The 57,671-nt window shown below is 41.1% G+C and carries 55 protein-coding genes (2 of these 55 running past the window's edge); 25 read left to right on the forward strand and 30 right to left on the reverse strand.

The window, feature by feature from the left end:
* The 6 genes from N480_RS02755 to N480_RS02780 form a co-directional block, all read right to left on the reverse strand.
* Positions 1-653, reverse strand: partial view of a MotA/TolQ/ExbB proton channel family protein gene (locus N480_RS02755; protein WP_063371002.1) — the start only. The gene continues 715 nt to the left of window position 1, outside the view; 653 of the gene's 1,368 nt are visible here — the first part of the coding sequence; it begins with the start codon at positions 651-653; its stop codon lies off the left edge, out of view.
* A gap of 12 nt (positions 654-665) precedes the next feature.
* Positions 666-1,418, reverse strand: coding sequence for a DUF3450 domain-containing protein (locus N480_RS02760; protein WP_063371003.1), 753 nt, complete (start codon positions 1,416-1,418; stop codon positions 666-668).
* Between the two features lie 186 nt (positions 1,419-1,604).
* Positions 1,605-3,494, reverse strand: a complete 1,890-nt coding sequence (locus N480_RS02765) for a methyl-accepting chemotaxis protein (RefSeq protein WP_063371004.1) — start codon at positions 3,492-3,494, stop codon at positions 1,605-1,607.
* Positions 3,495-3,667: 173 nt separating this feature from the next.
* Positions 3,668-4,432 carry a basic secretory protein-like protein gene (locus N480_RS02770; RefSeq protein ID WP_063371005.1) on the reverse strand — a complete coding sequence of 255 codons (765 nt, stop codon included), beginning with the start codon at positions 4,430-4,432 and terminating at the stop codon, positions 3,668-3,670.
* A 1-nt stretch (position 4,433) separates the two neighbouring features.
* Complete coding sequence (locus N480_RS02775; protein WP_063371006.1) at positions 4,434-6,788, reverse strand: GH92 family glycosyl hydrolase; 2,355 nt, start codon at positions 6,786-6,788, stop codon at positions 4,434-4,436.
* 158 nt (positions 6,789-6,946) lie between these two features.
* Positions 6,947-8,218, reverse strand: coding sequence for a sugar MFS transporter (locus N480_RS02780; protein ID WP_063371007.1), 1,272 nt, complete (start codon positions 8,216-8,218; stop codon positions 6,947-6,949).
* A 228-nt stretch (positions 8,219-8,446) separates the two neighbouring features.
* On the opposite strand from N480_RS02780, the gene N480_RS02785 reads away from it, so the two are divergent.
* Complete coding sequence (locus tag N480_RS02785; RefSeq protein WP_063371008.1) at positions 8,447-9,634, forward strand: AGE family epimerase/isomerase; 1,188 nt, start codon at positions 8,447-8,449, stop codon at positions 9,632-9,634.
* A 3-nt stretch (positions 9,635-9,637) separates the two neighbouring features.
* Positions 9,638-10,588, forward strand: a complete 951-nt coding sequence (locus N480_RS02790; RefSeq protein WP_063371009.1) for a carbohydrate kinase family protein — start codon at positions 9,638-9,640, stop codon at positions 10,586-10,588.
* 59 nt (positions 10,589-10,647) lie between these two features.
* Here N480_RS02790 and N480_RS02795 read toward each other — a convergent pair whose 3' ends face one another.
* Positions 10,648-10,902 (reverse strand): hypothetical protein, encoded by a 255-nt coding sequence (locus tag N480_RS02795; RefSeq protein WP_063371010.1) that lies wholly within the window; start codon positions 10,900-10,902, stop codon positions 10,648-10,650.
* An 80-nt stretch (positions 10,903-10,982) separates the two neighbouring features.
* On the opposite strand from N480_RS02795, the gene N480_RS02800 reads away from it, so the two are divergent.
* The gene (locus N480_RS02800) at positions 10,983-12,074 is read left to right on the forward strand and encodes an MBL fold metallo-hydrolase (protein WP_063371221.1); all 1,092 of its coding nucleotides are present in this window, start codon (positions 10,983-10,985) and stop codon (positions 12,072-12,074) included.
* Between the two features lie 54 nt (positions 12,075-12,128).
* On the opposite strand, the gene rnd is transcribed toward N480_RS02800, so the two are convergent.
* The 3 genes from rnd to N480_RS02815 form a co-directional block, all read right to left on the reverse strand.
* Positions 12,129-13,262, reverse strand: coding sequence for a ribonuclease D (gene rnd / locus N480_RS02805; protein ID WP_063371011.1), 1,134 nt, complete (start codon positions 13,260-13,262; stop codon positions 12,129-12,131).
* Positions 13,263-13,311: 49 nt separating this feature from the next.
* A complete protein-coding gene (fadD, locus tag N480_RS02810; RefSeq protein WP_063371012.1) occupies positions 13,312-14,961 on the reverse strand; it encodes a long-chain-fatty-acid--CoA ligase FadD in 1,650 nt (549 codons plus the stop codon).
* A gap of 118 nt (positions 14,962-15,079) precedes the next feature.
* Positions 15,080-15,955 (reverse strand): alpha/beta fold hydrolase, encoded by an 876-nt coding sequence (locus N480_RS02815; RefSeq protein WP_081231718.1) that lies wholly within the window; start codon positions 15,953-15,955, stop codon positions 15,080-15,082.
* Positions 15,956-16,142: 187 nt separating this feature from the next.
* Between N480_RS02815 and N480_RS02820 the strand changes: the two genes are divergently transcribed.
* Positions 16,143-17,435, forward strand: a complete 1,293-nt coding sequence (locus N480_RS02820; protein WP_063371013.1) for an alkaline phosphatase — start codon at positions 16,143-16,145, stop codon at positions 17,433-17,435.
* Positions 17,436-18,015: 580 nt separating this feature from the next.
* Positions 18,016-19,014 (forward strand): hypothetical protein, encoded by a 999-nt coding sequence (locus N480_RS02825; RefSeq protein WP_063371014.1) that lies wholly within the window; start codon positions 18,016-18,018, stop codon positions 19,012-19,014.
* Positions 19,015-19,360: 346 nt separating this feature from the next.
* On the opposite strand, the gene N480_RS02830 is transcribed toward N480_RS02825, so the two are convergent.
* The 5 genes from N480_RS02830 to N480_RS02850 form a co-directional block, all read right to left on the reverse strand.
* Positions 19,361-21,439 (reverse strand): EAL domain-containing protein, encoded by a 2,079-nt coding sequence (locus tag N480_RS02830; RefSeq protein WP_155732746.1) that lies wholly within the window; start codon positions 21,437-21,439, stop codon positions 19,361-19,363.
* An 86-nt stretch (positions 21,440-21,525) separates the two neighbouring features.
* Positions 21,526-21,816, reverse strand: coding sequence for a hypothetical protein (locus N480_RS02835; RefSeq protein WP_063371015.1), 291 nt, complete (start codon positions 21,814-21,816; stop codon positions 21,526-21,528).
* 36 nt (positions 21,817-21,852) lie between these two features.
* Complete coding sequence (gene tsaB / locus N480_RS02840; protein WP_063371016.1) at positions 21,853-22,539, reverse strand: tRNA (adenosine(37)-N6)-threonylcarbamoyltransferase complex dimerization subunit type 1 TsaB; 687 nt, start codon at positions 22,537-22,539, stop codon at positions 21,853-21,855.
* On the reverse strand, positions 22,529-24,451 hold the full coding sequence (locus tag N480_RS02845; protein ID WP_063371224.1) for an ATP-dependent DNA helicase: 1,923 nt from the start codon (positions 24,449-24,451) through the stop codon (positions 22,529-22,531). The genes tsaB and N480_RS02845 overlap by 11 nt, the downstream gene beginning before the upstream one ends.
* Positions 24,452-24,633: 182 nt before the next feature.
* Entirely contained in the window at positions 24,634-24,864 is a 231-nt protein-coding gene (locus tag N480_RS02850) for a hypothetical protein (RefSeq protein ID WP_063371017.1), read from the reverse strand.
* Positions 24,865-25,210: 346 nt separating this feature from the next.
* Here N480_RS02850 and hisG point away from each other — a divergent pair, with 346 nt between their 5' ends.
* From hisG to N480_RS02905, 11 genes are all read left to right on the forward strand, one after another.
* Positions 25,211-26,110 (forward strand): ATP phosphoribosyltransferase, encoded by a 900-nt coding sequence (gene hisG, locus N480_RS02855; protein WP_063371018.1) that lies wholly within the window; start codon positions 25,211-25,213, stop codon positions 26,108-26,110.
* Positions 26,111-26,113: 3 nt separating this feature from the next.
* Entirely contained in the window at positions 26,114-27,409 is a 1,296-nt protein-coding gene (hisD, locus tag N480_RS02860; RefSeq protein ID WP_063371019.1) for a histidinol dehydrogenase, read from the forward strand.
* Positions 27,409-28,458, forward strand: coding sequence for a histidinol-phosphate transaminase (gene hisC, locus N480_RS02865; protein WP_063371020.1), 1,050 nt, complete (start codon positions 27,409-27,411; stop codon positions 28,456-28,458). The genes hisD and hisC overlap by 1 nt, the downstream gene beginning before the upstream one ends.
* 14 nt (positions 28,459-28,472) lie before the next feature.
* Positions 28,473-29,534, forward strand: a complete 1,062-nt coding sequence (gene hisB / locus N480_RS02870; RefSeq protein ID WP_063371021.1) for a bifunctional histidinol-phosphatase/imidazoleglycerol-phosphate dehydratase HisB — start codon at positions 28,473-28,475, stop codon at positions 29,532-29,534.
* Positions 29,531-30,121, forward strand: a complete 591-nt coding sequence (hisH, locus tag N480_RS02875) for an imidazole glycerol phosphate synthase subunit HisH (protein ID WP_063371022.1) — start codon at positions 29,531-29,533, stop codon at positions 30,119-30,121. Before hisB ends, hisH begins: the two co-directional genes overlap by 4 nt.
* Positions 30,122-30,133: 12 nt before the next feature.
* Positions 30,134-30,868, forward strand: a complete 735-nt coding sequence (locus N480_RS02880) for a 1-(5-phosphoribosyl)-5-[(5-phosphoribosylamino)methylideneamino] imidazole-4-carboxamide isomerase (RefSeq protein WP_063371023.1) — start codon at positions 30,134-30,136, stop codon at positions 30,866-30,868.
* Entirely contained in the window at positions 30,850-31,629 is a 780-nt protein-coding gene (gene hisF, locus N480_RS02885) for an imidazole glycerol phosphate synthase subunit HisF (protein WP_063371024.1), read from the forward strand. The genes N480_RS02880 and hisF overlap by 19 nt, the downstream gene beginning before the upstream one ends.
* Positions 31,620-32,231, forward strand: coding sequence for a bifunctional phosphoribosyl-AMP cyclohydrolase/phosphoribosyl-ATP diphosphatase HisIE (gene hisIE / locus N480_RS02890; protein WP_063371025.1), 612 nt, complete (start codon positions 31,620-31,622; stop codon positions 32,229-32,231). The genes hisF and hisIE overlap by 10 nt, the downstream gene beginning before the upstream one ends.
* Before the next feature lie 58 nt (positions 32,232-32,289).
* On the forward strand, positions 32,290-32,787 hold the full coding sequence (locus tag N480_RS02895; RefSeq protein WP_063371026.1) for a hypothetical protein: 498 nt from the start codon (positions 32,290-32,292) through the stop codon (positions 32,785-32,787).
* Between the two features lies 1 nt (position 32,788).
* The gene (locus tag N480_RS02900; RefSeq protein WP_063371027.1) at positions 32,789-33,553 is read left to right on the forward strand and encodes a glycosyltransferase family 25 protein; all 765 of its coding nucleotides are present in this window, start codon (positions 32,789-32,791) and stop codon (positions 33,551-33,553) included.
* 422 nt (positions 33,554-33,975) lie between these two features.
* On the forward strand, positions 33,976-34,527 hold the full coding sequence (locus N480_RS02905) for a YkvA family protein (protein ID WP_063371028.1): 552 nt from the start codon (positions 33,976-33,978) through the stop codon (positions 34,525-34,527).
* A gap of 71 nt (positions 34,528-34,598) precedes the next feature.
* On the opposite strand, the gene N480_RS02910 is transcribed toward N480_RS02905, so the two are convergent.
* A complete protein-coding gene (locus tag N480_RS02910; RefSeq protein WP_063371225.1) occupies positions 34,599-36,380 on the reverse strand; it encodes a M61 family metallopeptidase in 1,782 nt (593 codons plus the stop codon).
* A gap of 176 nt (positions 36,381-36,556) precedes the next feature.
* On the opposite strand from N480_RS02910, the gene N480_RS02915 reads away from it, so the two are divergent.
* From N480_RS02915 to ilvN, 8 genes are all read left to right on the forward strand, one after another.
* Positions 36,557-38,089, forward strand: coding sequence for a GGDEF domain-containing protein (locus tag N480_RS02915; protein WP_063371029.1), 1,533 nt, complete (start codon positions 36,557-36,559; stop codon positions 38,087-38,089).
* A gap of 15 nt (positions 38,090-38,104) precedes the next feature.
* Complete coding sequence (gene ppnN / locus N480_RS02920; protein ID WP_063371030.1) at positions 38,105-39,448, forward strand: nucleotide 5'-monophosphate nucleosidase PpnN; 1,344 nt, start codon at positions 38,105-38,107, stop codon at positions 39,446-39,448.
* Positions 39,449-39,575: 127 nt separating this feature from the next.
* Entirely contained in the window at positions 39,576-40,346 is a 771-nt protein-coding gene (xni, locus tag N480_RS02925; protein WP_063371031.1) for a flap endonuclease Xni, read from the forward strand.
* Positions 40,347-40,421: 75 nt separating this feature from the next.
* A complete protein-coding gene (locus N480_RS02930) occupies positions 40,422-40,820 on the forward strand; it encodes a DUF3192 domain-containing protein (RefSeq protein ID WP_063371032.1) in 399 nt (132 codons plus the stop codon).
* Positions 40,807-42,495, forward strand: coding sequence for a hypothetical protein (locus tag N480_RS02935; protein ID WP_063371033.1), 1,689 nt, complete (start codon positions 40,807-40,809; stop codon positions 42,493-42,495). Before N480_RS02930 ends, N480_RS02935 begins: the two co-directional genes overlap by 14 nt.
* Positions 42,496-42,696: 201 nt before the next feature.
* The gene (locus N480_RS02940) at positions 42,697-43,704 is read left to right on the forward strand and encodes an isocitrate dehydrogenase (protein ID WP_063371034.1); all 1,008 of its coding nucleotides are present in this window, start codon (positions 42,697-42,699) and stop codon (positions 43,702-43,704) included.
* 486 nt (positions 43,705-44,190) lie between these two features.
* Positions 44,191-45,912, forward strand: coding sequence for an acetolactate synthase 3 large subunit (locus N480_RS02945; RefSeq protein WP_063371035.1), 1,722 nt, complete (start codon positions 44,191-44,193; stop codon positions 45,910-45,912).
* A complete protein-coding gene (ilvN, locus tag N480_RS02950; RefSeq protein ID WP_063371036.1) occupies positions 45,912-46,409 on the forward strand; it encodes an acetolactate synthase small subunit in 498 nt (165 codons plus the stop codon). The genes N480_RS02945 and ilvN overlap by 1 nt, the downstream gene beginning before the upstream one ends.
* Before the next feature lie 78 nt (positions 46,410-46,487).
* Here ilvN and hupB read toward each other — a convergent pair whose 3' ends face one another.
* From hupB to N480_RS03020, 14 genes are all read right to left on the reverse strand, one after another.
* Positions 46,488-46,763 carry a nucleoid-associated protein HU-beta gene (hupB, locus tag N480_RS02955; protein WP_063356261.1) on the reverse strand — a complete coding sequence of 92 codons (276 nt, stop codon included), beginning with the start codon at positions 46,761-46,763 and terminating at the stop codon, positions 46,488-46,490.
* Between the two features lie 138 nt (positions 46,764-46,901).
* Entirely contained in the window at positions 46,902-47,432 is a 531-nt protein-coding gene (locus N480_RS02960) for a DUF2878 domain-containing protein (protein WP_063371037.1), read from the reverse strand.
* On the reverse strand, positions 47,404-48,666 hold the full coding sequence (locus tag N480_RS02965) for an SAM-dependent methyltransferase (RefSeq protein WP_063371038.1): 1,263 nt from the start codon (positions 48,664-48,666) through the stop codon (positions 47,404-47,406). Before N480_RS02965 ends, N480_RS02960 begins: the two co-directional genes overlap by 29 nt.
* 1 nt (position 48,667) lies before the next feature.
* The gene (locus N480_RS02970) at positions 48,668-49,393 is read right to left on the reverse strand and encodes a DUF1365 domain-containing protein (RefSeq protein ID WP_063371039.1); all 726 of its coding nucleotides are present in this window, start codon (positions 49,391-49,393) and stop codon (positions 48,668-48,670) included.
* On the reverse strand, positions 49,390-50,643 hold the full coding sequence (locus tag N480_RS02975; protein WP_063371040.1) for an NAD(P)/FAD-dependent oxidoreductase: 1,254 nt from the start codon (positions 50,641-50,643) through the stop codon (positions 49,390-49,392). Before N480_RS02975 ends, N480_RS02970 begins: the two co-directional genes overlap by 4 nt.
* Entirely contained in the window at positions 50,640-51,362 is a 723-nt protein-coding gene (locus tag N480_RS02980; RefSeq protein ID WP_063371041.1) for an SDR family NAD(P)-dependent oxidoreductase, read from the reverse strand. The genes N480_RS02975 and N480_RS02980 overlap by 4 nt, the downstream gene beginning before the upstream one ends.
* Positions 51,359-51,784, reverse strand: coding sequence for a nuclear transport factor 2 family protein (locus tag N480_RS02985; protein WP_063371042.1), 426 nt, complete (start codon positions 51,782-51,784; stop codon positions 51,359-51,361). Before N480_RS02985 ends, N480_RS02980 begins: the two co-directional genes overlap by 4 nt.
* Before the next feature lie 3 nt (positions 51,785-51,787).
* Positions 51,788-53,170, reverse strand: coding sequence for a deoxyribodipyrimidine photo-lyase (phrB, locus tag N480_RS02990; RefSeq protein ID WP_063371043.1), 1,383 nt, complete (start codon positions 53,168-53,170; stop codon positions 51,788-51,790).
* Positions 53,167-54,138 (reverse strand): YbgA family protein, encoded by a 972-nt coding sequence (locus N480_RS02995; RefSeq protein ID WP_063371044.1) that lies wholly within the window; start codon positions 54,136-54,138, stop codon positions 53,167-53,169. The genes phrB and N480_RS02995 overlap by 4 nt, the downstream gene beginning before the upstream one ends.
* Positions 54,138-54,788, reverse strand: a complete 651-nt coding sequence (locus N480_RS03000) for a ChrR family anti-sigma-E factor (RefSeq protein WP_063371045.1) — start codon at positions 54,786-54,788, stop codon at positions 54,138-54,140. Before N480_RS03000 ends, N480_RS02995 begins: the two co-directional genes overlap by 1 nt.
* Positions 54,781-55,404, reverse strand: coding sequence for a sigma-70 family RNA polymerase sigma factor (locus N480_RS03005; protein WP_063371226.1), 624 nt, complete (start codon positions 55,402-55,404; stop codon positions 54,781-54,783). Before N480_RS03005 ends, N480_RS03000 begins: the two co-directional genes overlap by 8 nt.
* Before the next feature lie 59 nt (positions 55,405-55,463).
* Entirely contained in the window at positions 55,464-56,039 is a 576-nt protein-coding gene (locus N480_RS03010; RefSeq protein ID WP_063371046.1) for an LON peptidase substrate-binding domain-containing protein, read from the reverse strand.
* Between the two features lie 120 nt (positions 56,040-56,159).
* On the reverse strand, positions 56,160-56,465 hold the full coding sequence (locus tag N480_RS03015) for an MGMT family protein (RefSeq protein WP_063371047.1): 306 nt from the start codon (positions 56,463-56,465) through the stop codon (positions 56,160-56,162).
* A complete protein-coding gene (locus N480_RS03020) occupies positions 56,449-57,348 on the reverse strand; it encodes a LysR family transcriptional regulator (protein ID WP_063371048.1) in 900 nt (299 codons plus the stop codon). Before N480_RS03020 ends, N480_RS03015 begins: the two co-directional genes overlap by 17 nt.
* Before the next feature lie 107 nt (positions 57,349-57,455).
* Between N480_RS03020 and N480_RS03025 the strand changes: the two genes are divergently transcribed.
* Positions 57,456-57,671, forward strand: partial view of an efflux RND transporter periplasmic adaptor subunit gene (locus N480_RS03025; RefSeq protein WP_063371049.1) — the 5' portion only. Its footprint extends 864 nt past the window's final position; the window shows 216 of its 1,080 coding nt (coding positions 1-216); its start codon is at positions 57,456-57,458; its stop codon lies beyond the right edge, outside the window.

The raw sequence follows: 57,671 nt of genomic DNA on the forward strand, positions 1-57,671 counted from the left end.
TCAGGGCTATATGTTAGATATTTGCCATCTGCAATCAGGTTAAATGCCCCCACACGCAGTACTTCTTTACTCACTTTTGAGCCACCGTCCACAATAACTTCAGACGTGTAACGAGATACTTTGCCCTGCTCTGTCATCTCACGTTGCAGTTCAAACCATACTTTCTCGATATCTTCGATTGATGCCAATTTAGACGTGGAGCCCATTTTTTTGGCCATTTCATCCATCACGTCACTACGGTTTGCAAATTCTGCAGATACAACCGATGTTCTGAATTTTGAGCTTGCGTCGCCCGATGCTTGTTGAAGTACTCCAAACAACTCTTTGAGCGACCCCATTCTCTTTGAAAGTGTATCGCTTAAGTTGCCAAGCTTAATTTCGTTTTCTTCGAATTGCGTTTCCATTTGCTCTGAACGGCTCAATTGGTTGTTACGCTCAGACTTCAGCTCGTTAAGCATTCTTATTTGCTGGTTTTCTTGCGATTTGAATTGCGCTTCGCGTTGTTTATTTTCTTGCGTTTGGGCAACTTGACCAGCTTCTAACGTCTTAAGAAGAGAATCCAAGTCCATTGCTTTCTCAGCAAAAGCCGAACTAGATAGAGCAAATGCAGAAACGAACAGTGCTTTACGGCTAAATGATTTTAAAAAGCTCATTAGTTATACCTCTTATTGAGCAGCTTGGATTGGAAGAGTCAGCATATCTGGTGCGAGCTGTTTGCGAGCAATACGCACACCTTTGTTGATTTGGCTGATGTTAGTATTTGGCAACGCATCAAACTGTCTAGTATCTTTGTTCCAGCTACCCGCTTTTGCCGAGTCTTTTGTTACGTATAACAACTCAAGGCGTCCGATTCGTAGCATATCTACTTCACGCTCTTGACCATCAACGTTTAGAAGCGTTGTATATGCTTCAATTGTGCGTCCGTACTCGACTTCTACTTGATAAGCTTCAAGCACACGTCTGAATTTTTCACTTGAAGTGATATCAGCTCTGTCCATCATTGTTTTAAGCGAGGCAATACGATTCGCACGCTCAGCTTGTAAGAAAGGCACGTCAAGCTCTACAAATTGCTCAAGTCCGGTGATCATTCGAAGCATAAGCGGCGTGATCTGACGCTCAATAACTGACACTTGGTCCATAGAAGCATTGATTGCTGCCATTTCTTCAAGTTGGTTGTTAATTTGCTTATCTAATTGGTTGTTATAAACGACAAGGCCTTCGATTTCCTTGTTTAGCGTTCTGAATTGCTGCAGACGAGACTGCATATTATCTGAGATCGCATCGATCTTATTTTGAGAAGTTAGCGCTGATTTATTGATTTCAGAGCTAGAGTCTATTACTTGATTGAGATCGTTTGCCTGCGCACTGCTTGCTACTGCAAACGCGCCCGCTAAAAGCAATTGGTTAACGCACTTCATCTCACACACCCTTTATAATATTTGCTTGTTCCAATTTTGAAGTGTGTGCAGTTTAATTACGAAAAATGACAACCGTGTTGCGCGTTCAATACAGTAATGTGACAGCTGTAATATTATTTTAAAGGTGGGTTTATTCGATATATTTAAATATTAAAAAGGGCTGTTAAAATGCAGCCCTTTGTTTATTTATACTTTAAATTTACTCATCATGTTTTCGAGTTCATCAAATTGCAATTTTAAAGTTTTGCATTCGTCGAGTGTTTGTTTAAGGCTTGTACTACCCTGTACACAGAGATCGCTAATACCGTGAATGTCACTATCCAATGACTGGATAACTGTGTTTTGCTCCTGTGTCGCATTTGCTACCGCATCGTTCATGCCGTCAATAGACTCAATAGCGTGAGACACTTCTTGCATTTTAGTGCCCGCCGACTGCGCTTTTTCAGCGCTTGCACTTGAGTCCTCGATACTTAATTTCATCACCGATACCGCAGATGCGGATCCCTGTTGTAATTCAGCAATGGTATTTTCGATTTCTTGCGTTGACTCTTGGGTACGCTGAGCAAGTTGCCTTACCTCGTCAGCAACAACCGCAAAGCCTCGACCAGCTTCCCCGGCTCTGGCAGCCTCGATGGCCGCATTAAGAGCCAGTAAGTTAGTTTGTTCACTGACGCCTTTAATAACCTCAAGAACCTGACCAATGCTCGCAGTCAATCTATCTAGGCCATCGATAGTAGATTGTGCTTCTTGCATTTTAGAGCTGAGTGCACCAATCTCTTCAATATTTGAGTTTAGTGCCGTTTGGCTTTCATCAGACAGGTTATTGGCTCCTGTCGCAAGTTCTGATGCATGTTTTGCATTATTTGAGATTTCTATTGCACTAGAAGAAAGTTGATTTATCGCTGTTGCGACATTGTCTGTCCTTTTTGTTTGTTCGGTATAGATGTCTAACGCATCTTGCGTTTGACTCTGTAACCCTTCCATAACTTGTTCAAGCGCAAATGTAGTATCTTTAACTTTTGAGATGCTTTGATGGATCTTTTCAACAAATAGATTGAAGTAGTTAGACAGCTCGCCAAACTCATCTTTGTTCTCTACGACCAACCTGCGAGTAAGGTCCCCTTCACCTTGCGCAATATCTTTAATTGCCTCATTTAAGTGATTCATTGGCCTCATCAGATATTTGAGTAATAACTGCATCATCACAACAATCACCACAACACCCATTAGCATATAAATGAGGGCCATATTTCTAAATGACGAAATAGATGAATAGGCGATTTCTTTATCTATGACAACACCTAAGTACCAATCAACATTTTTAATTCCATGCATTTTGACAAATGAGACGAGTTTTTCAGTCTCGTCTATTTCTAACTCAACGAACTCCTCTTGTAGCGTTAACTTTTGGCCAAATAAGCTTTGCATGTTCTTATCGTTAAGTTGGGTATTTGGGTGACTTAAAATACGGCCGTCACCGTCAATTAAAAAACCATAGCCGAATCCTAAGAAATCAATTTCATTTATGATTTCTGTAATGGTGGCCATGTCGATGTCTCCACCTGTCGCACCAGCTAATTGACCATTGTGATAAATAGGCACAACTGCCGTGATGGTCAATTCGTTCGTCGTAGCATCAGTATAAGGAGAGGTAAAAGCGGTATCCCTTTTTTGCATAGCCAGCTGATACCAAGGTCGTGTTGTTGCATCAAAATCGCTAGGCAAGTTTATCGTCGGGTCGTTTAAGACAAAACGTCCATTGGGTGTGCCTATAAATGTATTTTTAAAATGGCCCGCATTTGCTGCTGTTTGTAACCTTCTTCGAACCTCTTCTTCACTATCAGCTCTTTGATGACCCTCTGCGACGGACTGAACAATATCTAGCCGGTCATTTAGCCAGTTCGCAATATTTTGCGATACGGACTCTGAGATTTCTTGTAAAACGAGTGTAAGTTGATCCTGCGTCTGCGAACGCATCAAGACAAAATTATTTACGGTGAACAGGCTCAAAACGATGACCAGAACTACCGAAGCTGCGAGAGTGATTTTGGTGGTAAATTTGAATGCGCTAAACATGCAGATCCTGTTTTTCTTATGTACTACTGACTAGTTTGTATCAAATATTAAAAGCTTTGTCCCACCTTATCGGCAGTTTTTATGTAAATATTATAAATTTATTGAATTATTTTTAATGGGTACGAAAAAAGGCAAGTAAAACTTGCCTTTAGTATAGTCAAAAAGAACTAAAATTAGAGTGATTTTTGATAGTTAGACCAAGCGATGTCGAGGTTAATGTTCTTCGCTTTTGAAAAACTCCCCCAACTCCACTTTTTCTTATCATGAGGATCTAATTGGGCATTTAGTTCAACCAACAAATCAGGGTGATGATTAGACTCTAACCAGTGCAGAAAAAAAGCCGTCGTTTTATATCCACTATCATAATTACCGCCATGTTTACGACTGGAAAAATCAACATAACCACCTTTCATCCTAACCACATCGGCTATCCCCTCAATCACAGGGCCAATCTCTTTATAATTGTGGTCATCCAGCTGGTAAGCATGGGCAATCTCATGATATAAAATGCCGATAAGTTCGTCATAAACCGCTTGAGGCGAATGAGTTTGCATGTACTTGTTTAGGTATTGTGCACTGATATGGATTTTAGCGCCTGAAAAGTCCCCTTCCTTATAAGCAACTCCATCCATATCTTCCAACACGATTTCTAATAATGGCAGCTTGGGCGCTTTGTGTTCCTCTTTATAGAGAATTCGAGCCACATTATACGAAATCTGTTTAATCAAATTGACATCAATATGCTGCCATACAGCTACCTGCTCTTGGCTAAAGTAACGTATTTGTACATTTGGTAACTCAAACGCCAACCAATTAATATCCCCATTAAACTGTAGCGGTTTAATCTCGGTGCTAATCTCTTCAGTTATGGCCACTGCACTGTGAGCCATTAAGCTCACAGTTGCTGCAAATGCCAAAGTTACAGCTTTTGCTTTCATCTTATTTGTACTCAGACAGTGAAGGTGGACGAGCAGTATGTGTGCTTCCCCAGGCTTTGTTAGGTTTGTCACCCATCACGTACTTTAATTCACCGCCCGCCATAATATCGGCATGTGTCAGGTAATTTCGCTCTAGCGGCTTACCATTTAAGCTTACGGACTGAATGTACTTATGCGTTTTGCTCAGGCCTTTTGCCGTCGTAGTGAACTTCTTACCATTGGCAAGTTTGATCGTTACTTTTGGTGTTTGAGGCGCACCAATTGCGTATGATAAGTCACCAGGAGAGACCGGATAAAAGCCCATCGCCGAGAAAATATACCAAGCAGACATTTGACCTACATCGTCGTTGCCCGCAAGTCCATCAGGCTTATCTGAGCTCAGTGTATCCATGATTTGACGGATTCGCTCTTGAGTACGCCATGGTTTACCAGCATAGTTATACAGGTACGCAATATGATGACTTGGCTCATTACCGTGTGCATAGTTGCCAATAAGGCCAGCAATATCTTCATGTTCTTTGATCATATCGGCAGATAGCGGAGTGTCGAATAAATCATCTAAGCGCTTTTCAAACGCGTCATCACCCCCCATCAACTCAATTAATCCAGCGACATCCTGCGGTACATAGAAGCTGTATTGCATGGAGTTACCTTCAGTAAATGGACCCATATATTTTGCTTCATATGCATTAAAATCTTTATTCCAGTTACCTTTAGTATCTCTACCACGCATAAAACCAGTTTGCGGGTCAAAGACATTTTTATAGCTCATTGCACGGGCATAATATTCTTGGGCTAGTTTTGTTTTACCCATCGATTCGAACATACGCGCGATTGCATAATCGTTGTAAGCATATTCCAGCGTGATAGAAACTGACTCCGGCAACACATCCATAGGTACATAACCATACTTTTTATACTCTGGAATAGCATCGTAAACCGGGTTGTTTGCCGTACTTTGAATCGCTTCGACAGCCAACTCAATATCGTAGTCTCTGATACCTTTTAAGTATGCATCAGCGATGACAGACACCGCGTGATACCCGATCATCGTCCAAGTTTCATGCGCATGGAAAGACCAGATGGGTAGCATTTTTTCGTAACTTTGTTGATAGTGAACAAGCATTGACTGGATCATGCCAGAGACACGATCTGGGTCGATATAGGTCAGTAGAGGGTGTAATGCACGATAAGTATCCCACAGTGAAAATAGTGTGTAGTGTTCAAAGTCTTTGCCATCATGAATTTCACCATCCACACCACGATATTGGCCATTTACATCTTGATAAATGCTTGGCGCTTGCAGTGCATGATAAAGCGCAGTGTAAAACTGGCGTTTTTCTGAACGTGTGCCTTCAACGTCAACTTTGTCTAAGTATTTTGCCCAATCTTGTTTCGCTTGCGCTCTGACTTTTTCAAAATCCCAATGAGGAATTTCAGTATTAAGATTCTCTAGCGCATTAGAGCGGCTAACAGCCGATAGGCCGACTTTCATATATACGGGCTTTTTACTTACGCCCTTAAATGACGCCACAAATTTAACTGCTTTGCCCGCTGTCATCTTAACTGCTGAGTTTTCAATAGTTGAATGCTTTTGTTTACTATCAAGGCAATTCATACATCTATATCGCATGTTGTCTTGATTGATAAACTGGTAGTCATCAATTGGCTGTGAAAATTGGATAGCGAAGTACATTTGTCTATTGCGTGCCCAACCGTTCGTTGCCCTGTACGCCACTAATGTTCTGTCATCAACCTTGCGGATATCGCTCCATATTACTTTATTTTCAAAATTATAAATGGCGCTCGTCAGGTCAAACAGAATATGCCCATGATCTGCACTATTAAACGTGTACTTGTGCATTCCAACACGCGTCGTTGTCGTTAATTCAGCCGTCACGTCATAGTCTTGCAATTCAACACCGTAGTATCCAGGCTCAGCCCACTCTTTATCGTGTGAAAACCTTGAACGATATCCCGAATCAGGGTTTTCGGCAGTGCCCGCGTCCAACTTAACTTCACCCGTCATAGGCATGACGAGTAAATCACCAAGATCTGAATGACCGGTACCAGAAAAGTGTGTATGCGAAAAGCCGACAATTGTCTCATCATCATAATGATAGCCAGCGCAACGTTTATATATTTCTGGTTGCGGTGAAACGCCTCGCATAGGGTTATCTGTGTCAGGGCTTAGCTGAACCATACCAAATGGAACTACAGCACCTGGAAATGTGTGTCCATCCCCACCTGTACCAATAAACGTATCTACCCACTGAGTGTTTGATTCGCGTGCTTCACTTACCGCTGAAAGCCCGGTAAGTGACACCATAGCTGCGGCCCAAATTGAGCGATGCATGTGCCTCTCCTTTATTGTAAATTATGTTTGGATCGTTCCAAGTGGTTTTAATATACAACGTCTATGAATACGTATTCAATAGTATTGAGATAGAAATTTATAAATTTAAGACAAAAAAGGCAAGCCAACGCTTGCCTTATATTCAGTGAGAGGTTGATTTAGGCGACTTTGTCTTGCCACTGTTTTGATAGCTTCACTACATTAAGGCCATACCATGCGATGAACACATAACATACCAAAGGAACCAAGAAGCTGATTTGAATATTCATGCTGTCAGCTATAACCCCCTGAAGTAAAGGAATAATTGCGCCACCTACGATTGCCAAACACAGCCAGCCAGAACCTTTACTTGTTAAAGAACCTAAACCTTCGATTGCGATTGTAAAAATAGTTGGAAACATGATTGAGTTAAATAAACCAATGGCTAATACAGAGACCATCGCAATATTGCCATCTGTTGACATCGTCATAACCAGTAAGAGCATTACGCTAATCGCGTTAAATACCAAGGCTTTAGAAGGTGCAATCACTTTCAATGCCTGAGAACCAATAAAGCGGCCAACCATGGCTCCACCCCAATAGTAACCAAGCAATTTGGCAGCTGTTGGGGCATCGATACCACCAATGTGCTCTTCAGCAAAATAATTCACAATAAAGCTACCAATAGATACTTCAGCACCCACATAACAGAAAATTGCTACAACGCCCATCATTAGGTGAGGTGCTTCTTTCAGGTTATGACCTTTAGCTTTACAGTCTCGCTCTTCTGTATGTTCAGCAATCGTCGGAAGCTTTAAAAAAGCGAATACCACCGCAATTGCCACCAATACTGCTGCAATAACCAAATACGGTACTTTAACAGAGTCGGCACTCGCCGCTTCGACAGCCATTGCGCCACCGGCACCAAACAGTAACATACCGCCAGCAATTGGGCCCAATGTCGTCCCTAAAGAATTAAGTGCTTGAGCGAGATTTAAGCGACTTGAAGCTGTTTTAGGCGTGCCAAGCGCTGCAACATATGGGTTTGCAGACACTTGTAAGATAACAATCCCTGAGGCCATAACAAAAAGCGCCGTTAAAAAGATCCAATACTGATGAACAATCACCGCTGGATAGAATAATAAGCAGCCAAATGCCGCAACAAGTAATCCAATAATGATACCTTTTTGGTACCCAAATCGTTTTACGAGATTACCTGCAGGCAAAGAAACAACAAAGTATGCAATGAAAAAACAAAATTGAATTAACATCGCCTCGGTGTAGTTTAGGTCAAAGACGCTTTTTAACCTAGGAATTAAAACGTCATTAAAAACAGTGATAAAGCCCCATAAAAAAAACAGGGTTGTCATTGCTGCTAGCGGGAAAAAATAGTTTTTTTCGTTGTTCTGCGCGCCTGCAACAAAAGTTTGATTCGTGTTGATTTCACTCACTCAGGTTACTCCATGTTAAGGGATGTAATGATTCTACACATTGTTACAAGAAAATCACAAATGTTTTATTGGATCGTTCCATTATTTTTTTTAAGATGCTAGAGTAACTAGATAAATGAGAAAATACAGGTTAGTAAACTTTTTGAAATGCTAAAATAGCAACCGCTATGGCAGTGTTATTTAAAAAAGTTAAAAACCGTTTTGCGATTAGAAAGTGGAGCTTGATTAATGTCGCTTGATTTCAGAAAAAAAGAATTTTTGCAGCAGCATATTGATAAGACAATGGCATTTTATCACCCGAGATGCGTCGATACCACAGGCGGTTTTTATCAATTTTTTAAGGATAACGGCGACGTCTACGACAACTCTACCCGCCATCTAGTTTCAAGTACGCGTTTTGTGTTTAACTATGCGATGGCTTATCTCAATACATCTAAAGAAGAATACTTAGAACTCGTAAATCATGGGATTGATTACTTAGAGCGCGTTCATAAACAACCAAATGGTGGTTATGCTTGGTTGATTGAAAATGGTGAACCAAGTGATTTGACAAACCATTGTTATGGACTGGCTTTTGTGCTGCTCGCTAACGCTATGGCCTATAAAGCAGGCGTCAAATCAACAAAAGCTACGATAGAACAAGTTTGGCAGCTATTAGAACAAAAGTACTTTCAAGCCGAATACTCTCTTTATTTAGACGAATATGATGCGAAGCTTGAAAACGCCGATAAATACCGTGGGCAAAATGCAAATATGCATATGTGCGAAGCGCTGTTAATGTGCTTTGAAGCAACAAATGATAATAAGTTTTTAGACCGAGCTTACACACTTGCGCATACTATGACCGTAAAGCAAGCTGACTTAGCTCAAGGCCTCGTTTGGGAACACTACGACAGCAACTGGCAAATCGACTGGGACTACAACAAAGAGAATCCTAAGCATCTATTTAGACCTTGGGGATTCCAGCCTGGCCATCAAACTGAGTGGACTAAGTTGTTGCTTATATTAAACAGGCATAAACCTGAAACCTGGATGGTTGAGAAAGCAAAGTTTCTATTCGATGAAGCATTAAAGTCCGCTTGGGATGAACAGCATGGCGGGATCTGTTACGGATTTGCGCCAGATAAATCAATTTGTGACGGCGATAAATACTTTTGGGTGCAAGCTGAAAGCTTTGCAGCAGCGGCACTATTGGCAATAGCAACAAATGAAGAAAAGTATTGGCAATGGTATGACAAAATCTGGCAGTACAGTTGGGAACATATGATCGACCACCAATATGGTGCTTGGTATCGTATTCTTACCCAAGATAATCGCTCTTATAGTGATGAAAAGAGCCCTGCTGGTAAGACTGATTACCATACGATGGGTGCATGTTATGAAGTACTCAGAGCTTATCAATTACAAGAGAATTAAAAAATGAGCGTTATCTGTTTTGGTGAAGCCTTAATCGACTTTCTATCTAACGGAAAAGAACCCGAAGCTTTTACAAAGTACGCTGGGGGTGCACCAGCTAATGTCTCGGTTGCTGTCGCAAAACAAGGCGAAAAAAGCGCCTTTTGCGGCATGCTTGGTGATGATATGTTTGGGCACTTTATCAATAATGAATTACAAAACCACAAAGTGAACACGCAGCATGTCAGATTTACAAAAGAAGCGCAAACAGCACTTGCCTTTGTTTCCTTAGATAAAGATGGCGAGCGAAGCTTTAGCTTTTATCGTCCTCCAGCTGCGGACTTGCTGTTTCGAGCAGAGCATTTCGAGCCCGACATGTTTACATCAAGCAAAATACTCCATGTATGCTCTAATAGCCTAACCGAAAGGAACATATACCTCACCACGATTACGGCAATGCAACATGCGAAAGACAACGGGCTGTTAAAAAGTTTTGATATGAACTTGCGCGAAAACCTTTGGCCGTCAATGAATCACTGCTTGGAACGTATTTGGCACGTTTTGTCTCAGTCTGACGTGGTAAAACTGTCGTCAGAAGAGCTTGCATTTTTAAATGAGCACGCCCACCCTGAGCAAGACCAACAAAAAACCATAGAAGCGATATTGAAGACCAATGTACGACTTTTACTCATTACAGATGGGCCAAAAGATATTAGATATTTCTCGGAAGCTTTTTCTGGCAACATTTCACCTCCAAAAGTACAAGCAGTAGATACTACTGCTGGTGGAGATGCTTTTGTAGGCGGTCTACTAGCAGAACTGTCACGTAAACTGTCCAAAAGTGCGTTTATAGAACTCATCAAAAGCGAAAAAGAGATTATCGATATCATCAACTTTGCGGCTAAGTGTGGAGCCTTCGCAGTAACGCGTTTCGGCGCATTTTCCTCATTGCCAACTAGGCACGATATTGATTAATCATTACCCAAACTAAGTGTGAGACAGGCTCAAGGAAGGGCCTTTTTAATTGACCCAGTTTAAAGATACGACAAAAACTTATCGTAAAACCAGTAAACTACTGGCCCACAAATGCACCAGCCGATCATAAAAGGCCTAAAAAATCCGAGCCTTTGCGCATCAAGCTCCTCAACAACAGACAAGCTCTCGGACGACTTTAACGGGAAAACTTTTCGATACACTTTAAATATTGTCAAGCCGACTAAAAACGGTACTATGATAAACGCAAAAAACAATAATACTGCATACCAAGTCTCGTCAGAAACACGATCCATAATCACTCGCTGTTGCCTTTTAAAGGCTCAGAATAGAATTTGGTTGCATGAATTACAACAAGAACAATGAAGTTTTATATATGAAGCAATACCTCTCAATTATCTTAATTCCTCTCTTAGCTAGCTGTGCATCACCAAATAAAGTAGAAAGGCTAACATCCAGTACAGAGGTCAAATATAAAAAAACTGAAGGTTACACACATCAATTTGCCAATACTTATAAAAGGCCTAAAAGCTACCCACAAACCTGCGAACATGACTGCTATCCAAGTAGTGAAGACATTCAGTGCCAAAGTGACATGGAGCAATGTAAATATGTTGGTAGCAATCCAGCTTTATCAGTAGAAGATGCGAACGCTTTCAGTATACGGTGGCTTGGACACGCAAGTTTTGTTATCACGACTCCAACAAATGAAACAATTCTCGTCGACCCGGTTACAAAACAGTTTGACTGGCCTATAGATTGGGCTTTTACTAACCTTGCCGGCGGTTTTTACCGGCAACTTCCTCCCCGAGCGGCAAAAGAAGAAATGGCCTCAGTGCAAGCAGTGGTCTATTCACATATTCACTATGACCACTTTAATAAATCTGATATCGAACAAATTGGTAATAACGCAAAATATCTGACCCCACTTAACTTCGCTGACTATTTTCCAACCGGAGGTTACGATATTGTTGAAATGCCTTGGTATTCTAGCTACAGCGTGGGTGAGTCCAAATTACATTTTGTTCCCGCACATCATTTTAGCAACCGAATCGTGATTCCTTTTATTACAAACGATGATGATGAAACTTTATGGGGCGGTTGGCTGCTAGAGAATAAGGACAAAAAGGTGTTTTTTGCTGGGGACACGGGTTACTCAGGCCACTTCAAAGACATTCATAAAGTGTATGGAGACATCGACGTTTGCTTAATTCCAATTGCTTCTTATCATCACGAAGAACATGGAGCATGGTACCGTAATGTTCACCTAACACCAGAAGACGCACTGGTTGCCGCTGAAGATTTGAATTGTGGGGTTATGATCCCTTGGGGTTATGGCAATTCAAGCTGGAAGATGGGCGACCACACGTCTCACTCAGCCTTATTTAGATTACTGCATATGAAAGAGCAACTAGATAGTAAGGTACCTTTGTACATACTTAACGAAGGAGAGGGAGCAAAGTTTTAACTCCTCAATTTAGCTAGCGAAGTATTTTTCGCTTCGCTAGCACTGCACATATTATTATTCCACTTCCCACTCTAGCAAAGCATCGCCAAGCAATTGTTTGCGCCAACCTTGAAACAAATCTGGTTTAATCATTTGTTTACGCTGCTCTTTGGATAACTTCCAATTCCAACTAATGACTTGGTTGATCTGTTTTTTCGACGCCACCACATCCACAGGAATGCCCTGCTTTTGCGCCTCGACAGAAATGAGTCCTTTAATGTCTTTGGCTGCTTTTTTATATCCTGCAAAGTCGATTAAGCGTTTTACCTTTTTGGGTAAATCATCGTCTGATACTGACTTTCCGACCTCTATGCACGCAAGAATTTCTTTACCAGAACGATTGACTTCCATCGCTTCAACTTCAGGGATATTGCGCATACTCGCAAGAGATGAAGGGCGCCGTTTGGCGATCTCAACCATATTGAGTTCTTTTAAAATAAAGTTTACCGATATGTTCTTCTTTTCAGCTTTATTCAAGCGCCAAGCAGCCAATTCTCTAAGTACTGCTAAGTCCCTGCCTCGCAGTTGCCATACATTTTTAATATTTAAATAAATATATTCATCAGGTGTACGGAACGCACGCTTTTTAGATATCAGCTGGCTCTCTGAAATAACAATATCGCTAAAGCCATTTTGCTGAATTTTTTCCACAATGCGCTCGTAGCAAGGAAGCAAATAGAATACATCCGCCGCAGCATATTCCAGCTGTTTACTAGAAAGAGGTCTTTTTAACCAATCGGTACGCGACATACTTTTGTCAATTTCGATATCCAATAAGTTTTTCACCATATTGGCAAAACCAACGCAATTACCCTCACCTAATAGCTGCAACGCAAACTGAGTATCAAAAAGTGGTGATGGACATATACCTGCAAAATTTTGAAAGACCTCAATATCTTCTGATGGAGAGTGAATAACTTTCATAATATCAGGAGCGGTAAATAACGTCCAAAGTGCTGAAAAATCAAGTTCAATTAAAGGATCTATCAACGCTAAATGCTCACCGTCATAGACCTGAAAAAGAGCGCTTTCAGGGTACAGTGTTCTTCGACGCATAAACTCGGTATCAATGGCCAATACCTTACTATCTGATATTAGATTGATAAACTCATTTAATTCAACTTGATTCTGAATAAACCGATACTGCACTTTTACTCCTTCGCTATAGCGAAAAAAAACCGGCTTTCGCCGGTTTCTCTTATTTTAACGCCCTACGTAGTATTTTTCCTACGTTCGTCTTTGGTAGTTCATCTCTAAACTCGACCATTTTCGGAACTTTGTAGTTTGTTAGGTTTTCACGACAATGCGCTATTATATCTTTTTCTGACAAAGATTGGTCTTTTCTGACGACAAAAACTTTTACTTGTTCGCCACTTACTTCATGAGGCACACCAATTGCTGCAACCTCCAACACGCCATCATGACTTGCAACCACTTCTTCTATCTCATTCGGGAAGACATTGAAGCCAGATACCAAGATCATATCTTTCTTACGGTCAACAATATAGAAGAAACCTTCATCGTCATAAGTGGCGATATCACCCGTCGCAAACCAGCCGTCTTGCAGACACTCAGCAGTCGCGTCAGGTCGATTATAGTAACCTGCCATAACCTGCGGGCCTTTAACTAATAACTCTCCTGGTTCACCTTTTGGCGCTTCATCACCATTTTCCAAAACCACTTTAAGCTCTGTGCTTGGTGCAGGCAAACCAATTGAACCATTGTAACCATCTAAATCCAGTGGGCTAATTGTCACCAACGGCGCACACTCAGTTAATCCATAGCCTTCTAACAAACGTGACTTCGTCACAGCCTGCCAACGCTCTGCAACAGGTCGTTGTACGGCCATTCCTCCACCTAGTGATACTTTGAGATTTGAAAAATCTAAATCCGCAAACCCGTCCGTATTAAGTAAACCATTAAATAGCGTGTTAACACCCGTGATGACAGTGAACGGATACTTACCTAAGTCCTTAACAAATCCCGCCATGTCTCTTGGGTTTGTGATCAGGATGTTGTGGCCACCATACTTCATGAACGTGAGGCAGTTAGCTGTCAATGCAAAGATATGGTAAAGCGGTAAAGCGGTAATAACGACTTCTTTGCCCTTGTCTAACACTTTATCTAAGCAACCAGACACCTGTTCCAAGTTTGCAACCATGTTGCCATGTGTAAGCATTGCGCCTTTAGACACACCAGTCGTCCCACCAGTATATTGCAAAAATGCAAGGTCGTTCTGCGTTACCTGAGGCTTAGTATAGCCATTCAAATCTGCCGCCATAACGTGTGAAAATGGGATTGCGTTAGGCAATGAATAAGCAGGTACCATTTTCTTTATTTTCTTAACAACAAAGTTGACAAGGTGCTTTTTAACACCCCCGAGTAAATCACCAATTTGCGTCAACACAATGTGCTTTACTTCGGTTGCAGGTAACGCTTTTTCTAATGTACTGGCAAAATTTGCCAATATAAAAATGGCTTTTGCTTCTGAGTCATTAAGCTGATGCTCTAATTCTCGCACTGTGTAAAGTGGGTTAACATTAACCACAGTACAACCTGCACGTAATACACCCAATATAGTAATCGGTGTTTGCAATAAATTTGGCATCATAACAGCGACTTTGTCGCCTTTGCCTAATTTGAGCGTATTCTGTATATAACTTGCTACCGCTTTGGTTGCATTATCAATCTCTTGATAAGTAAGCGTTTTGCCCATATTTGAATAAGCTGGTAATTGGGCATAATTGGTGAAACATTCGTCTATTAATTCTAGCAGCGAGTTGTAGTGTTCTGGGTCAATCGTTGCCGGCATACCTTCTGGATAGCGCTTTAGCCAGATTTTTTCCACTCTTAGCTCCTGTATTCTCGTTCTTTTTTTATATTTACCTTAAAGCAAATAAGGCTCTTAAACAATTGAGTAATTACTCTAAACCTTGGATATTCCCATATTTCTAGCAAAGTTACAATCAGCAACCACCTGCCTTTTCTATGTGGGAGACGATCTCAAGTACTATTTGTTTGGGGTTTTCCATGTGGCAGTGATGTCCACCAACGACATTGGTTACCTTAACTCTATCAAAACACGAAAGAAATTTTTTCATGTTGTCACGCATCTGTGTATATCCATGTTCAGGTAAGATAAGCATAGTGTCTACTGAAATTTTATCTAATAAACTCTTCGCTTGTTCCTGATTAAAGCGCATAGTTGATGGCAGTTTTAGCCTAGGGTCTGACGTTAAGGCATACTCTTTACCATTACTTTTTATACTGCGTGACATCAAAGTTTCTGCAAGCTCCTCAGAAAAGTCTGATACACTCGCACGTGCTTTAATAATACTTTGCCTGTCAGAAAACCACCTAGTATCTTGCTCAGATAACCTTTCTCGTGCGTTAAATGCTTTTAACAGATTTTGCTTTGCACTTTGTGAGCTCTGGTGTATCAGACCAATACCATCGATCAAACTCAAAGTTAGTACCTTATCAGGGTATAGGCTCGTTAACAAATTTGCGATCAACGCCCCCATCGAGTGACCGACTAAATGTGCTTTGTCTAAGTTGGCCACTTTCATAAAGCGGATAACATCATACACATATTCTACAAAGTAATATGAAGCGTCAGGAGACTTCCAATCTGACTTACCGTGACCTGGCAGATCTAACAAATACCATGTAAATTTGCCTGTCTCTTTGTGCGTAAGTTCGTCTGCAAGCGGTTTATAACTATTGCCGTTGTCCAGCCACCCGTGAAGACAGATTACGGCTTCATTGCCACTGCCGAGCTGTTGCCAAGCGAAGCCGCCTTCGAAACAGTCTTTCATCTTGTTTTTTTTATTAATCAACATTTAAAGATATTCATCACAACCACATTTCGATATGATCATACGCGATAAAAACTGAGCGTTTAAGCTAATAATTAAAATTTGTTACCACACTTCATTATTCTTACTCTGGCGTGTGTGCTTACATGCTTGGTACACATATGTGTATAAAAACGCTTACAATCAAACACGGGAAATCGAAGGAAAAACTATGTCACGCAAATTATCGGCTGTTGCAGCGGCAATCTCCTTACTAAGCAGTAGCCAACTAATCGCGGCACCAAAAAACATCATCTATATGATTGGGGATGGAATGGGCCCAGCTTATACAACTGCGTATAGATATTACAAAGACGACAAACAAACTAAGACGGTAGAACCAACGGTTTTCGACTCAATTTTAGTCGGTATGGCCCATACCTACCCTGATGACAATACAGTGGTAACGGATAGTGCTGCAGGTGCTACGGCTCTTAGTACGGCCACTAAAAGTTATAATGGTGCCATTGCAGTAGACACACATAAGAAACCTTTGAAAACTATGCTACAAATGGCAAAAGAGCAAGGGAAAACAACAGCGCTGGTTGCGACCTCACAAATTAATCATGCAACGCCAGCTAGCTTTGCAGCTCATAACGAGTCACGCAGAAATTACGATGAAATCGCTGATGACTATATTGATGTAAAAGTTGCGGGAAAACTACCTGTTGACTTAATGCTTGGCGGCGGAACCAAGTATTTTATTCGTGAAGATAGAAACCTAATTTCTGAGTTTAAACAATCTGGGTATCAATATGTGGATCACCTAAGCGCGCTCAACACGATTAACGCGCTACCTGCCATTGGGTTGTTTGCTGAAAAAGGTATGCCTTACGCTATCGACAAGCACCCGCAAAGGCTCGAAAAAATGACTGAAAAAGCACTGTCTTTACTTGATAACGACAAAAATAAGCAAGGCTTTTTTATCATGATCGAAGGTAGCCAAATTGACTGGTGTGGTCACGCTAATGACATTGCGTGTGCAATGAATGAAATGGATGACTTTGCCAAGTCAATATCAATTGCAAAGGCCTATGTTGATAAAAACCCAGATACGCTTTTGGTCATTACAGCTGATCATTCAACCGGTGGCCTAACTTTGGGTGCTGACGGTGACTACCGTTGGGAACGAGATGTTGTCGCGAATATAAAAGCATCTGTGAAAAAAATTGCAAAGACGATTAAAGACAGCAAAAACATAAGTAAAGATTGGCAAGCTTTAACAAATATTAACTTTACCCCTGAAATTGAAAAAACGCTCAAAGAAGCAAAAGTAGGCGGTGAAAAGTCCCTGTACACCTCTATCAATAAAATTATCAATGACGCGAGTTATACAGGCTGGACGACTGGCGGGCACACTGCTATTGATGTTCAAGTATTTGCGCACGGAAATGGCCGCGAGCACTTTATTGGCTCGCAAAATAATACGCAAATTGCTGAGAAACTAATCTCATTTATAAAATAGTGTATCTAAAAAGGGCCAAGACAGTTGGCCCTTCACCATATACCTACCAGCCTGAATGCGCCACGCATCACCAATTCAAACAATCACTCAGCCCCCTCCAGTATGGTCATTTTTTATAACGCGATAAAAGAACACTGCAAATAACAGCCTCATTTCCCCCCACGAAAATTGGTTACGGCCATGGAAAATAAAGCGATTGCAAATACCCCATACTCACTCGGCATGCTTGCTGTGTATAAAAGTCGCACATAACTTTCAAGCCCTATGGAAGACTTGCTTAGTGCAGGTATCACTAATAAATTTATTCATAATTTCAGTATAAATGTCATGACTAATAAAAAAGGACTATTGTATATTGCATACTATTTAAACTCTTTTCAGGGTATGTATAATTTCATATTCGGTTACAAAATGAGCAACAAATAAATAATTTATCGGTTTTTTGTCGCAGTAAAAGTGGGTAGTTTATTTATCAAGCAGACGAATTTGCTGCTTTTAAACTCGTTAATAGGATCTTGATATTACGAGTTCGGAAACTTTCTGCATAAGCAGAATTTCAAGGAAATTTAAAGGATATAAAATGAAAACAATATTAAAATCACTTGCAGTTGCATGCGCACTGTCTACCTCAGCTGGCGCCATGGCAAACAATCAATCTCAAACACAAGAGCGCTACGTTTACGATGTACAGCCAATCAGTGCTGAGCAGCAAGCAAGTTTCGCTACCCCACAAGCTTTTATAACCACTGAGTTAATTAGAGGCTGGATCTTAGACGGCGCCAAAAGTGCTATCAAGGGCGGTGTCAAAGACTTCTTAAAGGGCATGTTATTTGGTAACGAGCCTACAGGTCCTCAAATCGTTCGATTACATGAAGAAGATTTGCAACGCATTGAGCAGCTTGTCTCTGGCGTTGTCATTACAGATGCAGTTTATGCTCTAAAAAGTGACCTTGCTGCGTTTGGAACAACCTTTGACTATTATCAAGACTCGCTAAACGGAACTAACTTCGACTCGGCAATTCTTGCTTCGCTACTACAATATGTAAACTCTTTGCAACATCACAGAGCATATGATTCAAGCTACAACTCTAATGCGTATGCACTGACCTCTTCATATTCAACCATGGCGACGTTGAATTTGGCGGTACTCACTGAACGTCATGTTAAAGGTTTCTTGAGTGCTAGTTACGTTAAGTATCAAGCGGGTCAGATGGCTGACAAACTAAGTCAGCTAGGAAACCTCGTTAATACTCGATCTGCTGGGCTTGGTGGCGTAAGAATGATCGGTAGCCGTTGTTGGGACATTCGTGATTTCTCAGAGCTTAAGAGCGCTGAGTTACACACAGATCAAATCTCTGATTCTAGTGATACTGAGATTATGCCTATGGCACCGGTAGATTGTATTTACATTGCGAGTTTCCCTGGTAAGTCTAGCCGCTTCTTTAATGCCTCACAGATGGGCGACATTCAAGCTGAAGAAGCCGCTTTTGAATGGTTAATGCAAATGCGCGCAGAATACCGTACAGAAGTTAAAGGCGCAGACTTTGACGAAGTGGTATCAAAACTCAGAAGCCTGTAAATCAAACTTACATACCTTGCGAGCTGGCTAGTACATAGTCAGCTTTTTATGAATTTTCGTGACAGAACCGCCTCCCCTCATAACTATTAAAAGCCTAAAATATTTAAAAGCGCCTAGCAAATGGCCAGCTCGCGTTTGGCTTAGAGCCACGATGGGTGTTCCTTCATTGTTGTATAATAATAGGCTTCTCATAATGCGGCTAAAATATTAGGCCAAAAAATAATTGAAGCTATGCTCATTTTTATGGCTTTATTACATTTTTACACTCTACTGTATGACTGCTATTTTTGCTGCAAAACCAGCTACCCGAGTTAGTTGAGTTACTCTTTGAGCAAAAAGTTAATCATTAGGTACTTGTTGCATGGTCATTGTCTGCAGCTGTTTTTTGAGTGGCAGGGTTTTCGCTTAATCCTTTAGTCATATACAGATATATAGCTTCTTCAACAGGCATCGCTTTAAAGTATAGAAAACCTTGAACACAATCTATTTGGGATTGCTTCACTACTTGCTCTTCATCCGCTGTTTCGACCCCTTCAGCGACGAGTTTAAAGCCTAGCTTTGAAATCATTTCGGATAGGTTTGTATATAAAGAAATAGACTTGCTGTTGAGCTGTTCAGGTAACAAGCTTCTATCAAGTTTAATCGTCGAGATATTCAACTTAGATAAAACCGAAAGACATGAGTAACCGGTCCCAAAGTCGTCCATGGCACAATCAATCTTATTTTTCTTTAAGGAGTCTACGACCGACACTGTTTTATTAAAATCTTCTATGTAGCTGGACTCTAGCAACTCGACTTCAACCTGCCCAGGAAACTTAGCAAATGCTTTGATAATACGCCTGTACCCACCTGTCAGCAGGTTCTTGGGGGAAATATTAAAACTGATCTTAGGATGCAACCCGAGTTTTGAAAACTGTTCTAAATCTATCTCAAGCTGATCGATTACGTAATTATCGATTATATGGAGTAAATTGTGCTGTTCTAGCGTTTCTAGAAACCATGGTCCAGATATAGTGCCATCTTTATTGGTAAGCCTAAGTAAGGCTTCAAACCCAACAACTTGTTTATTATAGGGGTTAATTTTAGGCTGATAAAACAAGGTCAATGCCCCCTGATTCAGCGCTTCAGTCACTTCTTTTAAGCTGTGAGCATTAATCTGCTCTTTTCGTTGAGTTGCACTGTATGAGCCCTCAGCTCCCTCTTCAATCAGCCTGCCCGCAGTATAGCGTTTCATGAGTACATCCAACGCCTTGCCAGACAAATTATTGTCACGATTAGCTTTAAGAAATGGAAAATAAATTAGCGCGTTTAACAGCACCAAAAATAGCTGCAAAAGTATTCCCCTGAAACTCTCAGTTAATAACCATGCATTTATAAATATTGGTGTAAACCAAGGTATTTCCTGTACATATTGGATAGATACAAAGCCAGAGTAAAAGGCAAAATACGCAATGCTCGCGTTTATTAAAGGACACAGTAAAAACGGTAATAATATATAGGGATTAAAGACAATTGGTAACGCATAAATCATTACCTCACTTATATTAAATAACGCTAAAGGAGATGAAATAGCCGCGATTCTCTTTTCATGCTGTCCTTTTTTGAGAAAAATTGCTGCAACAATTAACCCCCATATACAACCTGTACCTCCTAAAATTACAAAGCCGGTAAAAAAGTTATAACTGATTAAATCAGGAAGTACATAATAACTGGTCAATTCACTAGAGACCAATATATGGTATGTATTATCTCCATGCACCCCAATAAACCAAAGTAAATGAGCTATGAGCAGCTGCATTGATAACTTTTCAAACACATTCCAATGCGGGTTTAATGAACGCAGTGTTTCCACAGACGCTTCGGCGACAAGGTCAATGTACGGGAAAAGAAGTAAAACTATACTGGTGACAATAAGGTACGGTAAGATGAGGTTCAAGTGTTTTCTCAAAAACAAGCTAATTGAGCTCACCCCGACTAGACGGAAAACTTTTAACCTTTCTAAGTAAGATAGAAAGTAACAACACACGACCGGCATCAGTAATGAATACAACGCACCCATTCGGTGATTTATGGCAAGTTCATTACCAGAGATAGTAATATAACCTGTTGTCGCGGTGAAACAAGTGAAGACCAAAATTGGGCTTGCAATAGTATGAACCTTTAAGTTTTTAGAAAGGTAATAACTGAAAGACATTAAGGTCAAAACAGGAAAAATACCCCATACGAGGGTATTAAAATCCTCTAGGAATTGATGCTCCACCCCCTTCATAGATATATTTAGCCATTGATTTATAAGGGAGATAAGCGACGCAACAATAAAGAAAGGGATTAATGCAATATACCCTTCCCGCAGAGAAAGAATTACGGTATTAGATGATATTTTGAAGGCATATTGATTAAATTTACTCAGCAACGCTTTTGTCACATCTAGGTTTTTCTTTTTACATTACCCAAATAAATTTAGAATACAATCGCTACTTGTGATTTTTTACTGAAAATTATTCACGCTGCTCAAGCGTATACGTCAACACCGATGAGTGACTGAACTTCAGAGCGTCTAAGCTGATTTTGAACTGATGAGTATGCTTGGAGTGCTTTACTTGAATTAAAATCAGGTTGGTCGTATATAACGTCTCGCCTGTTTTGTTGAAATTGCTCAGCCAGTTTAACCCCTTCTTGGCTAAACTTAATCTCACTCGCTGAGTTAGTAGTAGATGGGCGTGATTCGGCAGCATTCTTTACAGCTTTTGAATCTAGCTGATATGTATGTTGATTTTGAACTACTTGATTAATTCTCATCATTCACGCCCACTTTGTGCCTAATTCAAGGATAGAAGTTTATTCTCTACCTGGCAATTTTTTCCACGTTACGGTGTCTCTTACATAGTGCGGCTGTGCATCTTGCGGCTCTACCGTATCACCATTTTTAAAGGCTTCATCCCCTAATAACAGCATATACTCAGCGCTTGGTAACGTAATGTTGCCCAATACATGTACCTCTAGACTGGTTGCGGTATTTGGATAACTCTCCCATCCCGTACCAACAGCTGCGATATTTGCAAATTTACCTTCAATTGATTCGGGCTTTACAACAATTTCTTCTCTTTTAGCCATAGCAAGGCCGCTGGCATTTTTCTCAAAATGACCCAAGTACACTTCACCCATTCGAGCATCTATCGCACTGAGCACTTCGTTGCACCCTTTAGAGTCCATCGCTTGCTGCGCCATCGCTTGCAAAGTAGACACGCCACAGAGTTTAAGGTTTGCGGAATATGCTAGACCTTGCGCTACTGAAACCCCTATTCTTACACCAGTAAAACTACCTGGACCGCGGCCGTATACAATGCCATCTAGATCATTTAAGGAGCAATTCGCCTTAGCGAGTAAAGACTCCACCAATGGTAAAATTTTTTGACTATGTTGTTGAGGGCATACTTCAAAATGAGTATGCATTTCCCCTTTAAAATAAAGCGCGAGGCTTAAAGCTTCTGTCGAAGCATCTAGGGCTAGCAAGTTATGTTTCATGTGTATCTATATTCTCTAAAAAGTTTAAGGCCTTATCTAAATCTCTGGTTCGAGTCATATCAGGCAGGCTCTTAATAAACGTTTCGCCATATTTTCTCGTAACTAAACGATTATCGCAAATAATCAGTACGCCTTTATCACTTCGGTCACGGATCAAGCGCCCCACGCCTTGTTTTAGCGCAATTACAGCTTGAGGTAGCTGAATGTCTTCAAAAGGCTCTTTGCCACTTATCTCTGCATCTTTCATTTTTGCCTGTAGTAGGGGATCATCGGGAGATGTAAACGGAAGCTTATCGATAACAACACAGCTTAACGCATCACCTCTAACATCGACCCCCTCCCAAAATGAAGCCGTGCCCAAAAGCACTGCATTGCCGTGTCGCACAAACTGTTCCAGAATAATGCGCTTTGAAGACTGTCCTTGCATAAATACTGGATATTCTGTTGCTGTACTGATCCCCTCGTACACCAAGTGCATAACTCGATAGCTGGTAAAAAGTAAAAAAGTCCTACCTTGAGCTGCCTTAATGACTGATTTAGCAATTTTAACCAAGGAGTGTGGCATTAATTCATCTTTGGTTTCTGGTAGGTATCTAGGCAAGCACAATAAAGCCTGTTTTTTATAATCAAATGGGCTATCTACAATTTTATGAAAATCGGGTTTTAGCCCTAAACTCGCATTAAAATGCGTTAAGCTATTGTCCACAGACAAAGTCGCTGAGGTGAACACAAAGCCTGCTTCAGTTTTAGTAACCAGCTCTTGAAAACGCCGTGAAACATCGAGTGGTGTAATATGGATGGTCACAAACCTTCTCGTTGTTTCGAACCAATAGCTGTAGCCAGTTTGCGTAACATCAAAGGCGCGTTCTAATTGTCCTTTAAATGCTAGAACACGCTCAAACGGATGCTCTATTTTTTCGGTTCGATCTAAACACAATTTAAGAACTTTATACAAAAAGTCCAAGTTGCTAATAACTCGATGAAGTGCCTCACAAATGACTTTATCTTGTAAAGCCTCACGCCAATCTCCCCGAGCACCATCCCCGCCGAACACCAATCTCAAATCGGCAATACTCGTTGTGAGCTTGTTCAGTGTTTTACCCAGTTGTAACATATCTGGAATATCACTCAGGTATATCACTCGAATGTCATTTACCAAGTCTTGTAACTGCTTGGTGCTAATCGTTTCACCAAAGTAATCACTCGCAATTTCATTTACCTGGTGTGCTTCATCAAAAATATAGGTATCTGCCGTTGGCATCAGCTCGGCAAATCCAGAATCTTTTACTGCCATATCAGCAAAAAATAAGTGGTGATTAATCACTACTAAATCCGCTTCCATCGCTTTTATGCGTGCTTTTCTAACGTAACATTCAGCAAAATCTGGACATTCTTTTCCTAAACAATTATCCGCTGTTGAGCTTACATATGGCAATACTTTGGCATCTTCTTCTATGCCGATACAGTCTGCAAGGTCACCACTCTGCGTCTCTGTTGCAAATTTCGCAACCATCGCTAACTGATGCATCACATCGGAGTCATCTGTAGGCACGTGAGCAACATGTTGATTAAGTCTATATGTACATAAATAGTTGGCACGCCCTTTGAGCAGAGCAGTTTTGCGTCCTTTTTTTAAAGCTTTTAAAAGGCTGGGTAAATCTCGATGAAATAATTGCTCTTGAAGCGCTTTTGAACCAGTTGATATAACCACTTTGTTGTTATTCACTAAAGCCGGCACCAAGTAGGCAAATGTTTTACCTGTACCAGTCCCTGCTTCTACAACACATTGACCACCATTTTTTACAATATTATCAATTGCAACGGCCATTTCAATTTGCGGTAATCTAGGCTGATATCCCTTAAAGTGCTGAGCAAGGGGGCCTGTGGATGAAAAGTACTGTTCTATGGACAAAGAAAACACTAGCGCTGCGTGATAAGTTGAGCAATTTTAATTTTAAAACCGCCAATGAGCAAGCGACACGATTAAACAACTGACATTATCGGCCTCAGTGTAATATTTTTACGCGTACAAACCTCTTACTACCATATATGTAATTGCGAATACTCTACTCATGTTCGGGCTTTTAAACCAAGTTACGCCCAAGTATCTAAATGCTCTTGCTCATCAGTATCTTTTCTTTCCTCATCATCGTCGTTTGCTGGCAAATCTCGTTTGTCTTTCAACTCACTATCAATTTGATTTGCTAAAGACTTACCCTTTATCTTTTCCGCCTTATTGTCCAAAACGCCTACGATCTTAAACGGGCCATTGTGCGCAACTTGTAACCTAACTATAGGTGCCATATATGGTTTAAAAACATCCATCAAGACTCCCCCACACCTCAGAAGTGATTGACCTATATACTTATTATCGGCTGATATATTTTATTCTTTAATTAACATCAAAAAGTTCTTGCTCTTTTTACCGCTTTCATGATTATCTATAAAAAGTTAATCGAATTACATAAATTTTTACATCGTAGGTAACACAATGCTTTTAAATCTGACAGCTGTACATCATCACCATCATACATCGGGATAGCCTGTCAGGTATTTCGCTGGTGGGTTATTCCTAAAAGGAACCTCCGGCGAACCAAGTAACAAATTCAAATTTATTTTCGCCCTGAGGTTCCCTCGGGGTTTTTAGTTTTTAATATTAGGAAAATAAATTATGAATACTTCTACACGCTTACGTATCGCAATTCAAAAATCTGGCCGCTTATCAAAAGATTGCCAATCACTTTTAAAACAATTGGGTATTAAGCTCAATTTACGTGAACAACGCTTAATCGCGCACTCAACAAATATGCCAATTGATGTACTTCGAGTACGAGATGATGATATTCCTGGCTTGGTCATGGATGGCGTATGTGATCTAGGTATCGTTGGTGAAAACGTGCTTGTTGAAACACAAGCAGAGCGCAAACGAGCTGGACAACCAAATGAAGTTAAAAAGCTTTCTAAATTAGATTTTGGCTATTGTAGGCTCGCCCTAGCTTGGCCACAAGAGCTTGACCAACAGCCAAAAGCATGGTTCAACGGAAAACGTATCGCAACAACCTACCCAGAAATTCTTAAGCAATACCTCGAAGCAGAAAATATTGACGCAAGCGTCGTAATGCTAACTGGCTCTGTAGAAGTTGCTCCCCGAGCTGGCCTTGCTGATGCAATTTGCGACCTTGTCTCAACTGGCGCAACGCTTGAGGCAAATGGCTTGATGCAAGGTGAGACTATTTTGGAGTCAAACGCATGCCTTATCCAAAACGCGAATTTAAACGATGATTCTAAACTCTCGCTCGTTAATAAGCTCCTTCCTCGACTAAAAGGAGTTAGACAAGCGAAAGAAAGTAAATACATCATGTTACACGCTCCAAAAGCAAAGCTTGACGAAGTATGCGAATTACTGCCAGGCACTGGCCAGCCTACACTACTCGCATTAGCTGGTAGCGATGATTATGTTGCACTGCACATGGTCAGCAGTGAAACCTTGTTCTGGGAAACCATGGAAGAGCTCAAAGGGTTAGGTGCGAATTCCATTCTTGTAATGCCAATCGAAAAAATGATGGAGTGATTCATGCTGGTTTGGAACGAGCTCGACAAGCTATCGAAACAAGCAGCGCTAACTCGCCCAGCGGTTAGTGCTGGGGTTGAGGTGCAAGCATCGGTTGAAGCCATAATTTCAAAAGTAGCGTCCACGGGAGACGATGCGCTCTTGGAACTTGCACAACAGTTTGATGATAGACAATGTCCTCGACTGAGTGTGCCAACGTCTGAAATTGAACAAAGCGCATCACGCCTGAGTGATGAATTAAAGTATGCCATAGACCAAGCATATGACAACATTCGAAAGTTTCATGCAATGCAATTACCGCAACCAAAGAAACTTGAGACACAACCAGGAGTGACTTGCGAATTACGTTATCAAGCGATTGATGCAGTTGGTATTTATGTGCCGGGCGGGAGTGCACCTTTACCTTCTTCAGTGTTGATGCAAGGTGTTTGTGCACAGTTAAGTGGCGCTCGTACGATTGTGCTTGCTACACCTGTAAAAGGGGAAGAAGCAATTCACCCAGCCATTTTATACGCCGCTTATAAATGTGGAATAAAGACGATTATCGAGAGCGGCGGCGCAGGTGTAATTGCTGCTATGGCGCTGGGTACAAAGTCTGTACCTAAAGTTAGCAAAGTGTTTGGGCCAGGTAATGCCTACGTTACCATGGCTAAGCAGCTCCTGTCTCAATCGGTACCCGGCTTTGCCATAGATATGCCAGCAGGACCATCAGAGGTATTAGTTATAGCTGACAAAAGTGCTAACCCGGCATTTGCAGCAGCTGACCTTTTATCTCAAGCAGAACATGGCGCAGACTCTCAAGTGCTGTTACTAAGTGATGATGAGACGTTTATAAAAGAAGTAAATGCTGAAATTGGCCGTCAACTACTATCTCTAAGTCGCGCTGAGACAGCAAAAAAGGCAATGAAAAACAGTTCGCTGATTTTGGTTGAGTCTATTGAACAAGCTTTTGAGTTATCCGCTGAGTATGGCCCCGAACACTTAATTTTGCAGTGCAAAGATGCCTATAACTGCCTAGATAGAGTGAAAAACGCTGGTTCAGTGTTTGTTGGAGATTACACGCCTGAATCCGCTGGAGACTATGCGTCAGGTACTAATCACGTATTACCCACCTATGGCTACAGCAAGACTTATTCGAGCTTAAACCTCATGGACTTTTATAGAACATACACAGTGCAAGAAATTACAAAAGATGGATTAAGCCGCCTTAGCAAAGCGATACTACCTTTAGCAGAAGCTGAAGGGTTAGACGCTCACGCAAACGCCGTTGCAATAAGATTAAATGGTGGGAAAAGCTAATGTCAAAATCGTTATTACCGAAGAACATAGCTGAATTAAAAGCATATAGCTCTGCCAAGAGCGAAAAGCTGACAGGAACAACATGGTTAAATGCCAATGAAAGCCCTTATGCAAAAGAATTTAAACTCAGCCTAAGCAATTTAAATAGATACCCAGAGCCACAGCCAGAAAATGTCATCAATGCATATGCCAAGTACGCGCAACTAAATGCGGAGCAAGTACTAATGACTCGCGGCGCTGATGAAGGGATAGAGCTTTTAATGCGCACTTACTGCGAGTCAGGCAAAGACAGCATAGCAATCTTTACACCTACATACGGCATGTACAAGGTGTCTGCGGATACGCAAAATGTTGCAATTAACGAACTCAGTCAAAGCCTTCTGTTAAACGCTGATATAAGTGAAATTTGCGCGTCTATTGGCGGTGCCAAACTGGTGTTTATTTGTAATCCAAACAACCCAACCGGTAGCCTAACACCTACAAGTAAAATTGCAGCTTTAGCTAAATCTTTATCTGGTAGAGCATTAGTTGTTGTAGATGAAGCTTATATCGAGTTTTGTCCTGAGCAAAGTGCTGCCCCTTTGCTACAAGACTTCGAAAATATCGCTGTACTTAGAACACTATCGAAAGCGTTTGCGTTAGCGGGTCTTCGTACGGGTTTTTTACTCGCAAACACTAAGCTATTGGCGCCAGTCAGAAAAGTAATTGCCCCCTACCCTGTGTCTACGGCGGTGGCTATGATTGCGGAGCAAGCACTGAACACTGACTCGGTGACTCAAATGCGACGCCAAGTCTCGATTTTAAATCGTAACAAAGACAGTCTAAAAACATTGCTCAGTAACTCACCCAAAGTCACACAAATATTGAGCGGTGAAGGCAACTTCGTCACTTTGCAACTTAGTGATAGAAGCTTTATCGAAACCGCAATGCAACAAGGTACCATCATGCGCCCATTTTCTTTGTATGGTGAAGACAATTGGTTACGCATTTCCATTGGTAGTGAACAAGAACTAGAACAAGTCAGACTCTGGCTTGAGCAACCAGAGTAAATTAAGGAAGTAAAATGAGTACGCCCTATCTATTTATAGACCGAGATGGCACCTTGATTGAGGAGCCAGTGACAGATAAGCAAGTCGACAGTTTAGAAAAATTAGCACTTCTACCTGATGTGATCCCTGCAATGCTTGCTTTACAAAATGCCGGTTACAAGTTAGTCATGGTGTCAAACCAAGATGGTCTTGGCACTGCTAGCTTTCCTGAGGAAGATTTTGCCGCACCACACAACATGATGATGGGTATATTTACCTCTCAGGGGATCAAATTTGATGAAGTCCTTATTTGCCCGCACTTCGACGAAGACGAATGTGACTGCCGTAAGCCTAAAACTGGTTTATTAACAAACCTCATGCGCTCTGGAAAAGTAGACTTATCACGCTCTTATGTCATTGGTGATCGTCAAACAGATATTGAGCTTGCCAAAAACTTATGCATAGAGGGCATTTTGTACGAGCACAATTGGCCGCAAATTGTTACCAAGCTTACGACTCAAAATCGCGAAGCAAAGATAGTCAGAAATACCAAAGAAACCCAAATATCTGTCGCCGCTAACTTAGATCAAAGTGCTAACGGTGAAATTAGTACGGGACTTGGCTTTTTTGACCACATGCTTGACCAAATCCGAACACACGCCAACATTGGCTTAGAAGTTAAAGCCAGCGGCGACCTACACATAGATGAACACCACCTTGTAGAAGATGTTGGTATTGCGCTTGGACAGGTTATAAAGCAATCGCTTGGCAGCAAATCTCAAATAGCTCGGTATGGCTTTGCCCTACCAATGGATGAATGCAAAGCAGAGTGTCAGCTCGACTTGTCAGGTCGTGCGTCTTTTGTATTAAACGCAAACTTTAGCAGAGACATGGTGGGTGACTTAGATGTACAAATGGTCGAGCACTTTTTTAAATCACTCGCTGATAATGCTCAGGTAAGCTTGATTTTAAGTGTCTCTGAAGGGAATTGCCACCACCAAGTTGAAGGTCTATTCAAAGCTTTTTCACGAGCACTCAGAATGGCAATAGCCAAAGATGCAACGCAACAAACAGCAAGCTCTAAGGGGTGTTTATGATAGCCATTATTAATACCGGCTGTGCAAATATTAATTCGGTGAGGTTTGCATTTGAACGCCTAGGCGTCACCCCTGAGATTATCTCAGACCCCTCCCAATTAAGCAGCTTTGATCGCGCAATATTACCTGGAGTTGGCCACGCAAATGTCGCGATGAGACGCTTGGTAGAACAAGGTTGGCAAGACGCAATCGCACAATATGAGAGACCGTTGATGGGTATATGCCTAGGTATGCAGCTGTTATGTGAATATAGTGCAGAAGGCGAAATTGAAGGGCTGGGGATGGTCAGCGGGCAGGTTACGCAATTGCAAACGGGTAAACTCACTAGCCCGCATATGGGGTGGAATACGATTAAAACTGTTAAACCGCACCCTTTAACTTCAGGTATTGATGCTGATGATCAAGTCTACTTTGTTCACAGCTTTGCACATACCGTCAATAGCGCGACCTTGGCACAGTGTGAGTATGGTCAACCCTTCTCAGCCATTGTTGCCAGAGACAATTATGCAGGTATGCAATTTCACCCAGAAAAGAGCGCCAAAGTGGGTGAAAAACTATTAAATAATTTCATGCAATGGCAAGTTTAATAAGGATAAAAAATGATTATTCCGGCTTTAGATGTTTTAGATAGTCAAATCGTCCGTCTTTACCAAGGCAAATATGATACGGCTCAGTTTTACCCTTTTGACTTGCAAACTCGGCTCCATGAGTACCAAGCGTCTGGTGCAATAAAGCTTCACCTTGTTGACCTAGAAGGCGCAAGAGATCCAAACAAAAAGCAATGGCTACAAATACAAGGAGCAACAAGCCAGTTGAACACGCCATATCAAGTAGGCGGCGGCATTCGCTCCTATGAAGATATAAAACAATGGCTAAAAGCCGGCGCAGGACAAGTTGTCATTGGTTCATTAGCGGTTGATCAAAAAGAACAACTCGCACAATGGATCGAAGAGTTTGGACCAGAGCGATTCGTTATTGCACTAGATGTCAACAAGACCGAAAACGGCTGGTCCGTTGCGACTCACGGCTGGTTAAGTGACTCTGAAGTTTCTCTATTCGAACTAGTTGACTTTTATATACAAATTGGGGTTTATGACTTTTTGTGCACGGACATCAGCAAAGACGGCACTATGACAGGACCTTCCTTTGAGCTTTACGAGCAAATTGTTCAATATAATCCGGCAGCAAAGGTTCAAGCTTCAGGTGGCGTAAGCTCGTTGCAAGACATTCAACGTCTAGTCAAAATCGGGGTGAGCGGCATTATTTTAGGTAAATCATTATTAGACGGTGCTTTTACTGTTGAGGAGGCCATCGCATGTTATCGAAGCGAATAATTCCCTGTTTAGACGTAAAAAATGGCCAAGTCGTCAAGGGCGTGAAGTTTAAGCAACACGAAGTGGTAGGCGACATAATCGAGCTCGCTAAACTATATAGTGAGCAAGGCGCTGATGAGTTGGTATTTTATGAAATTAGCGCGAGTGTCGAAAAAAGACTGCTTGATTTAAATTGGGTAAGAGATATTGCAAGAAATATTGATATTCCGTTTTGTGTCGCTGGTGGAATCAAGTCTGTTGAAGATGCTGCAAAAGTACTTGAGCAAGGCGCTGATAAAATTTCAATTAATAGTCCGGCTATCGCGCGCCCTGAGCTTATAAAAGAGTTACATGATGAGTTTGGGAAGCAATGTGTTGTGGTAGGCATTGACAGCTTTTATGATGAAAAAAGCGGTGAATATTTAGTTTATCAACTAACCGGAGATCCAAATGCATCGAGTCAAACTCGATACAAAACACAGGAGTGGGTAACTAAAGTACAAGAGCTGGGTGCCGGTGAAATTGTGTTGAACTGTATGAATCAAGATGGCGTACGCAAAGGCTATGATTTAAATCAGTTACAAGAAATGAGAGCACTGTGTGACATTCCTCTTATCGCGTCGGGTGGAGCCGGCAAAATAGAGGACTTTGCCGCGGTTTTCAATCAAGCAAATGTAGATGGCGCACTTGCCGCTAGTGTGTTTCACAAGCAAGTAATTCAGATACCAACACTCAAACAGTATTTAGCAAATAATAAGGTAGCGACAAGACTATGCAGCTAACACCATCAAATATTGACTCAGTCGATTTCGAAAAAGCGGAACTCATTCCCGCAATCGTACAGGACTACGCCTCTGGTGTGATTCTAATGCAAGGTTTTATGAATAAAGAGGCATTACAGACCACCTTCGAAAAAGGGCTCGTTACCTTCTATTCCCGCTCTAAATCTAGGCTTTGGACAAAGGGGGAGTCATCTAACAATGTATTGACCCTTGTTGAAGCCCATACAGATTGTGACTTTGATAGTATTCTTTTGTTGGCGACGCCAGCTGGGCCAACTTGCCACTTAGGCACGCAAAGTTGCTTTGCGGATGCTAAACCAGAGCTAGCATTTTTGGGCACACTCGAAAAGGTCATATCAGAACGGAAAAACGCAGACCCTAGCGAAAGTTATACAGCTTCGCTGTTTGCAAAAGATTTGAGTCGCAGCTGTCAAAAAGTCGGTGAAGAAGGCGTTGAAGTTGCGCTGGCCGCTATGAAACATGACAAAGAGGAATTACTTAACGAGTCTGCGGATTTAATTTACCACTTGTTAGTACTTTTACAACGTAGTGAGATCAGTTTGTCGCAAGTTGTCGATACATTGGCCAAAAGGCACCAATAATCTACCTCAGAAGAAATGACCATGGTATGCTTAGGGAAAATTCGAAAAGGAAGCTGCCATGGTTTTTCGCCATCTAATATACTCTCTTGGCTTTATTGCACTGACTGCCTGCAATTCGCTACCAAGTAACGTTCAGAAAAAAGTTGAAAATATGACTGATTGTGAGAAAGTCAACGCCCTCATCTCTGGCGCTGATGACGGTTTTGCAATTTTAAAAGGCAGTGAGATCAATGGCAAGTTGATGAAGAGTTGGCAACCTAAAGCACATTTACTCAAAAATAGCTGCCAAATAAATTTATACACCAGTGGAAACACGGCCTATGAATGTAATAAAGCATTTGCAGGGAAAACCGAAGCATTAGTCAGATTTGAGCAAGTGAATGAGCAGCTTAAAACTTGTTTAAGTGCTGACTGGACTGAAAAACAACATTATGGTGATGATACCAGCCGTTCAACTTTTACCAGCGAGCATTCTGAGACAAAAGTTGCAGTGAATTTTGGTAGCACGCTAGATAAGAAAAAACCTTGGGCTGTCAGTTTGGAAATTGTTAAGTAGTATGAGCACACAACCTCCTATATTTTTAATAAACCTTGATCAAAGCGAAGATCGTCTTGAGAAAAGCGCCAAGCGATTAGCAGAACAAAACATTACTTTCGAAAGAATTTCTGGCGTATATGGCAAATCGCTCCCCGACTCTGAAATTAACAAGCATTATAACGCTCAGCTTAATCGTGAACGCTTCTATAGAGAGCTTGGTAAAGGCGAAATTGGTTGTTACTACAGTCATAGAAAAGCGTGGCAAACGATTGTTGATAGGCAGCTTGACTATGCAATTGTTTTAGAAGATGACTTTAGAATTGTCGGAGATTTGAAGCGTGTGTTTTACACACTACAAACACTAAAATTTGACTGGCAATTGATAAAATTAGCAGCTTATGAAAACCGAGAAAGGCCAATAGAGTTTAGCCACCCTTTGAACTCAGAATTTAGTCTCGTTGTACATAAAAAAGCAATGACTGGATGCTGTGCTCAAGCAATCACTTTAGAGGGTGCCAAGGCTTTACTTAAAGCAACAGATCAGTTTGGTCGACCTGTTGACACCGATATTCAGCACATTTGGGAAACGAAAGTCCCTGTTTACTCAATGATGCCATACTACATTGAACAAGACTTAGAGTTTGAAAGCGATATCGCAGCAGCCACAGGCAAATCAAAAATTAAAAAACGCTTTTGGCAAAGGAAAAAACTGCAGATTTGCGAAAAGATACAAAATAAAAAGCATACAAAACAAGTTATCACCGAACTTAAAAAAGCACTCTAACTGGAGTGCTTTTTCTTTTCTCACTCTCACCCCTAACAGCTTTCAGGTAAGCTGGTATATTGGCATAGCCCATAAACCGCACTGTTCGTGTCTTAACTAAACTCAGACAAACCGGTAATCTAGCCTGATAGCGTGTTAACCTTTGTTAACGCCTTATTCAAGCGGCTTTTTAGTTATAAATAATAACCCTATAATAATCAAAAGGTTCTGTAATAAGTTGTTTAAATACACAAGTATACTAATATTTTTATGTGCCTGAGTGTAATTCAACCAATTTTTGACTTTTTTTCAATTATTGTAACTTTATGCTTAATTTAGTGTAGTTTTAATGGCATAGTGACGTCACTAAAGTAGGTATTTCATACATTTATTTTAGCGACCTACTGGATATAAAAAGAAACAAGTGCATAAGGGAGAACATAATGTCCATCCAAGTAAACTTTGAATTAACCGATATCGATTTAGAACACTTTCGCTCAATGATGCAATCTGCTATCGAGCGTAGCACCCACTTAAGTGATGAAGAAATCATCAATAAAGCGCGTGAATTGGTTGATCAAATGGAAGGAACAAACGTTCCTGAATTCGTTCGTACGCGTATGATGTCTCTATCAGCACTTATCGATGCGGTTCAAGACGAAGAATGGCAAATGCCAGAAGATGAAAAGAAAGAGATTATGTTGTCTCTAGCTTATTTTGGCGAACCAGAAGACATTGTTCCAGATAACGTACCTGTCCTTGGTTATATTGACGATGCAATTATGATTGAGCTTGTGCTGCAGGATTTATCCCTAGATTTAAAAGCATATAGAGAATTTTGTGGTTTCAGGGCAACCGAAGAAGCTAGGCGTGGTGAGCACGCAAAGGTCAACAGAGAGAGCTGGTTGGCGAGTACTCGTGCGCAGATCCGCTCTTCAATGCGCCGCAATAGATCAGGTGCTAAAAGTTCACGTTTCTTCTCACGAATTATGTAATGTGAGTGGTCAATCTATGCAAGTCGAAACTTGTTAAACAAAAAAGGGCGCTTTTAGCGCCCTTTTTGACTTTATTTACTAGCGTTTGGGTGCTCAACACCGGTCCAAGCTCGATATAGCTTCGCTTGCCTTTTTGAAGGTGCTTTTAATGCTCTTATTACCTTACTGCGGTTATACCCTTTGCCAAGTTTAAGTTCTACTGACATGAGCTTATGTCGACGGATAAAGTCTACCGTCACGACGTCTTCAGCTTTAAACATGGACAGTGTTGTCGCCATGTCCTTTCTAACTTGATGCTTATTGATAGCAACAATTTTGTCTCCAGCCGTCAAGCCAGCAGCCCATGCATTTCCTTCTCGCGCGACATGGGTTAATTCGAGAAGTTGGCCTGCACTTTTCGATGTACCATCAAATTTAGCCACTTCAGTAGTGCCTGCCGGATACACGTATTCAAGGCCTACTTTATTAAAAAGACTGTCAAAATCTAAAATCGCTGGGCCATCTACGTATTCAGACCACCACTTTGAATAATCGCGTCCACTGATTTCTTTTAGGATACGTTTCACATCATCTGTATCAAAAGACTTGGGTAATTTGTGTTGTTTATAAAGTTCTGCGTGTACGTCACGATAACTTACTTCGCCGTTACTTTTATCAATTAGATCAATGTCCAAAGCCATTGACACAAGCGCGCCTTCAGAATAGATATTCGTGCTATAGTTTTTGCCATGGTCTCCACCTTGATTGATCCATTTATCAAAGCTGGTATGGGCAACTGACTGTACTTTTCGCCCAGGCGTTTGCATATGGCGATTTACGGTTCTCGTTAATCCTTGGTAAAACTCTTGATTGGTCGTTATTCCTGCACTTAGTAATAGGTAATCCTCTAAATAGCTTGTTGACCCTTCAACCAACCATAACAACTCTGAATAATTGATGGCCACATAATCGTATGGAACAAGACCAGATGGACGGTAATTTTTGACATTCCATGTGTGAATAAACTCGTGTGCAGCAGTTGAAATAAACCCAAGGTAATCGCTTCTTGAACCAAAACGGTCACGGTGGCGCTGAATAATTGTCGAATTCAAATGCTCTGTCGCACCTCGAGCACCGCTTGTTGCATGGACCATGAACACGTATCTATCGTAAGGGTAATCATGCCAAATTAAACTTCCTGTTTTCACGAGCTTTTTTAGATCTGCCAACATCAAATCGACATCGTAGTTACCCTCCCCCCAAATCACTAATTCGTAGTTACGTCCGTCGACCGAAAACTGATGAAGCTCGTTAATACCAGTTTCAATTGGAGAGTCTAACAGAATGTCATAATTGTCAGCTTTAAAACTATGCTTTGAATCAGCAAAGTGCATACCTGAAACAGAGCGCCATTGCTTCGGCACATCCAATTCTACCGTTATAGGCTCTTGTCTAAATGAATCGCTGAACATAAAAAAGCCAGATGCATCAATGAATGCATGCGTGTCGTCAATATGCCGAGAGCGCATAGCCAATTCATTTGCATACACTTGGTAAGACACAGAAATTTCTGTCGGTTTGTCTAAATGTACACGCCACGTGTTTTTATCTATTTTATTCCATTTCAGTGCGTTACCTTGCTTGTCCTGCGCGTCAAAAAAACGGATCCCGTTGGCCATATCTAAAATTTCATAACGACCAGTTCGCCAATCAGGTAGCTGAATATCTAAATGGGCCTGTGCTGATTTAGGAAAAGTGATGTCTACATCCCCAAGGTGATGCTCGGGCTCAGAAATTGACAAACGGTACTGAACATCTGCAAATGAAAAATGACTCGCCAAAGCTAAAGTCAGTAGGGAAAGTTTTGTTTTCATATTTATTAAAAATCCATGAGTTTTCTTAAAATTAGCAAAACTGGGAGCGCGAACGCCATTAAAAACGTTGAACCAACACAATAAAAAGCCAGACTGTAAAATAATTTCTTCCACATTTTTCAGTAATTTGTTGTAAACTTGCTAGTGATATAGTTAAAAAAAGATGTTGGACTTTTGTGACTGATAAAACTGTGCTACTTGAAAAAAAACTGTCTCAAGCTATTTCAGCGAGAAAAGCCTTAGAAGAAGCGAAGAAAACCCAAGTTACCATGTTATGCGACTTTGCAAGTAAGTTGTCCTTTGGTTGCAGAGGGCAAGATGTCGCTTTGGATAATCAACTTGCTAAATTTAGAAGCGCCCTCTCCAAAGGCACTGAGTTAGAGCAAATTACACCGGTTATAGAAAATGCGATTTCTCAGTTAAAGCAACAAGAATCAATTAACGAGTCTAATGAGCGAGCACTCAAAGGGCATATTCAAGGCGCCGGTAAGCAGCTACAAAAGCTCAAAGGCTTGCCTGATGATACAAGAAGAAAGTTGCGTTATTTGCTTGATCACGAGTTGGACAATATAAAAGCAAATGTAGACTACGTCCCTCTGCTAGATAAGCTACTGCAGTTTTATATGCAAACATTGCAGGCAAAAGCGGCACCTGAATTTTCATCTTCAAGCAGCAATCCAGAGTTAGCCATGGAATTGTTAGCTTTAACTAATGAGCTCGTCTTTGAAGAAGATGTTTCTGAGCAAATCAAACAAATTAAACAAAACTTATCTTCGGACGACTCGGTTGATTCATTGCTCATGAATGCCGTCAGCATCATACGAATTTTCGCTAAATCCATTGCTCGAGAAAGACAATCAGCACAAGGCTTTTTAGTTTCATTAAACCAAACACTAGAAGAGTTACACAAATCGATTGTAGAGACGACAAATCAGTCTAAGTCAGTCAATCAAGAAGTGTCGGCTTTAAATAAGCGTATTGAAGAAAAAATCACTAAGCTTAATGTACAGACGCAACAAGCGACTTCCATCTCAGAACTTAAGTTACTGGTGGATAATGAGCTTAAAGAACTCAGCAAAGATTTAATCGAGCGTGAGAATATTGAGCGTAAAGACAAAGAAACCTTGCTTGATAGCTTTGACAAGATTAATGATCGGATCAATGTTTTAGAGTCTAAGGTAACGAACTATAAAAAGCGTCTCAATGAACAAAAATTCAAGAGTCTACTAGACGGCCTAACCAAATTGCCAAATCGAGCGGCATTTGACGACCGATACAACCAAGAATTTCATCTCTTTGAAGTTCATAATGGCGATGTCACCTTAGTTGTTATTGATGTTGACCACTTTAAATCCATTAACGACAAATACGGCCATAGCGCCGGCGATAAAACTTTGCAGGTCATTGCTCGAGCGTTAAAGAAATCAATTCGCAAGGCTGACTTTATTGCCCGTTATGGCGGTGAAGAATTTGTTTTGTTGATGCCAGGAATGCCATTGAGTGAGGCCAAAGCGCCCCTTGAGAAAATTAGAAATACAGTTAAGGCAATCCCTTTTAGATTCAAAGAGAAAGAAGTACAAATTACAATTTCTTTAGGGGCAACCCAACTTAAATCAGGAGATACCACATTAACCGCATTTGATCGTGCAGATAATGCTCTCTACGATGCTAAAAACTCTGGTAGAGACAGGCTCTGCTTAAGAGAATAAAAAGGAGAAGTGCCTATGCATGTACAGCTAAACCCAACAGGTGTTCTTAATCTATTATCGCAACTAGAAGTTGATTTGTTGCAGCAATCATCCACTTTTGAACGATATAAACTTTTTAGAAACTGCGTTTTAGCAGTGCTGAACGTAGGCAGCCATACTGACTCAAGCTATGAAATTTACAAAAAATTTGAAGACTTTGACGTAAAGCTTGTAGCAAGAGAGCGCGGTATCAAAATCGAACTTACTAATCCACCTGAGTCAGCTTTTGTTGACGGTACGATTATAAGTGGTATCCATGAGCATATATTCTCTGTTATTAGAGACATCCTTTTCATTTGTCAAAGGCATCAAGAAGAGCTAGTAGAAACAAAAAATATTACTCACATGGTTTTTGACATGTTGAGAAATGCGGGTGCGTTGGAAGTAAATACCGACCCGAATATGGTTGTATGCTGGGGTGGTCATTCTATTAATGAACCTGAGTACAAATACACCAAAGAAGTCGGTTATCAGCTTGGCCTCAGAGGCCTGAATATTTGCACAGGCTGTGGACCAGGTGCAATGAAGGGCCCCATGAAGGGCGCAACTATCGGCCATGCAAAGCAAAGAATTACAAATAACCGTTACTTAGGCTTGACAGAACCCAGTATTATCGCGGCCGAGCCACCTAACCCTATTGTAAACGAGTTGGTGATCCTACCTGATATCGAAAAGCGATTAGAAGCTTTTGTTAGAACGGCGCATGCAATCATTATATTTCCTGGCGGCGCGGGGACGTCAGAAGAGCTCCTGTATTTGCTAGGGATACTGCTGCATCCAGACAATGAAAAACAAGTTTTACCAGTAATACTCACCGGCCCGGCCTCAAGCGCAGCTTACTTTGATGAAATAGCGAAATTCGTTGAAAAAACATTAGGCAAAGAAGCTCTTAGCAAATTCAGCATTATCATTGATAACCCTGAGTTAGTCGCACAGACCATTAAAAATGAAATGCCGGCGGTACGAGAGTATCGTAAATCAGAAGGTGACGCCTACTACTTCAACTGGACTCTTAAAATAGAGGCCCCATTTCAAATGCCCTTTGAACCAACTCATGAAAATATGGCATCGTTGGATTTGCACCTTGACCAGCCTAAGGAAATACTTGCAGCAAATCTGCGCAGAGCATTTTCAGGTATTGTTGCCGGTAATGTGAAAGATAACGGCGTTAAAGCAATCAAAGAGTTTGGCCCATATATTTTGGATGGAGACAAGTCTCTGATGAAGGACATGGACAAGTTACTTCGCGCGTTTGTCTCGCAGGGTCGAATGAAACTGCCAGGTAGCAAGTATGAACCTTGTTACAAAATTGAATCATAACCAACACCGATACTACATTGATTTAATTTCATAAATTTTAGTCCATGTACCAGAGGAACGATGAACTCCCTTCCCCCCTCTGGTACAATGCGCTAATGTCTAACCCATTTACTTTTTTAATTTTTATATGGCTCAATTACTTTTAATAGATGCACTTAATTTAATCCGGCGAATTTATGCCGTTGATTGTGAACAGGCTGGATTAACTGACGAGCAAATTATTAAGAGCTGCCTTCATCGGGTAAAGAATGCGACACGTAAGTTATTAAAAGCCACGCAAGCAACCCATGCCATAGCGGTTTTTGATGGGGATAAAAGTTGGCGTTATCACTTGTATGCTGACTACAAAGCCAACCGAAAGCCAATGCCTGCAACGCTTAAAAGTAACTTAGAAATGGTCTCTCAAGGTTTCAATGACAATGGCGTTAAGGCTTACTTTCCACAGCAAGACGAAGCTGATGATATAATTGCTACGCTTGCTCATAAATCAGCACAGCATAATGTACAGGCAACCATTGTATCTACAGACAAAGGCTTTTTGCCGATGTTAGATCTGAATATTCAAGTTTATGATTACTTTAAACAGCAGTACATAAATGAAGAAGATGTGGAGTCTAAATTTACTATCGCCAAGGATAAGCTGCATGACTATTGGGGGCTGATGGGTGACAAAACCAATGATATACCAGGTGTTAAAGGCATTGGGAAAAAAACGGCATTAGAAGTTCTGTCACAATACGGTTCAGTAGAAGAAGCACTTCAAAGCGCAACTTTGAAAGAAAGCGTAAGAAAAAAATTAGAGACAGACATGGACAACTTTGTACTCAGCAAAGTATTGGTTGCACTGCGAACAGATATTGAAATGGGCTTTAATCTAAGTCAGCTAAGGTTGACCTAATTGCATTAAACGCAAATCGGTTGTTATGGCCAAACGCTTGGGTTAGGCTATTTTGGCTGTTCTCAGGTGAATTAAATGATTAAAAAAGTTCTACAATATATTTTTCTAGGCTTGGCTGTTTATGCTGGGATCGTTTTTCTTGTCATCAATTTTTATAAAGACGATCCGCGGGCAATGGTATGGAAAGATAGAGAAGCCTTCAATAAACGGTTTATAAGCAAGTTAAAACCGAATGCAGAGATGGAATTAAACACTGTATTAGACAATTTAGGCAGTCCGGACCTAACCTATGTTAAGTCTGATGATAAAGACGTGTATCAAATCGTTTTTTACCGGACACAATTAATGAAGCCTGATGGTATAACGACGCAAGACGAATGCACCGGGATGTTGTTTAAGAATGGTCAGCTCATGTTGTGGGGAGCAGGTGCCATTGTAGCGTACGAGAAAGCACTTAATAATGTCACAAACTAATCACGAAGTATCAAAGCAACTTTTCGAACTCATTCAGAAAACGGAGATAGTGCTCAGACTCTATTATAACAAGAATAAATGGCCCAGTATTTTCCCTACGTTGGCAGAACTGGCACAGCTTTACAGAGAGGCCTATAAAGTCGCGCCCAATGCGCTACACAGCTACCTATCATTTTATTTTGAAGAGTATTCCCCGACCACCAACTTGGTTGTCAAAAAATGTATTTTGGTTTGTATGATATCTGAGGGCCAAGGCTACTCTTCCAAAATTCAGCAAGAGTTACTTGTTGCCTGCATAGCAAGTTTTATTTGTATTAAGAATGAAAACGACAAATTACAGAAGGGTCTCCCCCTTAGTGAACAGGGTAAAAAGCTATGGAAAATTCGCTATCAACTTGCTGTAAAAGTGCTTGAACACGGTGGTTCTATCAACAAGCAGGCTGCACGTGTTCTCGCAAGGCTTCAGCCGTATTGCGAAACATTGCGCAGTAAAAACCACACCCCACTATACGATAATACAACCCTTATAGTCGCAATCGCCCAGATTGTGGCTTTTGCTATTGCAAAGAAAGGCTGCAAGCGCAATGCGCTGAGCCTCACTATCAAGCGTTTATATCTAACCAATACGGATGAATTTGTACGTAACTCATTATACAAAATGGTCGAACAGTTCAGCTTGTTGCCTGTAGGCTCTTCTACAATCTATGAAGGTGATACCGCAGTATTACTTCTCAAAAACGACCAACAAGTTTTATGTACAATAAAAAACAATAAGCTTACTAAACTAATTAAAACCCAAAAGCCATACAAATTCGAATTTAACCAAATTGCCACAACCGATAAGCAACTCTTGTACAAAGTTTGGAGCCATATCGATCTTCCTTCTATTGGCGCAAAGGAGTCTAACTTTGACAATACCTTTGCAGTGATAGAAAAGCTTAACACAGGCAGTTTTGGAAGCTTTAGGGCAATTGAAAAAACCATCGCGCCATTTCCCCATATTGAAGAAGCGCTCACACAGGCCGCTAAGCTTTATAACAGAGAAGCCCAAAAAGGAGCCAACATTCGGCATAGTTTGACAATGGTCGGGCTAGATACCGCCACATTACTGTGTCAGCGCGTATTAATAGAACAGGTAATTTCTCAACTTCGCCACCCTTTCGCACAGGATGTTTGGCACAAATATCAACAAATCTCCCTAATACTCGCAACTTTGATTAAACGTGCTTATGGGCAAGAATTTGAAAGCATTCTTTCTCCAATAAGTGCTGTTGTTGCCTTTATGCTTAAACATCATGATATTGATATCAAAAGGTTTACCTATACTGAAAAAGAAACAGACGATGCGAAGCCTTACTCATTATCTCGGTTATTTGGCTTTCCTCACTTCGATGAGCATAAATTACAGACGTATTTTGAATCTCACTTTGGCGATAGCCCAGCACACCAAGCATTTCAAAATTCAGAGCATGAAAAGCACAATTCTTTAAGTGACGATGCAAAAACATTTGTTGCAGTCAAAATACTTGCTATGTTCTGGAATAGTGCGAGCTTTGAACCGACGGCATGGCAAAAGACGGTTTTAGAAGAGCAAGTACTCAAATTTGGTTGGTCTGATGTGGCTGAAGTCCAAGAAGCGATTCTAACACTCGCGATGCACAGTATTATTGAATAATATTTATTCTATAAATATAAGATATAACAAACATAACTTTAAGTTATGACCATTTATCATTCCTTACTGGAATAAGGATGAATAAATTGCTATAAAACGCGCTTAATTTTTCAAGCGATAACACACTTTTTATTTCATTGACTACAATAAGGTGGTCCTTCTATTAGGTGTGTGCAATTTATTTTGATAAAGGAAAACTAAATGGCTAAGCAAACAGTTACTGTTATTCGAGGCGATGGTATTGGTCCAAGCATTATTGATTCAGCTATTGAGATCTTGAATGCTGCAGGTTGTGACTTTGAATACGAATATGTAGATGCAGGTCTTGCAGCCCTAGAAAAAACAGGTGAATTACTTCCACCAGCAACTCTTGAAGCTATTGAGCGTAACAAGCTTACCTTAAAAGGTCCTTTAACAACGCCTGTTGGCGAAGGTTTCACTTCAATCAACGTAACACTAAGAAAGCAATTTGGTTTGTACGCAAATGTACGTCCAGTTAAATCTTTCGAAGGTACACAGGCACGTTACGATGATATCGACATCATCACCGTTCGTGAAAATACACAAGGCATGTACTCAGGTCTAGGCCAAGTAACTTCTGAAGATGGTACTGAAGCTGAAGCAATGTCAAAAATCACCCGTGAAGGTGCAGAGAAAATCGTAACTTTCGCATACGAGCTAGCACAACGTGAAGGCCGTAAAAAAGTAACTGCGGTACACAAAGCGAATATCTTAAAGTCTACTTCAGGCCTGTTCTTGAAAGTAGCGCGTGAAGTGGGCGAACGTTACCCTGAAATCGAATCTGCGGAAATGATTGTAGATGCGACTTGTATGAAGCTAGTAATGAACCCTGATGAATTTGATGTTGTAGTAACAACAAACTTATTCGGTGACATCATTTCTGACCTATGTGCAGGTTTAGTTGGTGGTTTAGGTATGGCTCCGGGTGCAAATATTGGTGAAAATGCCGCTATCTTTGAAGCTGTGCATGGTAGTGCACCAGACATCGCAGGTAAAAACTTAGCTAACCCAACATCTGTTATTTTGGCATCAATTCAAATGCTTGAGTACTTAGATATGGGCGAAACAGCTGAGCGTATTCGTAAGGCTGTAGCTGACGTTATCAAGTCAGGTGACCGTACTACACGTGATCTTGGTGGAAACCACGGCACTACCGACTTCACACAAGCTGTGATTGAGCGCCTTTAATTAGTGCTCAGCGAATAGCGCCAAGCGCTATTCGCTACAACTCCCTTCATCATAGCAACCCCCACTATTCAATAGCCTCTTTTTACATAACTACCCCCTAACTCCGCTACGCAATACTTACTGCCCCCTTTTAAACCCCAATTTTATTGCGATAAATACAGCAAAAACCTTGGTTTGATTATGCAAACAAGTGAATTTTTAAAAACTGAAATACTACATTTCAAATTTATCAACGCGAATAATAGATATATTATGCGTAATCTCACTGGAACGCCTTGACAGAAAATCAAATTGGCCTTTAAATGAACTGGTGTTTAGATTAATTAAGTAGATATAGAAATGACGTTCTCAAAACTCGTACAGCTTGTCCTCGTGGTGGTCTTGGTTGAAAGTCCATAGGGGCCTGTGTGAGTGAACGCTTTCATCGACCCCGCCATATGCGGGGTTTTTTTATGCCAAAATTTAAATTGACTGAGGAATGAGGTAATGAATGAGCAATATAATGGCTCCGAGTTAGTTGTAAAGGCGCTAAAAGATTTGGATGTACAGTTCATTTTCGGTTATCCCGGCGGTTCTGTGTTAGACCTTTACGACGCACTTTTTGAACAAACAGACATCGAGCATATTTTAGTTCGCCATGAGCAGGCAGCAACCCACATGGCTGATGGCTATTCTCGAGCAACAGGTAAAACCGGAGTCGTACTAGCTACATCTGGCCCTGGCGCAACAAACTGCATCACGGGTATCGCAACTGCGTATATGGACTCAATACCCATGGTTGTGTTATCAGGCCAAGTTCCCTCAAATTTAATTGGTGACGATGCTTTCCAAGAGACAGATATTGTTGGCTGTTCAAGGCCTATCGTAAAACACAGCTTCAATTGCCGAAGCGCAGAGGACATACCACAAATACTGGCCAAAGCATTTTACCTAGCTAGCTCCGGCAGACCTGGACCAGTTGTCGTCGAGTTACCTAAAGATGTATTGAATCCACAGCTAAAATTTCTGTATCACATGCCACAACAATTGGAGATGAGAACGTATAATCCAAGTACTAAAGGGCATGGTAAACAAATTAAAAAAGCGGTTGAAACTATCCTCAGCGCAAAAAAGCTCGTTGTATACTCTGGCGGCGGCATTATTCTGTCAAATACCTCAGACAAACTGACAGAGTTGGTAGAAAAGCTCAACGCCCCTATCACCAACACATTAATGGGCTTAGGTGGGATCAGCGGTAGCCACCCTAACTTTATTGGCATGCTTGGTATGCATGGCTCACTTGAAGCAAATAAAGCAATGGCAAATGCAGATGTAATATTGGCTCTTGGCGCTAGATTTGATGATCGAGTCACAAATAACGTTACTAAGTTTTGCCCCAACGCAAAAATTGTACATGTAGACGTCGACCCAACTTCTATATCCAAAACGATACAAGCGCACATTCCGGTAGTTGGTTGTTTGGACATCGTTATCGAACAAATTCTTGAGGGTATAAGTCACAGTAATACATCAATTGACCGAAGCGCCCAAGAGGCTTGGTGGAATGAAATAACAAGTTGGCGGGCGAAAGACTGCTTAAATTATGATAGAGAAGCCGACAAGCTAAAACCTCAGACAGTTATTGAAAAGCTATATGAAATAACCAATGGTGACGCATACATTACTTCTGATGTAGGCCAACACCAGATGTTTGCTGCGCAGTATTATCCATTTAAAAATCCACGCCAATGGATCAATTCCGGCGGCTTAGGAACCATGGGCTTTGGCCTTCCAGCAGCCATGGGGGTTAAAGTCGCATTTCCTGACAATGAGGTTGTATGCGTTACTGGTGACGGCTCTATACAAATGAACATCCAAGAGCTGTCGACCTGTTTACAGTATGGTCTTAACGTCAAAGTTGTGTCACTGAATAATCGCTCGCTTGGGATGGTACGCCAATGGCAAGATATGCTTTATGATGGAAGACATTCAAGCTCTTATATGGAATCACTCCCCGATTTTGTCGCTCTAGCTGAAAGTTATGGCCACGTCGGTATACGAGTTGATCACCCAGATGAATTAGATGATGCGCTGCAAAAAGCATTTTCAATCAATGACCGACTCGTCTTCCTCGATATTAGAGTAGATGAGAGCGAGCATGTCTACCCTATGCAAATTAAGCACGGTGCCATCGATGAGATGTGGTTGAAAAAAGGAGTAAAAGCATAATGAAACGTATTCTATCTATCTTGCTAGAAAATGAACCGGGCGCACTCTCTCGCATTGTGGGCTTGTTCTCACAGCGGGCTTATAACATCGACAGCTTAACGGTTGGAACAACAGACGATAAAACGCTTTCTCGTATAACAATTACAACACACGGTGATGACCGTGTCGTAGAACAAATTACAAAACAGGTTAATAAGCTAGTCGATGTATTAAAAGTTTTTGATTTAACCGAAGTTAGTCATGTTGAGCGAGAGCTTTTGATGGTAAAAGTGTATGCGCGCAATGAATCAACACGTGCCGCGATAACACGGGTCAATGATGTGTTTGGTGGTACGATTATTGATATGGGCAAACAGAGTTATACGCTTCAGCTAACAAGTAGTAGCGACAAAATTGAGAATTTCTTAAAGATGCTGTGTCACGAGAGTGACCTCATCGAGGTAGTCCGTTCTGGCTCTGTTGGAATAGGGCGTGGGGATAAAGCGTTAAGAAGTTAAAAACAAAAAAGAGAGCTTCAAGCTCTCTTTTCGTTATTAGTAGACGACATGCTTTTGCGTGAAGTCTATGTAAACCGACTAAAGGTTTACTTGATCTTTAAGACCTTTACCCGCTTTGAACGTTGGGATATTTGCTGCAGGGATTTGGATCTCGTCGCCTGTTTGAGGGTTACGACCAGTACGTGCAGCACGCTCTTTTACAGAGAAAGTACCAAAACCAACTAGTGCTACTGAATCACCTTCTTTTAGAGCTTCAGTTACAGCACTAGTTAAAGCATCTAATGCACGGCCAGCTGCCGTTTTAGAGATATCAGCGTCGTTCGCTATCTTTTCAACTAGTTGAGCTTTGTTCATTATAAAATTCCTATATTTTTATTTTCTGCCGGAGCGAATTCTATGTTTATCCATTTTTGCCCTTTGTGCAAGTGCAAATTCACGTATAGGCCAATTATTTCGCTCTGTTTGTCCTTATATTGCGCGGATTTAGCTAATTTAGGTACCTAAAACGCCACCCGTACCGATTTTGCGTTTTAATTTAGGATGACTGTTAAGCCACCTTAATCCTTCAAATCCACAATACCAAAGACCGCCGTAAACTAACCAAAAGTATAATGTCGGGTTTGCGGTCATCAAAAGGTCTGCTTGTTGCCCAGCGTAATAGCTCCCTGGGGCTCCCAACCAGATCAGTGGAACACGGACCTTGAGTGATAAAGTAAACAATTTAGCCATAGATTCCCTAAAACTAAAAAGTAGCGTACACCACAGCAATATAAGCCATATAGGTATGGTAGCGCCTACGTAACTAATCACGTTTGTGCTAATTGCAATAACCTCGACCATCAAGCCAATACCCAACCCATAAAAAACAAATAAGCTGTCGCTTTTTCTGTCTCGGCTCATCACAACCATAATGACAATCGCGAGCAGCAACACAGGTATTGCCTGATGTTTCAGGAAAAAAACCGCGAACCAAGCGATTTGAAACACTAAAAAGTTAATAATTACAGAATGCCGTCTCATCATTGTTCAAATGCCTAGGCTTTCTAGCTACTAAATGTACTGCACTGGTCGCTCTTTGCTTAAATCCACCTTCGCAGTAACACAAATAAAATTCCCAAAGCCTGTAAAAGCGCTGATCGAACTTTTTATTATTGAGGGATGGCCATGCTCGATTGAAACGTACCCGCCAGTCATACAAGGTTTTAGCATAATGTAAACCGATATCTTTAATGGAGTGCACTACCATATCCGTGTTATTACAGATTTGCTTGCTCATTTCTGTCACTGATGGAAGACACCCACCAGGGAATATATATTGCTGAATGAAGTCAGAGTTTTTTAAGTAGTGTTGATATCTCTGGCATGCGATGGTTATAGCTTGTATTAGCATCACGCCATTAGGTTTTAATAATGTACTGCACTTTTCGAAGAAGCCGCTTAGATACTCATGCCCAACAGCCTCAATCATCTCAATTGATACCAACTTGTCAAAGCGACCGTTTAGCTCCCTATAATCATCCTTCAATAACGTGATTTGGTTTTGTAGCCCTAGTTTGTCAATTTTTTCTTTTACGAAAGCGTATTGTTCTTCAGAAATCGTTGTCGTTGTCACCTTGCAACCATAATTTTGTGCAGCATAAATTGCGAAAGCTCCCCACCCAGTGCCAATCTCGATTACGTGATCTCCTGCTTGCAGGTCTACTTGCTCGCAGATCTGCTTGAGCTTGTGGTTTTGTGCATCTTCAAGAGATGCATTGTGGGTTGGATAAACGGCGCTCGAATAAAGCATCTCCTCGCTTAAAAAAGCACTGTAGAGGTCGTTGCCTAGGTCGTAGTGCGCCACAATATTTTTCTTCGACCCTGCTTTGGTATTACGATTTCTAAAATGCGTAACTTTGTTCATCAAGCCAGACAACAACGCAAATTTCTTTTCGAATTTATCTAACACGTCTTGATTGACAACGAATATTTCGATCAATTTGGTCAGGTCTGAACACTCCCAAAACCCTAAAATGTAGGACTCCCCCGCGCCCACGCTTCCCCCTAGTGCAAATTTAGAATACATTTGCTGCGAAAGCACATTTATGGTCACTGATTGGTCACTGCTATGAACGCCAAAACTGTATTCTTGTGAGCCGTCTATAAGTTTAATATGCCCCCAAGTGATCTGATCCAGCGCCGTTAATACAAGCTTCTTACAAACTTTACTGGTCCAGCTGTCGGTTACATCACTATAGGGTTGTGTCGTTTTTTCCATCTTACAAACTTCCGGGGTGACTAATAAAAGGAACTTTTTTCATGAATAGCTTTAAAGCTTGCCAGTAAATACCTTTCAGTATCGTAAAGGTCATCGCTGGAAAACGCTTTAGCAATGAGGTCACCGCCTGCCGTTCGAGTGGCACTCTCTGTAACCTCAAAGTCGCATCAAAAAGAAGTTCGCGTTGATTTTTGTTTTCGATATGGACAAAGGCATGCTGCGCTGGGGCTTTGATATGCCAATGATATTCCATATCTAAATTCATAAAAGGTGATACGTGGAAGGTCTTCTTAAAGTTCACTTTCTTTCCGAGCGGAACCAGATAATAATGACGCTCATTCCAAGGCGTATTGCTTACCTCTGCGATCATATGGGTGTAGGTATCAGCATCTTTGGAAAAAAAATAAAAGTTAACAGGGCTAAAATAATAGCCGAAACATCGACATTGCCCCATTAAATACACTTGGCTGCCAGACGCATCAACACCGAGCTCTCTACTTTTATCCAATGCGCGCTGCTTTAAATCATTGCTTTCGCCATCTAAGTAGTCCTGTTGGCAAAATTTCAAGATTTTTCGCCCTCTGGTCCCAAACATAGGGTGGATGTCATCGAGATACTGCTGTTCATCTAGGTCTATACACATCATATACATGGGGTATTTAAAGTTATGAGATGATACAGAGTAACGTCTATGCCTCACGTCCCCCACATAGATGGCACTTCTCAAAACTCTACTCCTAGCTTTTTGGCAACATCAACTGCACTTCTGACGCCATCTTCATGAAACCCATTGAACCAATATGCTCCACAAAAAAAGGTTTTCTTTACACCGTCAACTTCATTTTTGCGTTTTTGCGCCGCGATACTTCGAGTGTTAAAGACAGGATGAAAATATTCAAATTTTTGGATGATCTTGTCAGGTGCAATGTGTTCGTCATTATTTAGAGTCACACAAAACTGCTGGTTGCACTCTAGCTTTTGCAGTATGTTCATCTGGTAAGTCACAGTTGCAGGCCTTGTTTGCCCTTCGTCTAGTAGGTAATTCCAACTAGCCCAAGCTGCTGTTCTTTTTGGTAATAAATTGGTATCAGTATGCAGAACCACGCTATTTGGCGTGTACTCAATTGCACCAAGTATCTCCTGCTCTAATTCAGTTGCGTCTGCCAATAGCGCCAATGCTTGATCTGAATGACAAGCAAACACGACTTCGTCAAATCGCTCAACAGTGCCACCTTCAAAAACAATCTCAACCCCCTCGCTTTCTCGTGTAACACGCTTTATGTCTGCGTTCAGCCTGATATTGTTTTTATAAGATTGTGTTAAAGGCGCAATATACTGCTTTGAGCCACCCGGAATAACGTACCATTGAGGCCTACCAGCAACGTCTAATAACCCATGATTGTAGAAAAAGCGAATAAAAAACTGGATTTCAAAATCTAACATCCCCTTCAAGCTTGTTGACCAAATCGCAGCACCCATGGGTAAGATATAGTGGCTTTTGAAAAAGTCGTCGAAACCGTGCGCATCTAAAAATTCACCAAGGTTCTTATGTTCAGAGTAATCACCACTGTGATAAAGCGCTTTTGCGATACGATTAAATTTAACGATATTGTACAAAAAATGCCAAAATTTGAGCGACAATATATTGCGCTTTTGCGCAAACAACGACGCAAATGTATGACCGTTGTACTCAAAATCACGCTCTGCGGTTTTTACACTAAAACTCATTTGCGTTGGGTTACGGCCCACATTTATCTCGTCGAGTAACTTTTCAAAAAGAGGGTAAGTTCTATCATTAAAAACGATAAAACCAGTATCAACAGCAATATTGCCCTCTGGTGTTTCCACGTCAATCGTCGCGGTATGACCCCCAAGCCTGCTGTCCTTTTCGAAAAGAGTAATATTATGCTTTTTATTCAGTAAATAAGCTGCTGTCATTCCAGATATACCGGAACCAATGATTGCTATTTTTTTCAACGTTTTATCCTTTTTGCTAGAGGCAGCCATAAACTAAATGGGAGTAGTGAGAATAACTTAAGTAACAAAGTGAAGCGCTTGGGAAAGTGTATTTCTTTTTTACGACGCTCTACCCCTTCATATATTTTTTCACATGCTTTTTCTACTGTGACCAAAAATGGCATTGGAAAGTCATTTTTATCCGTCAACGGCGTCTCTACAAACCCTGGGTGAACTAAAGTCACATCAATATTTTCTAATTCGACTTGCATGACGCGCGTTAAATAGCTTAATGCCGCCTTGGATGCTCCATAAGCTTGCGCTCTGGGCAGCGGCAAAAAGCTCGCGCTAGAACTGACTATAACCAACTGACCATTGAGCTTTATCTTGGGAAGCAAAGCCTCAATACAATACCCAGTTGCAATGACGTTGGCATTTATAACTCTTTCAAACAGTTCGGAGTCAAAATGCAGCGCGTCGTCGATGTATTCACACACACCGGCATTTAGTATCACAATATCCACTTGTTCCATGTCACTAAACGCATTTGCAACTTGCGCTTTCTCTGTCATATCAAACTTTAATGATTGAACGTTTTGCGCTTCAAGCCTTTTGAGCTTATCTTCATTGCGACCACATGCAACAACATGATGTGCCTTGGAATAAAGATTAACTAGGCCTTCACCAATTCCCGATGTTGCTCCCGTAATCAGTACTCTTTTAAGCCCAGACCCAGTCATGAGGTTGCTCTCTTTTCTATGGTTTTTATTACGTTACCTAACAGAGGAATATTGCGATATAACAACGCACCCACGTCAAAATAATCACGATGGTTAACCACTTTCGCCCCTTTAAACGTCAGTTTGCTATGCCCTGCTACCGTGATTGTCTTTTTAGCGTTTAATCGACTGTGGGAAAACTTCATATCCCAGTAAAGAAATCCCATGTTATCTATAACGAAATGCTCATTAATATCGAATGAGATAGAGTTGACATTTGCATACATGTTTTCAAAGTACTTTGTCAAAGCCTCTAAACCTTTTACCTCATGAAGAGGGTCTGTAAATACAATTTCCTCGTCATATATATTTTTCAGTAGATTGAGATTTTTATCTGATAACTTGTTGTATATATCAACAAAATTGATAAGGTGCTGTTCCATACTTTATACCTTAAATGCAGCAAGCGCTCTTTCCCTTGCAGCCTTATGCTCAACAATAGGTGCCGAATACTCTTTATCGCCAAACGCACTCAGATAATCGTGCGGAAAGTGAATATATTTAGATGGCACTGACTCTAATTCATGTACGTATTTACGGATAAAAGTGCCATCAGGATCAAATTTCTCGCTTTGCGTTATTGGATTAAATATTCTGAAATAAGGCTGAGCATCACAACCTGTGCTCGCAGCCCATTGCCACCCACCATTATTTGATGCCAAGTCTCCATCTATTAGCTTACTCATAAAATAAGACTCACCCCATCTCCAATCGATCAATAGATGCTTAGTCAAAAAGCTGGCGACAATCATTCTAAGCCGATTATGCATCCATCCAGTTTGGTTTAATTGTCGCATTGCTGCGTCAACAATTGGGTATCCTGTTTTTCCTTCACACCACGCTTTAAACTGGTTTACTTGATTTAACCATGCTACAGAATTGTACTTCTCGTTAAAATTGTACCCTTTGCAAAGTTTTGGATAGACAAACATTAAGTGCCTATAAAACTCTCTCCATATTAATTCATTTATGTAAGAGAACTCTGCTGACTTAGTACGGATTAAAACATCTGGTGTCTCATATTGAATGCGGCCTATTAACTCAGTGACCGAAATGATACCAAGCGCTAAATATGGACTTAAACCAGATGTCCCTTTAATACTGGGTATATCGCGTTGTGCGTCATACTTATGAACTTTTTCAAAAATAAACTGTGAGATTACTTTTTCAATAACGTGATCTTCAACTGGCCACTTATCAGATACCCCATTTGATGACAGCGATTCAGGAAGTGCCCAGCCTATAGCCGCTCCGACACGCTCCAGTCGGCGTCCAACAGAAAACATTCGTTCACAATTTATTGATAGCCACGCTTTTTTGAAAGGAGTGAACACTTTAAACATCTCACCCCCTTTGGTAACAATGCTGCCAGGTGGTGACAGCACGTCCCCGTCATATAAACGAAGCTCTACGCCAATCTTGCTACATGCTTTGTCTCTGTTGAGCTCATTTATTTCATACTCTCTATTTGCATAGATTGTAGATACGTTATTTTGCTCAGCATACTGCTTAAGTTTACTCGGCAAAACTTCAAAATTATCACCATTAAGCACAATAAGCTTTATGCCAAGCTGTGCAAGCTCTTCACCTAAATACGCTACGCGTCGTTTGAGCAAATCCAGCTGGATTTCACTTGTGTTATGTTTTTGCCACTGTTTTTCACAAATAAAAAACAGCGCCTCTGTGGCGCCGTTATTAACTGCTTGAATAAGCGCTTCATTACCATGAAGCCGTAAATCACGCCTAAACCAAAATATAGTCTTATTCAAATTGAGAACCTTAGTTTTAAATCACTCGGGTATGGGTCAAAATACACTTGTTGTTGGAGATACGCTTTGGGGTGTACTCTCAGGTGATGCTTAAGCAACGTTAGAGGTACATTAAGAGGGACCAAGCCCTTACGGTACTCATCAATCGCTTCTACCATCTCCGCTTTTTCGACCTGAGAAATATCATTCTTAAAATATCCTTGCAGGTGCGCTAGCGTATTTGCTTGGCCCTTTCTACTCGCCGGCTTTTTCAGCGCTGCCATCAGGCCTGAAATATAATCCTGCGCTAATTCATCACACGCTTTAGGGTCCCCTTCAGCCAATAAACGTCCCAACGTCCTATAAGCGCTATAGTTATGACTCATGAGCAAGTATTTGTGTTTGGCGTGAAAGTCAGTGAGCACCTTTTTGTTGACTGACTGCTCAGTTAACTCCTGCCACGACTTGTACACATATACACGCATCACAAAGTTTTCTCGCAAATGGACATCGTTAAGTCGTCCATTCTCTTCGCAAGGTAGTAAAGGGTTATGCTTCATTATTTGCTCAGCAAATGCGCCGATTCCTTCTGCCGATGCCCCCGTCCCAGTATCGTTATATACCTTGACGCGCTCCATTCCACAGCTAGGGCTTTTAGCGCAAAATACAAAACCAGACAAAGCCTTGGCCCGTGTTTTAGCAATGCGCTCACCATACTCTGTTAATTTTGGCCCGACATCTCCAGAGCCATCAGGCCTACACACCTTAATAACATCACCATATCTGACCTGGCGAATTGTATTTCGTGGTATCGGCATACCAATTGCTACCTCAGGACAGAACTTCACGTACTCGACGTGGTTAATAAATTCATCCATACAAAAGTTAGAGCGTTTGTGGCCTTTATCAAAACGCACGCGATCACCACCTAGACATGCACTAAGTCCAATTTGAATCGCGGTTTCAAAATGCTTTTCTGTGTTTGTCATTAGTAAATCAACTTTCCAATAGGGTTGAGTAATTTGCTTAAGCCTTTATTGAAATGTAACGCATTATCCACCAACGTAAAGCACAAGCAGCCATCTTTTGTTCTTGGGCTATGGTTGTGTCGTCCATCTAACATGATGAAGTCACCGGGAACGTATTGTCCGCTTTCATCTTCAAACGTACCGTCTAGAAGCAATGTTAGTTCGAAACCTGTATGTGTATGCTCAGGAATTTCTCCCCCCGGCTTAATGTGAAGCAAGCTGCTTCGCAAAGGGCCTTCATCCAATTCGAATCGTGCTCTAGACACTTTCCCTGCGTTCATAAAACTACCCAGCTTTAGAGCAGCAATTGCACGAGGGAGTTGAACACGCTTGTCTTGATATTCAAAAACTTCAGGTTCTTGAGACACTAATTGGTCATACATAGATAGCTTTGTAATGTCGTCAATCATAGACTCAAATTCAAAGCTTTCTTTCTCTTCGCACGGCGCGTCAAAGGTCGCGCTTGCCTGCTGAACTTCAAGTAACTCGAACTCGTTACTACACTTGTCACACAATTCGATGTGCGCTGCAATAGCAACGCTGAGCCCTGCTGGCAGCTCCCCCAAAATGTGTTTTTGCATAAGTTGTTTTGATGGGTGATATTTAATCATGCTGCTCTCCCAACTCCACTTTTAACTTCTTTAACGCCAAACGCAAACGTGATTTGACGGTCCCCACTGGAATGCCCAAATGTTGAGCGAGTTGCTCTTGTGTCATATCTTCAAAATAGACACCAACAACAACATCCCTCTGTGGTGCTGGTAAGCTCTTTATCTTTTCTTTCAACTGATTTGACTGTAAATGGTCCTTAAAGCTTTTCTCACAAACTTGTTCGTCGTGGAATAGCGGCCAAATCTCTTCACTTAAATTATCTTCTCGATTACTCTTAATCTTACGAAGCGCATCAAATGATGCATTACGCATGATGGTGTAGACCCATGTCGTTGCAGCCCCTTTTTCGGGGTGATACAGCTTTGCCTTTCGCCAAACCGATGTCATCGTGTCTTGAACGAGTTCCATCGCCATTGCCTCTGAACCGAATTGCTTAATACCAAACCTTTTAATTTTGGGCGCAAAGTATGAAAACAAGTACGCATACGCTTTCTTGTCTGCATGTGTGGCGACGTTTATTAATGCTTGCGTTAACTGCTCTGAAGGGGTTTCTTGCATCCCTACGTTTTTACCTTTTTGTATACGGCAATCTCTAGACTGCTCTAAACTAACCATAATCTCAACGCTCTCAGTCAGTAACATAATAGACTATACGGAGGCATATCTCATTTCGATCACTCTTGATCATCAAAAATTTCTGCTAATACATTTGCGACACCAACATAACTTTGGCAGCTCTGTATTTTAGTTTTTTGTTTGAGCGTAAGAGGCAGAAGCTCTAACCATCTCGCTGCCACCCACAAAGGATTAGCGTAGTTTTTCTTTTTATATAAATGATTAAGTTCGGCGTTCACAACAAATAAATCTCTTAATAGATCAGCAAGCCGTTCATGAAACGCTAGTTCCTCTTCCCCGCCTAGTGTCCATAATGGCTCCTGTATAATCTGGCAGTCGCCATGACGCAAGCTCATTTCATCGCTGTAGGCGTTGCTAATCCGAACTCGGTGCTTGGCGTATACATCTATCAATAGTTGGCCGCCTTGATCTTGCGAGAAATCAACAATTTCTACATACACACCCTGTTCAGAAACGTTACACTCTCTGGTTTTGTCTGTATGACACATCACAAATCCGTGCCCTTCCTTCATAGCAACTTTTACCATATGTAAATATCTGGGTTCAAAGATCCTTAGCCGAGTGTAACCTTGAGGTAGCAAAAAAACAGGTAAGGGAAAAAGTGCTCGTTTCATATTAATTTAGTAAAGTTTAAGATTAGTTGTATGTACGCCCCCTAAATGAAAACCGATCAACTTTTTAAAACAATCACCAAATTGTATACGCGACACAACAATTAATAACGATGTTCCCCTCTATTCCCATTGGAACTTCTTTAACGAAACTTTACCCGCTGCAATTTTTACCCCCTCTGCGGCCAAACGTTTTTGTTGCTCTAAAAACTTTTCCGATCCTTCTGGAAACGATATTTTCCCCTGCCCATTTATGACACGATACCAAGGAAGTGAGCTATTTTGAGGCAAGTTTTTTAGCAAATAACCAACTGCTCTAGCATGTCTAGGCGCTCCAGATAGTTTCGCGATTTGCCCATATGTTGCTACATTTCCCAACGGGATTGCCCCTATAAGGGTATATACTCTTTGCTTAAACTCTTCGTCCACTATATTGCTCTCCTAACTGATTAAAGCCATCCCACAAATAGTTTGCGACTGAGCCATAATGCGGTAATTTTCGTCTAAATGCATGTATATCAATATTAAATTGGTCTTGTCTATCTAAAACTCTGATTTGCTCAAGCCCTCCTTCAAGCAACTCTTTTTCACAATGGTTGAGAGTCATCATCGCAAAACCCAGCCCCTGCATGACAAACATTTTTATAGCCGAAATGTCATCTAACTTCATGACGCTCATACTCTTTGAGTACTCCAAGCGGTCGCTATCAAATTCAAATCCACTCTCTTTCATAGCAAGACATGGATATTGATTTAGTTCCTCAAATGTCAGTTCCTTTGGCATTAAACCCGCTTTTGCCACGAGGCCCAATGTGACCTCACCAATGGCAATTGACTCCAAATCTCCTGTGGCATGAAACAAGTTAAACCATGGTCCAATGCCAATATCTGAAAGTCCTTGATTGACCCGTTCCAGCGCAACAAAGCGCTTTCCACTCGTAATTTCAAACGCCGTTGATGGATACTGTTTAAACGCACTTTTGATCAGTTCATTGCAACCATAGTCATAACTCATTGCTTCATAACAAATATTAAACTTGGGCTCATTACCCTGTGCTAAATCCGATGCCATTGCTTTGAGATTTTCATGGTGCTCAATGAGTTTGACGGCCTCTTTATAAAACCGCTTACCCTCTTCGGTGAGTTTTATACGATAGTCTTCTCGGGTTACCAGTGCAAACCCGAGTTCATTGCTGAGCCTTTTTATTGCTTGTGTGACAGCGGGTTGTGTTTTAAACAAGCGTTTTGCAGCGTCATTCAAACTGGCCGATTGCGCAACAACGTGCAGTACCTCTAAGTCGGATAACTTCATAAAATTTATTTATGGTTTTTCTAATTTTTTATAATTTTTATTTTAGTACTAATTTATATATCCTGCACTACATTAAATTAGGAGTCATACATTTAGGAGTAACCTCAGTGTTTAAACGCGCACTCGTATTATCAGCGGCACTTTTACTAAGCGCCTGCCAAGATGAAGTCAGCACCCAGTCAGACAAAGAACTCATTAGGCCTGTAAAACTTCACACGGTTAACGACCCAGCAGCCGCTACCTTGCGACACTTCCCTGCTGAAGTGGTTGCAAACCAAGGGTCATACCTTGCGTTTAGAGTTAATGGTGAGTTGATAGACTTT

Origin of the sequence: Pseudoalteromonas luteoviolacea S2607, assembly GCF_001625575.1 — a bacterium.
Lineage (GTDB): Bacteria > Pseudomonadota > Gammaproteobacteria > Enterobacterales > Alteromonadaceae > Pseudoalteromonas > Pseudoalteromonas luteoviolacea_E.

Excerpts from the sequence above, each read along its gene's own strand:
- N480_RS03020 (WP_063371048.1), bottom strand. The coding sequence starts at position 57,348 with ATGAAGTTATCCGACTTAGAGGTACTGCACGTTGTTGCGCAATCGGCC.
- N480_RS02820 (WP_063371013.1), top strand. The coding sequence starts at position 16,143 with ATGTCACGCAAATTATCGGCTGTTGCAGCGGCAATCTCCTTACTAAGC.
- ilvN (WP_063371036.1), top strand. The coding sequence starts at position 45,912 with ATGAAACGTATTCTATCTATCTTGCTAGAAAATGAACCGGGCGCACTC.
- N480_RS02850 (WP_063371017.1), bottom strand. The coding sequence starts at position 24,864 with ATGGATGTTTTTAAACCATATATGGCACCTATAGTTAGGTTACAAGTT.
- hisF (WP_063371024.1), top strand. The coding sequence starts at position 30,850 with ATGTTATCGAAGCGAATAATTCCCTGTTTAGACGTAAAAAATGGCCAA.
- xni (WP_063371031.1), top strand. The coding sequence starts at position 39,576 with ATGGCTCAATTACTTTTAATAGATGCACTTAATTTAATCCGGCGAATT.
- N480_RS02910 (WP_063371225.1), bottom strand. The coding sequence starts at position 36,380 with ATGAAAACAAAACTTTCCCTACTGACTTTAGCTTTGGCGAGTCATTTT.
- N480_RS02835 (WP_063371015.1), bottom strand. The coding sequence starts at position 21,816 with ATGATGAGAATTAATCAAGTAGTTCAAAATCAACATACATATCAGCTA.
- N480_RS02760 (WP_063371003.1), bottom strand. The coding sequence starts at position 1,418 with ATGAAGTGCGTTAACCAATTGCTTTTAGCGGGCGCGTTTGCAGTAGCA.
- hisH (WP_063371022.1), top strand. The coding sequence starts at position 29,531 with ATGATAGCCATTATTAATACCGGCTGTGCAAATATTAATTCGGTGAGG.
- N480_RS03010 (WP_063371046.1), bottom strand. The coding sequence starts at position 56,039 with ATGAAACGAGCACTTTTTCCCTTACCTGTTTTTTTGCTACCTCAAGGT.
- N480_RS02900 (WP_063371027.1), top strand. The coding sequence starts at position 32,789 with ATGAGCACACAACCTCCTATATTTTTAATAAACCTTGATCAAAGCGAA.
- N480_RS03000 (WP_063371045.1), bottom strand. The coding sequence starts at position 54,788 with ATGATTAAATATCACCCATCAAAACAACTTATGCAAAAACACATTTTG.
- ppnN (WP_063371030.1), top strand. The coding sequence starts at position 38,105 with ATGCATGTACAGCTAAACCCAACAGGTGTTCTTAATCTATTATCGCAA.
- N480_RS02790 (WP_063371009.1), top strand. The coding sequence starts at position 9,638 with ATGAGCGTTATCTGTTTTGGTGAAGCCTTAATCGACTTTCTATCTAAC.
- N480_RS02880 (WP_063371023.1), top strand. The coding sequence starts at position 30,134 with ATGATTATTCCGGCTTTAGATGTTTTAGATAGTCAAATCGTCCGTCTT.
- N480_RS02800 (WP_063371221.1), top strand. The coding sequence starts at position 10,983 with ATGAAGCAATACCTCTCAATTATCTTAATTCCTCTCTTAGCTAGCTGT.
- hupB (WP_063356261.1), bottom strand. The coding sequence starts at position 46,763 with ATGAACAAAGCTCAACTAGTTGAAAAGATAGCGAACGACGCTGATATC.
- N480_RS02895 (WP_063371026.1), top strand. The coding sequence starts at position 32,290 with ATGGTTTTTCGCCATCTAATATACTCTCTTGGCTTTATTGCACTGACT.
- N480_RS02985 (WP_063371042.1), bottom strand. The coding sequence starts at position 51,784 with ATGGAACAGCACCTTATCAATTTTGTTGATATATACAACAAGTTATCA.
- N480_RS02815 (WP_081231718.1), bottom strand. The coding sequence starts at position 15,955 with ATGTTGATTAATAAAAAAAACAAGATGAAAGACTGTTTCGAAGGCGGC.
- N480_RS02765 (WP_063371004.1), bottom strand. The coding sequence starts at position 3,494 with ATGTTTAGCGCATTCAAATTTACCACCAAAATCACTCTCGCAGCTTCG.
- N480_RS02825 (WP_063371014.1), top strand. The coding sequence starts at position 18,016 with ATGAAAACAATATTAAAATCACTTGCAGTTGCATGCGCACTGTCTACC.
- hisIE (WP_063371025.1), top strand. The coding sequence starts at position 31,620 with ATGCAGCTAACACCATCAAATATTGACTCAGTCGATTTCGAAAAAGCG.
- hisG (WP_063371018.1), top strand. The coding sequence starts at position 25,211 with ATGAATACTTCTACACGCTTACGTATCGCAATTCAAAAATCTGGCCGC.
- N480_RS02905 (WP_063371028.1), top strand. The coding sequence starts at position 33,976 with ATGTCCATCCAAGTAAACTTTGAATTAACCGATATCGATTTAGAACAC.
- hisD (WP_063371019.1), top strand. The coding sequence starts at position 26,114 with ATGCTGGTTTGGAACGAGCTCGACAAGCTATCGAAACAAGCAGCGCTA.
- N480_RS02775 (WP_063371006.1), bottom strand. The coding sequence starts at position 6,788 with ATGCATCGCTCAATTTGGGCCGCAGCTATGGTGTCACTTACCGGGCTT.
- hisB (WP_063371021.1), top strand. The coding sequence starts at position 28,473 with ATGAGTACGCCCTATCTATTTATAGACCGAGATGGCACCTTGATTGAG.
- N480_RS02965 (WP_063371038.1), bottom strand. The coding sequence starts at position 48,666 with ATGGAAAAAACGACACAACCCTATAGTGATGTAACCGACAGCTGGACC.
- N480_RS02935 (WP_063371033.1), top strand. The coding sequence starts at position 40,807 with ATGTCACAAACTAATCACGAAGTATCAAAGCAACTTTTCGAACTCATT.
- N480_RS02960 (WP_063371037.1), bottom strand. The coding sequence starts at position 47,432 with ATGATGAGACGGCATTCTGTAATTATTAACTTTTTAGTGTTTCAAATC.
- hisC (WP_063371020.1), top strand. The coding sequence starts at position 27,409 with ATGTCAAAATCGTTATTACCGAAGAACATAGCTGAATTAAAAGCATAT.
- N480_RS02930 (WP_063371032.1), top strand. The coding sequence starts at position 40,422 with ATGATTAAAAAAGTTCTACAATATATTTTTCTAGGCTTGGCTGTTTAT.
- N480_RS02995 (WP_063371044.1), bottom strand. The coding sequence starts at position 54,138 with ATGACAAACACAGAAAAGCATTTTGAAACCGCGATTCAAATTGGACTT.
- N480_RS02785 (WP_063371008.1), top strand. The coding sequence starts at position 8,447 with ATGTCGCTTGATTTCAGAAAAAAAGAATTTTTGCAGCAGCATATTGAT.
- N480_RS02980 (WP_063371041.1), bottom strand. The coding sequence starts at position 51,362 with ATGACTGGGTCTGGGCTTAAAAGAGTACTGATTACGGGAGCAACATCG.
- tsaB (WP_063371016.1), bottom strand. The coding sequence starts at position 22,539 with ATGAAACATAACTTGCTAGCCCTAGATGCTTCGACAGAAGCTTTAAGC.
- N480_RS02940 (WP_063371034.1), top strand. The coding sequence starts at position 42,697 with ATGGCTAAGCAAACAGTTACTGTTATTCGAGGCGATGGTATTGGTCCA.
- N480_RS02770 (WP_063371005.1), bottom strand. The coding sequence starts at position 4,432 with ATGAAAGCAAAAGCTGTAACTTTGGCATTTGCAGCAACTGTGAGCTTA.
- N480_RS03005 (WP_063371226.1), bottom strand. The coding sequence starts at position 55,404 with ATGGTTAGTTTAGAGCAGTCTAGAGATTGCCGTATACAAAAAGGTAAA.
- N480_RS02945 (WP_063371035.1), top strand. The coding sequence starts at position 44,191 with ATGAATGAGCAATATAATGGCTCCGAGTTAGTTGTAAAGGCGCTAAAA.
- N480_RS02795 (WP_063371010.1), bottom strand. The coding sequence starts at position 10,902 with ATGGATCGTGTTTCTGACGAGACTTGGTATGCAGTATTATTGTTTTTT.